This is a genomic window from Bailinhaonella thermotolerans (assembly GCF_003594875.1).
Taxonomy (GTDB): domain Bacteria; phylum Actinomycetota; class Actinomycetes; order Streptosporangiales; family Streptosporangiaceae; genus Bailinhaonella; species Bailinhaonella thermotolerans.
This window is the reverse complement of sequence record NZ_QZEY01000014.1, coordinates 115,344-173,014: the sequence shown is the minus strand read 5'-3', so window position 1 is coordinate 173,014 and position 57,671 is coordinate 115,344. Positions and strand designations below refer to the sequence as shown.

45 protein-coding genes (1 of these 45 only partly in view) are annotated in these 57,671 nt (G+C 75.3%); 23 read left to right on the top strand and 22 right to left on the bottom strand.

Annotated elements, in window-relative coordinates; genetic code table 11:
- From D5H75_RS28925 to D5H75_RS28910, 4 genes are all read right to left on the bottom strand, one after another.
- On the bottom strand, positions 1-1,123 hold the 5' portion of the coding sequence (locus tag D5H75_RS28925; protein ID WP_119929719.1) for an FAD-dependent oxidoreductase. The gene continues 320 nt to the left of window position 1, outside the view; the window shows 1,123 of its 1,443 coding nt (coding positions 1-1,123); it begins with the start codon at positions 1,121-1,123; its stop codon lies off the left edge, out of view.
- Positions 1,101-2,312 (bottom strand): polysaccharide pyruvyl transferase family protein, encoded by a 1,212-nt coding sequence (locus D5H75_RS28920; protein ID WP_242454581.1) that lies wholly within the window; start codon positions 2,310-2,312, stop codon positions 1,101-1,103. The genes D5H75_RS28925 and D5H75_RS28920 overlap by 23 nt, the downstream gene beginning before the upstream one ends.
- A gap of 109 nt (positions 2,313-2,421) precedes the next feature.
- Positions 2,422-6,108: a serine/threonine-protein kinase gene (locus D5H75_RS28915; RefSeq protein WP_119929718.1), complete on the bottom strand. Its 3,687-nt coding sequence runs from the start codon at positions 6,106-6,108 to the stop codon at positions 2,422-2,424.
- A gap of 86 nt (positions 6,109-6,194) precedes the next feature.
- On the bottom strand, positions 6,195-6,620 hold the full coding sequence (locus D5H75_RS28910; RefSeq protein WP_119929717.1) for a hypothetical protein: 426 nt from the start codon (positions 6,618-6,620) through the stop codon (positions 6,195-6,197).
- A 132-nt stretch (positions 6,621-6,752) separates the two neighbouring features.
- Between D5H75_RS28910 and D5H75_RS28905 the strand changes: the two genes are divergently transcribed.
- The 5 genes from D5H75_RS28905 (at position 6,753) to D5H75_RS28885 (ending at position 11,856) form a co-directional block, all read left to right on the top strand.
- Positions 6,753-7,211 (top strand): hemerythrin domain-containing protein, encoded by a 459-nt coding sequence (locus D5H75_RS28905; protein ID WP_202638595.1) that lies wholly within the window; start codon positions 6,753-6,755, stop codon positions 7,209-7,211.
- A gap of 126 nt (positions 7,212-7,337) precedes the next feature.
- Positions 7,338-8,996 (top strand): flavin monoamine oxidase family protein, encoded by a 1,659-nt coding sequence (locus tag D5H75_RS28900; RefSeq protein WP_119929715.1) that lies wholly within the window; start codon positions 7,338-7,340, stop codon positions 8,994-8,996.
- Positions 8,997-9,221: 225 nt separating this feature from the next.
- On the top strand, positions 9,222-10,118 hold the full coding sequence (locus D5H75_RS28895) for a DMT family transporter (RefSeq protein WP_119929714.1): 897 nt from the start codon (positions 9,222-9,224) through the stop codon (positions 10,116-10,118).
- 147 nt (positions 10,119-10,265) lie between these two features.
- Positions 10,266-11,423 (top strand): FUSC family protein, encoded by a 1,158-nt coding sequence (locus D5H75_RS28890; RefSeq protein ID WP_119929713.1) that lies wholly within the window; start codon positions 10,266-10,268, stop codon positions 11,421-11,423.
- 34 nt (positions 11,424-11,457) lie between these two features.
- Complete coding sequence (locus D5H75_RS28885) at positions 11,458-11,856, top strand: STAS domain-containing protein (RefSeq protein ID WP_119929712.1); 399 nt, start codon at positions 11,458-11,460, stop codon at positions 11,854-11,856.
- 10 nt (positions 11,857-11,866) lie between these two features.
- Here the strand turns inward: D5H75_RS28885 and D5H75_RS28880 are convergent, their stop codons facing one another.
- The 3 genes from D5H75_RS28880 to D5H75_RS28870 all read right to left on the bottom strand — a co-directional run bounded on the left by D5H75_RS28880 (position 11,867) and on the right by D5H75_RS28870 (position 17,045).
- Positions 11,867-12,265, bottom strand: coding sequence for an STAS domain-containing protein (locus D5H75_RS28880; RefSeq protein ID WP_119929711.1), 399 nt, complete (start codon positions 12,263-12,265; stop codon positions 11,867-11,869).
- 80 nt (positions 12,266-12,345) lie between these two features.
- Entirely contained in the window at positions 12,346-15,780 is a 3,435-nt protein-coding gene (locus tag D5H75_RS28875; protein WP_147425300.1) for an ATP-binding protein, read from the bottom strand.
- A gap of 200 nt (positions 15,781-15,980) precedes the next feature.
- Positions 15,981-17,045: an AI-2E family transporter gene (locus D5H75_RS28870; RefSeq protein ID WP_119929709.1), complete on the bottom strand. Its 1,065-nt coding sequence runs from the start codon at positions 17,043-17,045 to the stop codon at positions 15,981-15,983.
- A 143-nt stretch (positions 17,046-17,188) separates the two neighbouring features.
- Between D5H75_RS28870 and D5H75_RS44310 the strand changes: the two genes are divergently transcribed.
- The gene (locus tag D5H75_RS44310; protein WP_119929708.1) at positions 17,189-19,324 is read left to right on the top strand and encodes a spermidine synthase; all 2,136 of its coding nucleotides are present in this window, start codon (positions 17,189-17,191) and stop codon (positions 19,322-19,324) included.
- Between the two features lie 72 nt (positions 19,325-19,396).
- On the opposite strand, the gene D5H75_RS28860 is transcribed toward D5H75_RS44310, so the two are convergent.
- Entirely contained in the window at positions 19,397-21,565 is a 2,169-nt protein-coding gene (locus D5H75_RS28860) for an MMPL family transporter (RefSeq protein WP_242454580.1), read from the bottom strand.
- Between the two features lie 272 nt (positions 21,566-21,837).
- Here D5H75_RS28860 and D5H75_RS28855 point away from each other — a divergent pair, with 272 nt between their 5' ends.
- Entirely contained in the window at positions 21,838-22,443 is a 606-nt protein-coding gene (locus D5H75_RS28855; RefSeq protein ID WP_242454590.1) for a TetR/AcrR family transcriptional regulator, read from the top strand.
- A gap of 85 nt (positions 22,444-22,528) precedes the next feature.
- Here D5H75_RS28855 and D5H75_RS28850 read toward each other — a convergent pair whose 3' ends face one another.
- Entirely contained in the window at positions 22,529-24,202 is a 1,674-nt protein-coding gene (locus D5H75_RS28850; RefSeq protein WP_119929706.1) for an alkaline phosphatase D family protein, read from the bottom strand.
- A gap of 156 nt (positions 24,203-24,358) precedes the next feature.
- Between D5H75_RS28850 and D5H75_RS28845 the strand changes: the two genes are divergently transcribed.
- On the top strand, positions 24,359-25,138 hold the full coding sequence (locus D5H75_RS28845; RefSeq protein ID WP_119929705.1) for a universal stress protein: 780 nt from the start codon (positions 24,359-24,361) through the stop codon (positions 25,136-25,138).
- A gap of 147 nt (positions 25,139-25,285) precedes the next feature.
- Here D5H75_RS28845 and D5H75_RS28840 read toward each other — a convergent pair whose 3' ends face one another.
- Positions 25,286-26,128 carry an SDR family oxidoreductase gene (locus D5H75_RS28840; protein WP_119929704.1) on the bottom strand — a complete coding sequence of 281 codons (843 nt, stop codon included), beginning with the start codon at positions 26,126-26,128 and terminating at the stop codon, positions 25,286-25,288.
- Positions 26,129-26,219: 91 nt separating this feature from the next.
- Here D5H75_RS28840 and D5H75_RS28835 point away from each other — a divergent pair, with 91 nt between their 5' ends.
- From D5H75_RS28835 to D5H75_RS28820, 4 genes are all read left to right on the top strand, one after another.
- A complete protein-coding gene (locus D5H75_RS28835; protein WP_119929703.1) occupies positions 26,220-27,143 on the top strand; it encodes a ribonuclease Z in 924 nt (307 codons plus the stop codon).
- A gap of 171 nt (positions 27,144-27,314) precedes the next feature.
- Positions 27,315-27,554, top strand: coding sequence for a hypothetical protein (locus D5H75_RS28830; RefSeq protein ID WP_119929702.1), 240 nt, complete (start codon positions 27,315-27,317; stop codon positions 27,552-27,554).
- A complete protein-coding gene (locus tag D5H75_RS28825; protein ID WP_119929701.1) occupies positions 27,551-30,613 on the top strand; it encodes a lantibiotic dehydratase in 3,063 nt (1,020 codons plus the stop codon). Before D5H75_RS28830 ends, D5H75_RS28825 begins: the two co-directional genes overlap by 4 nt.
- Complete coding sequence (locus D5H75_RS28820) at positions 30,610-31,920, top strand: lanthionine synthetase LanC family protein (protein WP_202638593.1); 1,311 nt, start codon at positions 30,610-30,612, stop codon at positions 31,918-31,920. Before D5H75_RS28825 ends, D5H75_RS28820 begins: the two co-directional genes overlap by 4 nt.
- Positions 31,921-31,927: 7 nt before the next feature.
- On the opposite strand, the gene D5H75_RS28815 is transcribed toward D5H75_RS28820, so the two are convergent.
- The 4 genes from D5H75_RS28815 to D5H75_RS28800 form a co-directional block, all read right to left on the bottom strand.
- Complete coding sequence (locus D5H75_RS28815; protein WP_119929700.1) at positions 31,928-32,899, bottom strand: sensor histidine kinase; 972 nt, start codon at positions 32,897-32,899, stop codon at positions 31,928-31,930.
- 287 nt (positions 32,900-33,186) lie between these two features.
- Entirely contained in the window at positions 33,187-35,232 is a 2,046-nt protein-coding gene (locus D5H75_RS43540; RefSeq protein ID WP_242454579.1) for a serine/threonine-protein kinase, read from the bottom strand.
- Positions 35,233-35,331: 99 nt separating this feature from the next.
- Complete coding sequence (locus D5H75_RS28805) at positions 35,332-36,072, bottom strand: GNAT family N-acetyltransferase (protein ID WP_119929699.1); 741 nt, start codon at positions 36,070-36,072, stop codon at positions 35,332-35,334.
- Between the two features lie 78 nt (positions 36,073-36,150).
- The gene (locus D5H75_RS28800) at positions 36,151-38,019 is read right to left on the bottom strand and encodes an FUSC family protein (protein ID WP_119929698.1); all 1,869 of its coding nucleotides are present in this window, start codon (positions 38,017-38,019) and stop codon (positions 36,151-36,153) included.
- A gap of 172 nt (positions 38,020-38,191) precedes the next feature.
- Here D5H75_RS28800 and D5H75_RS28795 point away from each other — a divergent pair, with 172 nt between their 5' ends.
- Together D5H75_RS28795 and D5H75_RS28790 are read left to right on the top strand one after the other, a co-directional pair.
- The gene (locus D5H75_RS28795) at positions 38,192-39,712 is read left to right on the top strand and encodes an NAD(P)/FAD-dependent oxidoreductase (RefSeq protein WP_202638592.1); all 1,521 of its coding nucleotides are present in this window, start codon (positions 38,192-38,194) and stop codon (positions 39,710-39,712) included.
- Positions 39,709-39,930 carry a hypothetical protein gene (locus D5H75_RS28790; protein ID WP_119929697.1) on the top strand — a complete coding sequence of 74 codons (222 nt, stop codon included), beginning with the start codon at positions 39,709-39,711 and terminating at the stop codon, positions 39,928-39,930. The genes D5H75_RS28795 and D5H75_RS28790 overlap by 4 nt, the downstream gene beginning before the upstream one ends.
- Before the next feature lie 155 nt (positions 39,931-40,085).
- On the opposite strand, the gene D5H75_RS28785 is transcribed toward D5H75_RS28790, so the two are convergent.
- Entirely contained in the window at positions 40,086-40,829 is a 744-nt protein-coding gene (locus tag D5H75_RS28785; RefSeq protein WP_119929696.1) for a MerR family transcriptional regulator, read from the bottom strand.
- 35 nt (positions 40,830-40,864) lie between these two features.
- On the opposite strand from D5H75_RS28785, the gene D5H75_RS28780 reads away from it, so the two are divergent.
- The 4 genes from D5H75_RS28780 to D5H75_RS28765 all read left to right on the top strand — a co-directional run bounded on the left by D5H75_RS28780 (position 40,865) and on the right by D5H75_RS28765 (position 44,677).
- A complete protein-coding gene (locus D5H75_RS28780) occupies positions 40,865-41,605 on the top strand; it encodes an SAM-dependent methyltransferase (protein WP_119929695.1) in 741 nt (246 codons plus the stop codon).
- A 166-nt stretch (positions 41,606-41,771) separates the two neighbouring features.
- A complete protein-coding gene (locus D5H75_RS28775; protein WP_202638591.1) occupies positions 41,772-42,224 on the top strand; it encodes an ATP-binding protein in 453 nt (150 codons plus the stop codon).
- Positions 42,225-42,273: 49 nt separating this feature from the next.
- Positions 42,274-44,079, top strand: a complete 1,806-nt coding sequence (locus D5H75_RS28770) for a thiamine pyrophosphate-dependent enzyme (protein WP_119929693.1) — start codon at positions 42,274-42,276, stop codon at positions 44,077-44,079.
- A gap of 46 nt (positions 44,080-44,125) precedes the next feature.
- Positions 44,126-44,677 (top strand): ferritin-like domain-containing protein, encoded by a 552-nt coding sequence (locus D5H75_RS28765; protein ID WP_119929692.1) that lies wholly within the window; start codon positions 44,126-44,128, stop codon positions 44,675-44,677.
- A gap of 120 nt (positions 44,678-44,797) precedes the next feature.
- Here D5H75_RS28765 and ddaH read toward each other — a convergent pair whose 3' ends face one another.
- Together ddaH and D5H75_RS28755 are read right to left on the bottom strand one after the other, a co-directional pair.
- Entirely contained in the window at positions 44,798-45,604 is an 807-nt protein-coding gene (gene ddaH / locus D5H75_RS28760) for a dimethylargininase (RefSeq protein ID WP_119929691.1), read from the bottom strand.
- A 22-nt stretch (positions 45,605-45,626) separates the two neighbouring features.
- Positions 45,627-46,208: a hemerythrin domain-containing protein gene (locus D5H75_RS28755; RefSeq protein ID WP_119929690.1), complete on the bottom strand. Its 582-nt coding sequence runs from the start codon at positions 46,206-46,208 to the stop codon at positions 45,627-45,629.
- Between the two features lie 154 nt (positions 46,209-46,362).
- Here D5H75_RS28755 and D5H75_RS28750 point away from each other — a divergent pair, with 154 nt between their 5' ends.
- The 3 genes from D5H75_RS28750 to D5H75_RS28740 are packed head-to-tail and all read left to right on the top strand — an operon-like array spanning position 46,363 to position 49,637.
- Positions 46,363-47,571, top strand: coding sequence for a hypothetical protein (locus D5H75_RS28750; protein WP_119929689.1), 1,209 nt, complete (start codon positions 46,363-46,365; stop codon positions 47,569-47,571).
- Positions 47,572-47,619: 48 nt separating this feature from the next.
- A complete protein-coding gene (locus D5H75_RS28745) occupies positions 47,620-48,585 on the top strand; it encodes a TIGR03557 family F420-dependent LLM class oxidoreductase (protein WP_119929688.1) in 966 nt (321 codons plus the stop codon).
- Positions 48,585-49,637 (top strand): glucose 1-dehydrogenase, encoded by a 1,053-nt coding sequence (locus D5H75_RS28740; protein WP_119929687.1) that lies wholly within the window; start codon positions 48,585-48,587, stop codon positions 49,635-49,637. Before D5H75_RS28745 ends, D5H75_RS28740 begins: the two co-directional genes overlap by 1 nt.
- 92 nt (positions 49,638-49,729) lie before the next feature.
- On the opposite strand, the gene D5H75_RS28735 is transcribed toward D5H75_RS28740, so the two are convergent.
- The 3 genes from D5H75_RS28735 to D5H75_RS28725 form a co-directional block, all read right to left on the bottom strand.
- Positions 49,730-50,881 carry an aminotransferase class V-fold PLP-dependent enzyme gene (locus tag D5H75_RS28735; RefSeq protein WP_119929686.1) on the bottom strand — a complete coding sequence of 384 codons (1,152 nt, stop codon included), beginning with the start codon at positions 50,879-50,881 and terminating at the stop codon, positions 49,730-49,732.
- Between the two features lie 45 nt (positions 50,882-50,926).
- Complete coding sequence (locus tag D5H75_RS28730; protein ID WP_242454578.1) at positions 50,927-52,231, bottom strand: hypothetical protein; 1,305 nt, start codon at positions 52,229-52,231, stop codon at positions 50,927-50,929.
- 81 nt (positions 52,232-52,312) lie between these two features.
- Positions 52,313-52,672 (bottom strand): cupredoxin domain-containing protein, encoded by a 360-nt coding sequence (locus D5H75_RS28725; RefSeq protein WP_119929685.1) that lies wholly within the window; start codon positions 52,670-52,672, stop codon positions 52,313-52,315.
- Between the two features lie 74 nt (positions 52,673-52,746).
- Between D5H75_RS28725 and D5H75_RS28720 the strand changes: the two genes are divergently transcribed.
- Positions 52,747-54,666, top strand: a complete 1,920-nt coding sequence (locus D5H75_RS28720; RefSeq protein ID WP_242454577.1) for a hypothetical protein — start codon at positions 52,747-52,749, stop codon at positions 54,664-54,666.
- A gap of 935 nt (positions 54,667-55,601) precedes the next feature.
- Here the strand turns inward: D5H75_RS28720 and D5H75_RS28715 are convergent.
- Both D5H75_RS28715 and D5H75_RS28710 read right to left on the bottom strand, forming a co-directional pair.
- A complete protein-coding gene (locus D5H75_RS28715) occupies positions 55,602-56,312 on the bottom strand; it encodes a hypothetical protein (protein WP_119929684.1) in 711 nt (236 codons plus the stop codon).
- On the bottom strand, positions 56,309-57,037 hold the full coding sequence (locus D5H75_RS28710) for an ATP-binding cassette domain-containing protein (RefSeq protein ID WP_119929683.1): 729 nt from the start codon (positions 57,035-57,037) through the stop codon (positions 56,309-56,311). The genes D5H75_RS28715 and D5H75_RS28710 overlap by 4 nt, the downstream gene beginning before the upstream one ends.
- Positions 57,038-57,238: 201 nt before the next feature.
- On the opposite strand from D5H75_RS28710, the gene D5H75_RS28705 reads away from it, so the two are divergent.
- Positions 57,239-57,568 carry an STAS domain-containing protein gene (locus tag D5H75_RS28705; RefSeq protein WP_119929682.1) on the top strand — a complete coding sequence of 110 codons (330 nt, stop codon included), beginning with the start codon at positions 57,239-57,241 and terminating at the stop codon, positions 57,566-57,568.
- Positions 57,569-57,671 lie beyond the last annotated feature (103 nt).

The window sequence follows — 57,671 nt, the reverse complement described above, 5'->3', positions numbered from 1 at the left end:
CGGTCCCCGCCGGGTTGTGGATGTCGATGGGGTACGCCCCGCGCGCGATCACGTCGTCGAACGGGCGGGCGAGCAGGATGTCGTCGCCGGTCAGCTCGTGGTCGCCGAGGACGCGGCGGGTCTCGCGCACGCCGACCTGGACCCCGCTCTGCACGGCGTACGCCAGCTCGAACCCCGGCACGCGGGAGCGGAGGAACCGGACGATCTGGTCCATCTGCCGGTGGGCCAGGAGCTCGGCGCGGGTGAGGTCGTAGACGCTGGTGCCGAGGACGCGGGTCACGCGGGTGCTGTTGACGCTGACCTCGCCCGGGTGCGGCGTGGCGAAGAAGAGGACGTCCTCGCGCGGCAGGTCCAGCTCCCCGGCCTCGGTGGCCTCCCGGATCAGGTCCCACAGGCCGTGCACGCCGCGCCACTGGCCTGGGTGGTCCTCGACGTACCGCGTGAAGCCGGCCCGGTCGAAGTCGGCCATGCGGAACATGAGGGTCATCGGCTGGACGAGCCCGTCCTCGGGCCGCCCGATCTCGTACTCCGCGCCGGCCGCCGCCGCGACGTCGCCGTCCCCGGTGCAGTCCACGATCACCTCGGCCTCGACGACGATCGGCCCGGACTTGGTCTCGAACACCGCCGCGCGCTCGCCCAGCACGCCGGAGCAGAAGGCGTGCAGGAGCACGGTGACCCCGGCCTCGTCCAGCAGGTCGTAGGCGGCCAGCTTGAACAGCTCGGGGTCGAACGGCACGGTGTAGCCGGTCTCCACCGACGGCAGGATCGCCCCGCCGTACGACGCGAGCCGGTCCAGCAGCCGCCACAGGACGCCGCCCACCAGCGGGTCGCCCTCGCCGTGGTCGGAGGGGAGCAGCCGGAACACGTCCGGGTCGGCGGCCTGCTTCCGCTCGTTGTGGAAGGACATGAGCGGCATGACCAGGGCGGCCGTGGCGTTGCCGCCGAAGAAGCCGTACCGCTCGGCGAGGATCACCTCGGCGCCGGTCTGCGCCGCGCCGAGGGCCGCCCCGAGCCCGGCCGGTCCCCCGCCGACGACCAGCACCTGCGTGGTCCCGGCGACGGTGGCCGCGCGGGCGGGGAGCTCGACGGTCCGGGGGTCGTCAGGGGCGTTCAGCGCCGGCATCGTGGCCTCCGCCGGAGGCGATGCGCCGCGCCAGCGCGGCGTACCGCTCGCAGGTCTCGTGGGCGCGCCGCTTCAGCTCCTCGGCCTGGGCCAGCAGCATGCGCGACCGCTCGGGCCGCTCGTCCCAGAGCCGGTCGGCCTCGGCGAGCAGCGGCCCGACCTCCTGCCGGGCCACGCCGGTCAGCGTCGGCGCCCCGACCGCGCGGGCGAAGTCGAAGACCTTCCCGGCGTACGGCAGGGGCAGCAGCGGCACGCCGGTCAGCGTCGCGAAGATCAGGAAGTGCAGCCGCATGCCGACGACCATGTCCAGGTGGCGCATCAGCCCGAGGATCTGCCCGGGGCTGTACCGCTCGTTGAGCACCCGCCCCCGCTCGGGCGAGGACATGTGCGACATCACCGCGTGCGAATGCCGGATGTCGTCGCGCTCCATGGGCACGAACAGCAGGTTCGCGTCCAGCCGGTTGACCAGGAAGTCGGCCATCTCGGCGATCAGGCTGTGGTAGCTGTCCTCGTCGAGGTTCTGGGCGGCCCTGCCCGGCTCGCGCACCGACAGGCCCACGAGCGGCCCGCTCTTGACCACGCCCTCGCGCGCGAGCATCTCGGTGGTGAACGGCTGCGCCTTCAGCAGCAGCGCCGGATCGGCCGTGACCGTGACCGGCCGGTTCACCCCGACGTCCTCCAGGACCAGCTTGGACTCCTCGTCGCGTACGACGACGTCCGTCATCTCCTCGACGGCCTCCCGGGCGGCGTTCCGGTCCTCGGGCTCGGAGAGCGGGCCCACCCCGATGGCGTACGCGAAGGTCGGCACCCCGCTGTCCTGCGCCGTCCGCACCACCCGCGCGTAGAGGCGGGCGTCCTGGTCGAACAGCACCCCGCCGCCGCCCAGCATCAGCAGGTCCAGCTCCCGCACCTCGGCCAGCGTGCGGTCGCGGCTCACGCCCTGCCACGGCACGACGGCCGACACCGAGTGGCTCACCCGCGTGTGCTCGGGGTTCCGGCTGAACACCACCACCTTCGCCTCGGGAGTGCGGTGCCGCACGCAGTCCAGCACACAGGAGAGGATCGCCTCGTCCCCCACGTTGAGCCCGCCGTACGATCCGAGTACGCCGACGGTGAACGTGTTCCCCCCGATGCCCATGATGCCCGGGATGTACCCGGGCCCGGCGACTCCATGCACACCCTCCGTCACCGTACGGCTCCCGCCCGCCCACCCCGCGCCGCGGAAGCCGTGCCTCGGCGGGGATCGCGGCGCGGGACCTCCCGCGAACTCATCCGGGACGCACGGCGCGGAAGTCCCGTCAGGGGGCCGGGCAGAGGGCGGGGCGGGGGGTGCCGGCCAGGTGGCGGGACCACTCGGCGTCGGTGAGGGTACGGCCCGCGCGGGCGCAGAGCAGGCGGACCACCTCGCCGGGGGCCACGGGGTGAGTGATGACGCGGCCCGGCTCGCCCGACAGGCCCGGGTCGGCGGCCGCCAGGAGGGCCGAGCCGTCGGGGGTGAACGCGAGGGCGCCGATGCCGGTTCCGTGGTGCCACGGGGTGCCGAGGAGGCGGCGGGTCCGCACGTCCCAGAGCTGGACCGTGCCTGAGTCACCGCCGGTGGCCAGCAGGTCGCCGCCGGGGCTGAAGGCGACCTGCTCGATGGCCTCGGCGACGCCGTGCATGGCCGGGGGCAGCGGCTCGGGGCCGCGCCTGTCCCACAGCGCGATCCGGCCCGAGGAGTCCGCGACGGCCATCAGGCCCTGGGCGCTGAAGGCCAGTTCCACGTGGTCCTGGGATTCGCCGCCGTAGCCGGGACCGGAGGGGCGGCCGGTGGCCAGGTCCAGGAGGCGGGCCCGGCCGCCCCCGGTGGAGGCGAGCGCGCCGCCGTCGGGGGTGAAGACGACGCCGCCGTGCTCCGCCGTGACGGGGAGCTTCGTCGCGCGGCCGGTGGACAGGTCCCAGAGCCGCAGGACGGCTTCCGGCCGGTCCCCCTCCGAGCCGAGGACGACGGCGAGCCTGCGGCCGTCGGGGCTCAGGGCCACGCTCTGGGCCCGGCTCCCGGGGGGCACCGGGAAGCGGCGGAGCGATCGGGGGCCGCGCGTGTCCCACACGCTGACGTGCCGCGCGTCGGCGGCGGCGAAGACCCGGCCCGCGCGGTCAAAGGCGGGCCGCAGGGCGGACTCGGACGAGACCGCCCCCGGCAGCTCGACCTCCGCGCCGCGCCGCACGTCCCAGAGGCGGACCGCGCCCGTCAGGTCGGCGGCCTGGAGGGCGAGCAGGCCGCCGCCGGGGGCGAACGCCGTGGCCTCCGCGCCCTCGGGCAGAGGGCGCGAGGCGGGGTGCGCGGCCAGGTCGAGGGTGAGCACGGTGTCGTCCATGAGGACGCGGACGAAGCGCCCGCCGGGGTCCGGGCGGGCGTCGGCCAGCAGGCCGGGGGCGGTGTAGTCGAGCAGGAGGCGGCGGTCGGCGACCCGCCACACCTTGACGTTGCGGTCGCCGAACCCGGCCAGCAGCCGCCCGTCCGCGCTGAAGCGCAGCTCGGGCGTGTTCTGCAGGTTGAGGCGTTCCCCGCCCGAAATCCGCCACGGCCACTCCGCCCGCGCCTCCCCGGAGCCGGTCTCCCCGGAGCCGGTCTCCCCGGAGCCCGTCCCGCCGGAGGCCGGGAGGGGGCGGCCGGTGGCGGTGTCGATGAGGCGGATCCGCGCGCCCCCGCACGCCAGGGTGCGCCCGTCGGGGCTGATCGCGACCGCCCGGACCTCCCCCGGGCAGGCCCCGCGGAAGCGCGGGTCGGGCGCCCCGGAGCGGTACACCGCGAGCCTGGCCTCCAGCCCGGCCACCGCCACGAGGTCGCCGTGGATCGCCGTGCGGCCGGACTGCCAGTCCAGGCCCCGGCCGCGCGTGCCGCCCGTGGCCGTGTCCCACAGCAGCAGGCCCTGGCCCTCGGTGAGCGCGAGCAGCCGGTCGCCGCCGCCGAAGTCCGCGCCCACCTGCGGCGCCTGGGGCGCGAGGCGGTGTTCCCGCAGCGGCCGCCCGGTGCGGGTGTCCCAGACGCGGACGGTCCGGTCGGCGACGATCGCCAGGCGGCGGCCGTCCCGGCTCAGCGAGACGTCCTGGAGGTCCGCGTCCTTCACCCGCGCGTCCGCCCAGCCACCGGCCCGCCTCCCCGTCGCCACGTCGTGGACGCTCACGCCGTCCGCGCTCACGCTCACCAGCCGCCGCCCGTCCCCGCTGAGCACCCGGCGCACCGGCCCGGCGGCGCGCGGGGCCTGGAAGGCGGCGGCCTCGGGCTGGTACAGCGCCGCCATCAGGCCGGACCGGGTGTCCGGGCCGGGGGCCAGCGTCCAGGCGGCGACGTTGAGCAGCATCGCGCGCACCGGGTCCGTGGCCCGGAGGGTGCCGGCGACGTGGGCCAGTTCCCGCCCCGCCGCCAGGTCGCGCTGCTCGGCCACGCGGCTGCTCTGGTACGCCGCCAGGCCGCCCCCGGCCAGCGACAGCACCAGCAGCACCGCCAGCGCCAGGGTCAGCAGGGCGCGGCGGCGGCGCCGGCGGCGGGTGAGCGCGGCGCTCGCGTCGAGGAACTCGCGCTCGCCCGGGTTCAGGGTGAGGTGGCGGCGGCCCGTCGCGGCCCAGGCCAGGGCGTCGTCCAGGCGGCCGCCGTGCAGCAGGTCGGCGTCCTTGCGCCCGCGCTCGCGCCACGCCCGCGCCCCGGCGGCGAGCGCCGCGTGCAGCCGCAGCCCGCCCCGGTCCTCGTCCAGCCACCCGCGCAGCCGGGGCCAGGCGCGCACCAGCGCCGGGCGCGTGAGCAGGACGTACTCCTCCTCGCCGCGCAGCAGCCCCGCCTCCCCGAACGCCCCGACCACGCGCTCGGCCCCGGGGCCGGTCGCCGCCAGGTCCTCCCGCAGGGCGGGGCGGGGGCTCTCGAAGCCCGCGTCGTCCAGGGTGACCAGCCGCAGCAGCACGCCGGGCGCCGCGTCCCGCCCGGGCCCGTCCAGCCGGGCGTAGACCTCCTCCGCCCGCGCCCCGAGATCGGGGTCCGGATCCCCCTCTCGCGCCAGCCCGCCCGCCGCCTCGCGCCCCCGCGCCAGCAGGTCCCCGTCCGGCGCGTCCCGGCCCAGGGCGTCCCCGTTCCGGAGGTCCCGCGCCGGCTCGTGCCGTACGGCGGGCGCGCCGGGCGGCAGCCGTACCGGATCGGCCTGGTCGCGGGGGCGGGGGGTGACGAGGGACAGGAGGAGGTCCCGCGCGGAGGGACGGGCCCCGGGGGTGCGCGCGAGGGCGGCCGCGGCCAGGGGGCGCAGCGCGGGCGGGAGAGGGGTGAGGTCGAGGTCGGCGCTGAGAACGCGGTGCATGATCGCGCCCAGGCTCCCGGCGGCGAAGGGGTCCTCGCCGGTCGCGGCGTACAGCAGGACCGCGCCCCAGGCGAACACGTCGGCGGCCGGGGTGGCGCGCTCCCCGGTGAAGATCTCCGGGGCCATGTAGAGCGGGGTGCCCGCGACGAGCCCGGTCGAGGTGAGGGACATGTCCTCCGTCCGCGCGATCCCGAAGTCGATCACGCGGGGGCCGTCCGGGCCGAGCAGGACGTTGTCGGGCTTGAGGTCGCGGTGGACCACGCCCGCCTCGTGGATCGCCGTCAGCGCCGTGGCGATCGCGGTCGCGAGGCGGACCAGGTCGTCGCCGCCGAACCGGCGGCCCCGCTCCACCGCCGCGCGCAGGCTCGGCCCCTCGACGTACTCGCTGACGAGGTACGGCCGGGGGCCCGACACCTCGGCGGCGAGCACGCGGGCGGTGCAGAAGGAGGCCACCCGCTGGGCGGCGACCGCCTCGCGGGCGAACCGGCGCAGGATCTCGGGGTCGGCGGCGACGGAGGCGTGCAGCAGCTTGACCGCGACCCGGCCGCCGTCGCGGTCGTACGCCTCGTAGACCACCCCCTGCCCGCCCGCGCCCAGGCGTCCGGCCAGCCAGTACTCCCCGACGCGGGCGGGATCCTGCGGGGACGGCGTGGGGGGCATTCGCGCTCTTCTCCGTGTCGGGACGTGGTCGTCGAGCGCTTAGATCCCCGCCGCCCCCGAAAGGTTCGCCCGGCGGGCGCGGGATCTCAGCGGCGGCGGTGGAGCGCCTCCTCCGCCATCAGGCCCACGCCGATGCCCAGCAGCCAGACGTCCTTGGCGATGCCGATCCCCTGCTGCGTCGGGCGCAGGCTGCCCTCGTGGCGCAGCCCGGGCGTGCGCAGGTACACGCCGAGCAGCCCGGCGGCGAACCCCGCGAGAGCCGTGCCCGCGAGCAGCGAGGGCACGAACGGCGCCAGCAGGGCGGCGCCCAGGCCGATCTCCGCCTTGGCCACCAGGCTGGTGAACCGCACCGGGTCCAGGCTCTTGAGCTGCGGATACGCCCCGGCGGCCATGCCGTGCACCCCCTGGGCGGTCTCTTCGCCCGCCTCGGCCTTCTCCATCCCGGAGTTCAGGATGAACAGCCCGGTGGCGATCCTCGCCGGCATCTGATGCGCACGCGCGAAGAACCTCATGTCTTCCCCCTGATCGTGACCTCTGCCGTCGCCTCTGCCGTCCCCTCCCGCCTACCTCGACAGAAGTGGGCAAAACGCCCGGGCGGGGGTAGTGGGGCCTACGCCGATGTCCGTGACACACGAGGGGGAACCATGGGCAAGGTCAAGCAGCAAGGCGATGTCATCGACGTCATCCTCCAGCAGCACAACCTGATCCGGTCGCTCTTCCAGGAGGTCGCGAGCGCCTCGGGGAACGAGCGGGCGTCCAAGTTCAAGCAGCTCGCGCAGCTCCTGGAGGTCCACGAGGACGCCGAGGAGCAGGTGGTGCACCCGATGACCAAGCGCATCGCGAGCGAGGTCGCGGACGCCCGGATCGAGGAGGAGAACCAGGCCAAGAAGGTCCTCGCCCAGCTCAAGAGCATGGGGCCGGACGCCGACGGCTTCGGCGAGCTGTTCGAGAAGCTGCACCAGGCGGTGGACGCGCACGCGACCCACGAGGAGAAGGAGGAGTTCCCGCGCCTCCGCGACCGCTGCGACGAATCCGACCTGCGTGACATGGCCGACAAGTTCCAGCAGGTCCAGGCGCTCAAGGGCGGCCAGATGCGGCGCTGAGCGGCCCCGGGGCCCCCGGCGGTCAGTGTGTCAGCCGGAGGGGCGGATTCCTGCGTTCGTGTCACTTGCCGCGCGGATGCGGCGGGGAGAGGCTGACGGCCACCCCACCCCGTCCGAGGGAGAGCCATGGCACGCACGTCCCCCATGCGGATCCTCAAGGCCCTGACCGCCGACCACGCGGCCGCCGAACGGCTGCGCGTCCCCGTCGCCGAACTGCGCGGGATGCGCGCGGCCGCCGCGGAGCCCGGGCTGGGGCGGCGTGAACTGCTGCGGCGCGCCGCCGCGGCGGGGATCGCCGCCTCGGGCCTGGCCGGGCTGTCCCCCGCGCCCGCCCGCGCCGCCGACGAGGCCGGCAGGCCGCCGAGGCCGGCCCGGATCGCGGTCGTGGGCGGCGGCATCGCCGGCCTGACCGCCGCGCTCACGCTGAAGGACGCCGGTGCGGCGTTCACCCTGTACGAGGCGAACCCGTCGCGGCTGGGCGGCCGCATCCACACCCAGCGCACGCACTGGGCGAACGGCCAGACCTCCGAGATCGGCGGGGAGCTGATCGACGTCGAGCACAAGAAGATGCTGGAGCTGTGCCGCCGCTTCGGGCTGCGGACGCTCGACTTCGCCGGGGCCGTCCCGCCACACGCCGAGGAGACCCTGCACTTCAACGGGGAGTACTACCCGCGCGCCCAGGCCGACGAGGACTTCAAGCCCGTCTACCACCGCCTGCGCGCCGACCTCCAGGCCGCCGGCGAGGTCATGTGGGACGACGCCACACCGGAGGGGATCGCGCTGGACCGGATGTCCATCCGGGAGTGGATCGAGACCCGCGTCCCCGGCGGCATGTCCTCCCCGCTCGGCCGCTTCATCGACGTGGCGTACGTCGTGGAGTACGGCGCGGAGACCGAGCTGCAATCCTCGCTCGCGCTGATCCTGCTCATGGGCTACCAGCCGAACCCGGGCCACTTCAACGTGTGGGGCCTGTCGGACGAGCGCTACCGCGTCGAGGGCGGCAACGACCGGCTCACCCAGGCCATGGCCGCCGCGCTCCCCGCCGGTTCGGTGCGGATGGGCCACCGCCTGGTGGCCGTACGCGCCAACGCCGACGGGACGCAGACGCTCACCTTCGACGAGGGCGGGACGACCCGCGCGGTCACCGCCGACCACACGATCCTGACCGTGCCGCTGCCGATCCTGCAGGGCCTCGACCTGTCGCGGGCCGGGTTCGACCCGCGCATGACGAACCTGCTGCGCGACGCCCGCATGGGGTACTGCACCAAGCTCAACATGCAGTTCACCGCCCGCACCTGGCTCGGCGAGGGCCCCTGGCCCGGCGTGGCCTCCGGCGACTGCTTCACCGACCTGCCGTTCCAGCAGGTCTGGGAGACCACCCGCGGCCAGGCCGGGGCGACCGGCGTCCTGATCCAGTACGCCGGGGGCGACGCGGCCCGGCGGCTGCGCCCGGCGACCGCGTTCCCCACCGAGTCCGACCCCTACGTGCGCGCGCTCGCGGACTCCATGCTGACCGGTGTCGACCGCGTCTTCCCCGGCACGAAGGCCAAGTGGAACGGCCGCGCCCAGCTCTCCGCCTGGCACGAGAACCCGTACGCCCTGGGGGCGTACTCCTACTGGCCCGTCGCCTACCTGCACCGTTACGCGGGGTACGAGGGCACGCGCCAGGGCAACGTGCACATCGGGGGCGAGCACACCTCCTACGACTACCAGGGCTTCATGAACGGCGGAGCCACCGAGGGGCAGCGCGCCGCCGAGGAGGTCCTGGCCGACCTGCGCGCCTGACCGTCCCGGCCGTACGGCTCCCGCGCGCGGGAGCCGTACGGCGGCGCGGGCGGGCCCCGGGAGGCAGGGAACACGCGAACGCCGGACGCGCGGCGGGGGCGGCGCGCCGTACGGCGGGGGTCCGCTTGGGCCGCCGAAATCCGGGAGAGTGGCCCTTATGCCCGGCCGCCTCCGCCCCCTAGGTTCTCCGTGTACCGAGGCCGGGCCAGTCGAAGGCGGAAGACCGTGAGCAAGCGCGGGTGGGTGCTGTTCGCTCTGATGAGCGTGATCTGGGGCGTCCCCTATCTGATGATCAAGGTGGCGGTGGCGGAGGTCTCCGTGCCGGTGCTGGTGTTCGCGCGGACCGCGATCGGCGCGGCCGTGCTGCTGCCGCTGGCGCTGCGCGGCGGGCGCATGAGGGGCGTCCGGCGGCACTGGCCGGCGCTGGCGGCGTTCGCGACGCTGGAGATCATCGTGTCGTGGTGGCTGCTGTCGGACGCCGAGCGGCACGTCAGCAGCTCGATGGCGGGCCTGCTGATCGCGGCCTCGCCGGTGGTCGCCGTGATCCTGGAGCGGATCAGCGGCGGGACCGAGCGGCTCAGCGTCAAGCGGTGGATCGGGCTGGCCGTGGGCCTGGGCGGCGTCGCGCTGCTGGCCGGGCCGGAGCTGCGCGGCGGCAACCCGTGGGCGATCGTCGAGGTGCTGCTGACCGCCGTCTGCTACGCGACGGCCCCGCTGATCGCGGCCCGGCACCTCAAGGACGTGGACAGCCTGCCCATGACCGCGGTGTGCCTGGGCGGCGCCGCGCTCGTCTACGCCGGCCCGGCGGTCGCCACCTGGCCGGACTCCATGCCCTCGGCGCCGGTGCTCGCGGCGCTGGCCGGGCTGGCGCTGGTCTGCACGGCGCTGGCGTTCATCGTGTTCTTCGCGCTCATCCGCGAGGTGGGCGCGTCGCGGGCGCTCGTCTTCACCTACGTCAACCCGGCCGTGGCCGTCGCCGCCGGGGTGATCTTCCTGTCCGAGCCGCTCACGCCGGGGATCGTGGCCTCGTTCGTGCTCATCCTGGGCGGCTCGATCCTGGCCACCGCCCCGCAGAAGGCGGGCGCCGCCGCCCCCGAGCCCGCCGCCCGGCCCGTCCCCTGACCTCCCGCCGGGCCCTGACCCTCCCGCCGTCCCCTCATCCGCCCGCCGGACCCCGGCCCGCCCGCCGGCCCCGGCCCCGGCCGTACGGCTCGCGCCCGCGGGCCGTACGGCCGGGGGTACTCGCGGGCCTGTGGGTAGGGGGCGGTCATGGCGATGGCCGTGAGGGGGGCCGGACGGGGGCGTCATCCGGCGGTGGCGCTGCTGCGGCGCGTGCGGGCGCACGGGGTGTGGAAGTGGGTGGCGCGGGAGCGCGGCGCGGCGCCGACCGCGCTGCGCGCCACGGCCGGATGCCTGATCGCGTGGGGGCTGGCGCAGTACGTCTTCCACGTGAAGATGCCCATCCTCGCGCCCGTGGGCGTGCTGATGACCACCGCCGCGACGGCGTACGGCACGGCCGTGCGCGCGCTCCAGCAGGTGGGCGCGGCGGTGCTGGGGTTCGGGGCGGCGTTCGCGCTGGTGGCGCTGATCGGGAACGGGTTCGCCGCGATGGCCGTGCTGGTCTTCCTGGGGCTGGTGGTGAGCCGGCTGGTGCGGCTGCCCGCCCAGAACGTGCAGCTCCCGGTGACCGCCCTGCTCGTGCTGACGATGGGCAGCGGGTACGGCCTGGCCAGGTTCCTCGACGTCGTGCTGGGCGCGGCCGTGGGCCTGGTGGTGAACATCCTGTTCTGGCCGCCCCGGCACGTGGAGCGGGCGGCGGCGGACCTGGCGGACGCGGCCGAGGAACTGGCCGTGCTGCTGGACGACATGGCCGGCGGCGTGCGCGACACCTGGGACCACGCGGATTCGCGGGGCTGGCTGGACCGCGCCAGGGACCTGACCCTGACGCTGACCGAGGCGCGGGAGAGCGCCGAGGAGGCCGAGGAGTCGCTGAAGCTCACGCCCGCGCGGCGGCGGCTGGCCCGGCGGCTGCCGCGGATCAGCGCCGCCGCGGCCGGGCTGGACCACGTCACCCAGCAGGTCCGCGGCATCGCCAGGGCGCTCAACGACATGGCCGTGGGCGAGCGCGGGCTGCCCCGGCCCGACCAGCATCCGCTGCCGCCGTCCTTCGCCGACCTGCTGACCGCGCTGAGCCGCGCCCTGGCCGCGTTCGGCCGGATGCAGATCCGGCACGGGCGCAAGGACCTGGCGCGGCTGCGCGAGGCGCTGGAGCAGGCGGCGTACCGCCAGCGGGTCGCCGAGCGGGAGCTGCGGGCGCGCGGCGGCGAGCGGACCTGGAGCGTGTACGGCGCGCTGCTCGACGACTGCGCCCGGCTGCGGTACGAGCTCGGCCCCGAGGGCCCGCACCGGAAGGCGATCTCGGTCTAGCCCCCGGGGCCCTTCCGGGGAGTAGGCTGGTTCCATGGCATTCCGGGTGTCCTCTTCGCGCCTGGGCGACTGTGTGGTGATCTGGAGCACGGGGACTCTCGACAAGGAGGCCTGTCTCGACCTCGCCACGGAGATCGCCTCTGCCTGGCAACCCGGTCTGCCCCTGGTCTTCGACATGTCGCAGGCGGAGTTCCCCGACGCCTCGGTCATCCCCGTGCTGCTGTCGGCCCAGGAGCGGTCGAAGCTGACCGGCATCCCGGTGGCCCTCGTCGGCGTCGATCCGCGCGTCCAGCGGGTCCTCTACACGATGGCCCTCGACCCGCAGTTCATGATCTTCCCCACGCTGGAGGCGGCGGCGACCGCGCTGCAGGGCTACGCCCAGCGGCCCGAGCGGGAGATCCCGCGCCCCGCCCGCCGCGACACCCGGCCCTGACCGGCCGCCCTCAGCGGTCCTCCCCCGCCGGATCTCCGCGCCCCGGCCCGCCCTCTCCCGGCTCCACGCCCTCGGTGGTCAGGGCCTCGCCGAGCCGGTCGTACGTCGGGACGCGGGAGGGGATGCCGAGCAGGTCCAGCACGCGCCGGGCGACCCCGCCGGGCGGGGCCACGAGCGCCAGCGTGCCCCGGCCCCGGTGCAGCGACCGGTAGAGGCCGAGGAGCACCCCGACGGTGGTCGAGTCCAGGAAGGTGACCCCGCCGAGGTCGAGGACGACGTGACGCTGCCCGGACGAGACCGGGACGAGCCGGGACTCCAGTCGGGGGGCGGCCACGATGTCCGCGTCGCCGGTCACCGTGACCAGGGTGTAGATCCCGGTCCGCGAGACCGACACCTGCAGGTCTCCCATCCACGCCGCCTCACGCTAGGACCCAACTCACTTTTACACCGCCCCGGCGGCCCGCGCACCTCTCCCGCCGGGCCCCGGGGTCACGCCCCGTCGCCCTCCCGGGCGCCGATCGGGCCCAGCTCCGCGCGCGCCCGGTCCCGCCAGACCAGCAGCCCTTCCTGGCCTGCGCGCCGGGCCAGCTCCCGGTGGTGGTCGCGGGCCGAGGCGTGGTCCCCCATCGCGGTCGCCAGCCGTCCCAGGAACCAGTCCACCGGGCCGATCGGCGCGACCGCCGAGCCCAGCGACAGCCGCCCGGCGTACGGCAGGAGACGGTCGTAGGTGACCTTGCACGCGGTGACGTCGCCCATCTCGGCCTGCGCCGCGCCCTGGAGACAGGTCATGGAGAGCCAGGACCAGTCCCGGGGCGGCGTGGGCCAGCCGTCCACGATCATCCGGGCGGCCTCCTCGCGGCGGCCCTGGGCGCAGAGCTGGAGCACCCGCGCGTCGTGGTCGGTGGTGGGGTGGATGCCCACGATGTTGTCGATCAGCTCGCCGGCCTCGGCCATCGTGCCCTGGGCGTACTTGAGGAAGACCCGCCCGGTGGTGACCACGGCCCCGGCGTACCACATGCCGATCCGCTCGGCCAGGCCGTCGGCCACGCCGTACGCCGCCTCGGCCTCCTCGAAGCGGCCGGCGAACAGCAGCCGGTGCGCCCGCCACATGGTGTGCTGGAAGCGCGGCCACGGCAGCGGCATGCGCTCAAGCAGCGCGTCGCACCGCTCGGCCGCCTCGTCCGCCGCCGCCAGCTCGAACAGCTCGGTGCGCATGTGGGTCCGCAGCATGTACGCCAGCAGCTCGAACGCGGGCAGCCGGTGCTCGGTGGCCAGCTCCAGGATCTCGTCCGCCAGGCCGACGATCTCCGGCACGTGCAGCGGCGTGGGCAGCGCGAGGTAGCGGGAGTTCAGCGCGAACGCCAGCAGCGCGGGGTCACCGACGCGCCGGGCCATCGCGATCGCCTCGGCCGACAGCGTGTGGCTGCGGGGGTCGTCCGACCCGTCGTACAGCTCGCCCGCGAGCCCGCCGAGCAGGTGCACGCGCAGCGGCGAGTCCTCGGCGGGCAGGGCGTCCAGGGCCAGCCCGAAGCGGTGGATCAGCCGCAGCTCGACCGCCTCGTAGGGGTTGCGCAGCGTCCAGATCGAGGGCGCGTCCAGCGCGGTCAGGGCGCGCGCGGCCAGCTCGGGGTTCCCCACCTGGTCGGCGGCGCGCACCGCGTCGGCGCGCGCGACCCGGGCCCCGAGGGCGTCCCCGGCGTCCAGCAGCGCGCGGGTGTACCGCAGCAGCAGCCGCACGTGCTCGGCGCGGTCGCCCGAGGTGGCGCTGTGCGCCGCCACCGCCCGCGCCCACCAGGCCGCGGCCTCCTCGTACGCCAGCCGCAGCCCCGCCTGCTCGGCCGCCGCCGCCGCCCAGTGCGCCGCGTCGGCGTACGCGGCGGCCCCGGCCTCCACGGCGTGGTGCGCGACCGTGGCCGCGTCCGACCCCGGCCGTACGGCCAGCGCCCGCATCACCGACTGGTGCAGGCGGGCTCGCCGCAGCGGGGGCACGTCGGCGTACAGCGTCTCGCGCACGAGGTCGTGGGCGAAGCGCAGGCGCCCGGCCCCGGCCGGCGGGCCCTCGCCCGGCGCGGCGGACCTCGGCGGGAGCAGCACGCCCGCCACCACGGCGGCGTCGAGCATGTCGAAGACGTCGCCCGCGTCCCGCCCGCACACCTCGGCCACCAGCTCCGGGTCGAACTCGCGCCCGGCCACCGAGGCCGTGCCCAGCACCTCGTCCGCGCCCTCGCCGGGCAGTGCCGACAGCCGCCGCCGGATCACGTCGGCCACGCTCTCGGGCACGGCCTCCAGCGCGCGCTCGGGGCCGTCGGTGGCCAGCAGCCGCAGGGACTCGCGGACGAAGAACGGGTTGCCGGAGGTGCGCTCGGCCAGCCGCGCCAGCGTCCGGCCGCCCGCCTCGACGCCCATGCCCTCGGCGATCCGCGCGACCGCCGCGGCGTCCAGGCCCGTGAGCGGCAGCCGTACGACGCCGAGCCGGGCCAGGCGGCCGAGGACGTCGCGCAGCGCCGGGGACTCGTCGCCGGTGCGCAGCGTGGCCGCGAGCGCGATCCGCCCGGCGGCCAGCGCGGCGACGTCGCCCAGCAGACCGAGGGAGTCGGCGTCGGCCCAGTGCAGGTCGTCGAGCGCGACGAGCAGCGGGCGTTCGCGGGAGGCGTCGCCCAGCCAGCGCGCCACCGCCGCCCGCTGCCCCACCAGCACCGCCTCGGGCGCCGCCGTCGGCTCCTCGTCCAGCAGGTGCGCCAGCAGCGGCCGGTCCCGCTCGGCCGGGGGCGTGATCGCGTCCAGCGCGCGCAGCACCTGGGTCCACGGCCAGAACGCGGGCGCGCCCGCGGTGTCGTGGCAGCGCCCGCGCACGACGTTCCAGCCGCGGGCGCGGCAGCCGTCCTCGAACGCCTCAAGCAGCCAGGTCTTGCCGATCCCCGGCTCCCCGGTCACCAGGGCCACAGCCGGCTCGCCCGTCTCGACCCGCGCGGCGATCCCGTCGAGCGCGCCGAGCTGCCGTTCCCGGCCGACGACCAGCCGGGCCCGGGGCCGCGGCGCGTCGCCGCGCTCCGGGGCGTCCTCTCCCCCGCCGTACGGCCGCGCGGGCGCGGCGGGCGGCGCGGAGGGGGCCTCGCCGGCGGCGCGGCGGGCGGCGGGCCAGCCCTCGGCGGAGGCGGGGCCGCGCCAGAGCAGGGTCTCGGACTGGGCGAAGATGTCGGCTTCGAGCTGCCGCAGCTCGGGGCCGGGGTCGAGGCCGAGCTCCTCGTCGAGGCGGCGGCGGGCCTCCCGGAGCGCGGCGAGCGCGTCGGCCTGCCGCCCGGTGCGGTAGAGCGCCAGGGCCAGCAGCCGCCACAGCTCCTCGCGCAGCGGGTGCGCGTCGATGAACGTCTCCAGCTCCGCGACCAGCGCGTACGGCCGGCCGACGGCGAGCAGCGCGCCGTACCGCTGCTCGATCGCGACCATGCGCAGCTCGTTCAGCCGCGCCACCTCGGCGGCGGCCCACGGCTCGCCCGCGAAGTCGGCGTACGGCTCGCCCCGCCAGAGCGCCAGGGCGGCGTCGAGCGCGGTCAGGGCGCGGGTGTGCTGACCGGCGGCGATCAGCCCGCCGGCCCGCTCGACGAGCTCGCCGAACCTGATCCAGTCGCCGTCCCGGACGGCCAGCACGTAGCCGGGCGCGCGCCCGATCAGCACCTGGGCGGGGCTGCGCGGCGCGCGCCCTGGCTCCAGCGCCCGCCGCAGGTTCGAGACGTATCCCTGGACGGTGCTCAGGGCCGACGCCGGAGGGTTGCCGTTGTAGACGTCCTCGATCAGCAGGTCGGTGGAGACGACGGTGCCGTGCGCCACCAGAAGGCGGGCGAGGACGGCACGCTGCCGCGGCCCGCCCAGGTCGATCGCCCCTTCAGGGCCGGCGACCTCGACCGGTCCCAGGACCCGGAACTGCACTTCCCACCCCAACGTCCGGAAACGATCGGACTCTAACAGAATTGTCCTGACATTTCCGCAGATGATCTCGCCCTTTGGATCTTCCGGCGAGGCCGGCGCTCAGCCGGGCCGGCGCTCAGGCGGGACCGGCGCTCAGACGGGGCCGGCGCTCAGACGGGGCCGGCGCTCAGACGGGGGCGGGCGCTCAGGCGGGCAGGCGCTCAGGCGGGGGCGGCGCGGGTGGCGCCGGGGGGCGGGGCGTGGCGCGGGGCGCGGACCTCGCGGATGAGGGTGACGAGCACGGCCGCGACCGGGGCCGCCAGGAACGCGCCGAGGATGCCCGCCCAGACCGTGCCGACGGCGATCGACAGCAGGATCACGACGGCGGGCAGGTCCAGGGCGCGGCCGTAGATCTGCGGGGCGAGGATGTGCCCCTCCAGTTGCTGGACCAGCACGGTCACCGCGACCACGACGACGGCGACCAGCCAGCCCTTGGCCACGAGCGCGACCACGGCGGCCAGCAGCCCGGCGGTGAACGCGCCCACGATCGGCAGGAACGCGCCGAGGAACGTCAGCACCGCCAGCGGCAGCGCGATCGGGACGCCCAGGATCCACAGCGCCATGCCGATGAAGAAGGCGTCCACGAAGCCGACGATCGCCACGCCGCGCACGTAACGGCCCACGACGGCCAGGACGATCCCGCCCGCGTGCTCGATCCGCCTGCCGGTGCTGTCGGGCACCAGCTCGCGGAGCCAGCTCACCAGCCGGTCCCCGCCGTGCACGAAGTAGATCGCCAGGATGACGGTCAGGACGAGGCCGACGACGATCTCCCCGGCGGTGCGGGCCCCGGCGATCGCCTCGGTGGCCAGGTGCTCGCCCTGCTTGCCCAGTTGCTCGCGGCCCCGCCGGATCAGCTCGGCGAGCTCCCGGTCGCCCAGGCCGAACCGCGCCGCGAGGTTCTGCAGGTCGTGGCCGAGCTTGCCGATGCTGTCGCCCAGCTCGCCCACGCCGCGCACGGTCGGCGGCGCGAGCAGCAGCACCAGCCCGGTGAGCGCCGCCCCGCCGCCCAGGAACACGATGGTCGTGGCGAGCGTGCGGCCCACACCGCGCGATCTCAGCGCGTCGACCAGCGGCAGCACCAGGGCGACCACGAAGACCGCGAGCACGACGGGGACCACGACCGTGCGCACCGTGTTCAGCGCCCAGACCGCCACCACGGTCAGCGCGATCAGCACGAGGATCCGGGCGGCGGTCTCGCTCATCCGCCGCAGCGTGTCCGCAGCCATGCACCGCTCTTTCCCGCCGAGATCGCGCGCAACCCCCGTGACCTGCGCGTTCGCGTCGCCGTACGGGAAACGGGACGAGGAGGGAGGCGAAAGATCCCGTCATATCCCCCCGTGGGGGGCGGCGGGCGGCCAGGATCGGAGTCATGCCGCTGAGGATCTCCCCCGCGTCCCGGCACGGCGTCGTCGTCGTGGTGTTCTCCGCGACGATCCTGCTCAGCGCGGCGCTGGTCTTCCTCGTCCAGCCGATGGTCGCGCGCCTGGTGCTGCCGCTGCTCGGCGGCACGTCGGCCGTGTGGACGACCTCGATGCTGTTCTTCACGACCGCGCTGCTCGCGGCGTACGTTTACGCCCACCTCACGGCCCGGCGCCTCGGCCCGCGCGGGGGCGCGCTGCTCCACCTGGCGGTGGTCGCGGCCGCGCTCGTCACGCTCCCGGTGGGGCTGCCGTCCGGCTGGACCGCCCCGACCGGGCCGCCCGCGCTCTGGCTGCTGGCGGTGCTGGCGCTCGCGGCGGGCCTGCCGTTCGCCGTGGTCGCGACCACCTCGCCGCTGCTCCAGCGCTGGCTGTCGGAGACGGACCACCCCGACGCCGCCGACCCGTACTTCCTGTACCGCAGCAGCAACCTGGGCAGTCTCGCCGGCCTCCTGGCGTACCCCCTGGTCATCGAGCCCGCCCTGCCGGTGGACGCCCAGACCGCCCTGTGGTCCTGGGGGTTCGCCGCCTTCGCGGTCCTCCTCCTGGCCTGTGTCGTGATCATGGCCCGCACGCCGCCCCGCGCCGCCGCCCCCGATCCGGTACGGCTCCCGCCCGGCCCCGCGCACGCCGTACCAGGGGACGGGGATCCGGCGGACGGCGAACCGGCGGACGGGCCGGCGGGCCCGGCGGACGGCGGGACGGCGGGGCGGGGACCGCTCCCGCGGCGGCGGGAGGTGTGGCGGCGGGCGCGCTGGGTGGGGCTGGCGTTCGCCCCGGCGAGCCTCACGCAGGGCGTGACGACGTACCTGACCGTGGACCTCGCGCCGGTGCCGCTGCTGTGGGTGGCCCCGCTGGCCCTCTACCTGCTCAGCTTCGTGATCGTCTTCGCCCGCGGGGACCGGCCCGCCCGGCTGGCGCGGATCCTCGGCCCGGTCTTCCCCGTGGTGGCGCTCGCGCTGGTGGCGCTGCTCATCGCGGCCCCGTCCGAGCCGGTGCTGCCGCTCGCGCTGACCCACCTGGCCTGCCTGTTCGTCATCGCGACGTACTGTCACGGGCGGCTGGCCGCCGACCGGCCCGGCGCCTCGGCGCTGACCGCGTTCTACGGCTGGGTCGCCCTCGGCGGCGCGCTGGGCACGGCGTTCAACGGCCTGCTGGCCCCGGCGGCCTTCGACTCGCTCGCGGAGTACCCGATCGCGCTGGCCGTCGCCTGCCTGCTCGCGGCGGCCGGTTCACGGCGCGCCCGGGCGGCCGCCCTGGCCCCGGTGCTGATCATCGCCGTCTGGCTCCCGCTGGACACCGGGGGCGCGGCGCTCTACCGGGACCGCGACTTCTTCGGCGTCAAGCGCGTCACCGCCGACGGGGCCCTGCACACGCTGCGGCACGGCACGACGACCCACGGCGCGCAGCTCCGCACGGATCCGCGCGAGCCGCAGACCTACTACCACCGCAGCGGGCCGCTCGGCGAACTCCTCTCGGCGCTGCCCGACCGGGCCCTCACCCGCCGCGCCGCCGTGATCGGCCTGGGCACGGGGACGGCCGCCTGCCTGGCCTCCCCCGGCGACCGGTGGACCTTCTACGAGATCGACCCCCAGGTGGTGGACCTGGCCCGCGACCCCCGCCTGTTCACCTATCTCCGCGACTGCGGCCCCCACGACGTCGTCCTCGGCGACGCCCGCCAGTCCCTGACCCGGGCCCGCGACGGGGAGTACGGCGTCATGATCTTCGACGCCTTCAGCAGCGACGCCGTCCCCGCCCACCTGATCACCCGCGAGGCCGTGGACTCCTACCGCCGCAAACTCCGGCCCGGGGGCGTCATGGCCTTCCACATCTCCAACCGCTACCTGGACCTCGAACCCGTCCTCGGCGCCCTGGCCCGCCGTACCGGGCTGACCTGCGTGACCCGCGACGACTCCATCACCACGCAGTCCCCCCACAAGCTGCCCTCCCACTGGCTCGCGCTGACCGCGGCCCCCGCCTCGCTGGGCTCCACCGCGACCTCCTGGACCCCCTGCGCCACCGACGCGGCCCCCTGGACCGACGCCTACTCCAACCTCCTCACCTCCCTCCGCCTGGACCTCGGGTGAGCCCCCGGCGGCCTCCTCCGCCGAGAGAGGGGGCCGCCGGGCGCGGGCGCCGGGTCAGGGGCGGGCGCCGGGTCAGGGGCGGGCGGCGGGCACCGGGGGCGGGGGCGCGGGTGACGGGCCGGGGGACGGGGCCGCCGCCTCGGTCAGGCCGATCCGCCGGTGGAGGCGGCGGAGGGGCGCCGGGGACCACCAGTTGGCGTGCCCGGCCAGGCGCATCAGGGCGGGGAGGAGGACGCCGCGGATCAGGGTGGCGTCGACGGCGACCGCGAGGGCCATGCCCACCCCGAGCATCTGGAGGAACACGACGCGGCCCGTGGCGTACGCGGCGAAGGAGACGGCGAGGATGAGCGCGGCCGCGGACACCAGGGGGCCGCTGCGCGAGACGCCGTGGGCGACGGAGGCCACCGGGTCGCCGGTCCTGTCGTACTCCTCCTTGATCCGCGACAGCAGGAACACCTCGTAGTCCATGGACAGCCCGTAGGCCACGCAGAACATCAGGATGGGGATGCTGGGCTCGACCGACCCCGTCGGGGTGAACCCGAGCGGGCCGGACAGATTGCCCTCCTGGAAGACCCAGACGAGCGCGCCGAACATGACCGACAGGCTGAGCCCGTTGAGGACCGTGGCCTTCAGCGGCGCGACCACGCTCCCGGTCATGAGGAACAGCACGGCGAACGTCACGAGCACGATGAGCCCGGCGACGAGCGGGAGCCGCCCGGTCACCGCGTCCCGGTAGTCGGCCAGGTCCGCCGGATAGCCGCCCACGGCCGCGTCGAACGGCGCCGGCACGGCCCGCACCGCCCGGACCAGCCCGACCGCGTCCGACGCCAGCCGCTCCGAGGAGGGCACCACCGACAGCCAGGTCCCGCTGCCGCCCGCGAACCTGCCGTCCGCGGGGCCCACGCGCGCGCCCCCGGCGTACTGCCCGGCCGCCGAGTCCACCCGCAGCACCCCCGGGATCCGCGACAGCGCCGCCGCGTACGGCCCGGCCGCCGCCCCCTGGCCGCGCGCGGAGACGACCTGGATCGCGTCGGCCTCCTCCGCCTGGAAGCCCGCCCTGACCACGTCGTACACCTGCCGGACGGGGGCGGAGGCGGGCAGCGCGCGGTCGTCGGGCAGACCGAAGCGCACGCCGAGGAACGGCGCCCCGAGCAGGAGCAGCACCGCGAGGGCGGCCCCGCCGTACATTACGGGGCGGCGCATGACGCGTACGGCGGCGCCGTGCCAGAAGACGTCCGCCCGCGCCGGCGAACGGCGCTCGACGCGGCGGCCGAGCAGGACCAGGGCCGCGGGGAGCACGACGACCGCCCCGGCGACCGCGGTGAGCACGACCGCGACCCCCGCGTAGGCGAAGGAGGCCAGGAACGGGAACGGGAACGCCAGCAGCACCGACAGCGCGGCGGCGACGGTGACGCCGCTGAAGACGACCGTGCGCCCGGCGGTGGCGAGGGCCTGGCGGACGGCGGCGGGGACGTCCTCGCCCGCCCGCAGCCGCTCCCGGAACCGGAAGATCATGAACAGGCCGTAGTCGACGCCGAGGCCGATCCCCAGCACGAGCGCGATGTTCGCGGCGAAGGTGGAGATCTCCGTGAAGAGCGTGACGACGCGCAGCAGCGCCAGCGCGCCGGCGAGCGCGAAGATCCCGACGCCCAGTGTGACGAGCGCGGCGGACAACCGCCGGTAGACGGCCCACAGCAGGGCGAGCACGAGCGGCAGCACCACCAGTTCCGCCCGCAGGAAGTCCTGCCGCGCCAGGTCCGCGGCCTGCCGGAACACCTCGTCGCCGCCGCCCACGCGCACCGTCACGGCCGGGCCGTCGCGGGTGAAGCGCGGCGTGAGGTCCGGCAGCAGGTCGCGCCGCACGGCGTCGGCGTCGCCCGGGGCCCAGGCCAGGACGAGGGCGTGCCGCCCGTCCCCGCTCCGCAGCGTGGCCGCGGGGCGCGTCCAGTACGACTCCGCGCCGCCCACCCCGGGGTACGCCGCGAGCTCGCGGGTCAGCGCGCGCCCGGCCTCGGCCGCCGCCGGCGAGTCCACGGTCCCCCGCCGGGCGGTGACGAGGAGCGCGATGTTGGGGCTGCCCGTGCCGAACTGGCGGGCGAGCATGTCGCGGGCCCGCGACGCCTCGGAGCCCGGCGCCTCGAACCTGTTGAGCGACAGGGCGGGGATGGTCCCGGCGGCGACGGCCGCGGCCAGGAGGGTGAGCAGCACCCCCGCGATCACCACGTGCCACGGCCGCCCCACGACGAGCGCGGCGAGCCGGGGCCGGGGCGGTCTTCCGGCGCTTCCGGCGCTTCCGGTTCCTCCGGTTCCTCCGGCACTTCCGGCGCTTCCGGTTCCTCCGGTTCCTCCGGCACTTCCGGCGCTTCCGGTTCCTCCGGCGCTTCCGGTGTTTCGGGCGCTTCCGGGCATGGGTCCCCCTGAGACATGAGCTGGTAGGGTGGTTTACGAGTAACTAGTCGTATTTTGCAGACAATACGAGCGATCGCTCGTATTCGTCAATCGCGGGGGTGCGCATGGAACGCCGGCGGCAGGCGCGGGGCGAGCGGCGCATGGCGCAGATCCTCGACGCGGCGGCGGAGGTCTTCGCCGGGTCGGGGTACGAGAACGCGACGACGAACGCCATCGCGGCGGCGGCCGGGGTCTCGCCCGGCTCGCTCTACCAGTTCTTCCCGAACAAGGAGGCGATCGCGCAGGCCCTGGCGGCGCGGTTCGTGTCGCAGATGGGGGAGGCGCACCAGGGCGCGTTCGCCGACGCCGACTGGGCGGCCATGACCCTGGACGAGATGCTCGATCGCGTCGTGGACCCGATCGTGGCCTTCAACGCCGCCAACCCCGGCTTCAAGGCCCTGTTCGCCCGCGCCGACATGCCCGCCGGGCTCACCGAGGCGGCCCGCCCCATCCAGGCCGCCCTCCTCGGCCGGGTCGAGACGATGATCGCCGCCCTGGCGCCGGGCCTGCCCCCCGACGGCCGCACCCGCGCCGCCGTGGTCGGCATCCAGATCTTCAAGGCCATGCTGCCCCTGGTCCTGGCCGCCGAGGGCCCCGAGCGCGCCGCCATGACCGCCGAGCTCAAGCGCGTCCTGCGCGGCTACCTCGGCTCACTCGGCTCCCCCGGCTGACGTCTCCCCCCGGAGCACCCCGGGCCACGGGCCCGGAGCCGGGAGCCCGGCGCCGCCGTACGCACGCGGGGCGGCGCCGGCCCGGTCAGGTGGGGAGCCAGACCCGGCGGACGCCGGGGTCGCCGGACCTGGTCTCGTAGGTGGCGAAGCGGGTGGCGGTGGCGTCCTCGCTGGTGCGGTCGGAGAGGCGGTACCAGTCCATGGTGGCCCTGGCGGGGGTGACGCGCAGGACGCCGTAGCCGTGGCTGTCGAGTTCGACCATCTTGACGTGGCGGTTGGTGGCGCGGATGACGCCCTCGGCGGTGAGCGAGGCGGTGCGCGGCGGGACCCTGAGGAAGTCGTCGATGTTGTCGCTGGTCACCGAGGGGACCACGAACTCCGACGCCACGGTCGGGCCGAGGGGGGTCAGCGGGACGTCCGACGCCCAGGAGGTGTGGATGTCCCCGGTCAGGAAGACGGTGTTCTCGATCCCCTCGTCGCGGAGGTGGGTCAGCAGGCGCTTGCGGTCGGCGGCGTAGCCGTCCCACTGGTCGGTGTTGACGGCGATGCCGCCCTCGGGGATGCCGAGGAGGCGGCGCATGGGCCCGAGCAGGTGGGCGGGGAGCGCGCCCAGGGCGAGCGGGGCCACCATGACCGAGTTCCCGATCAGCCGCCAGCGGGCGTCGCTCGCGGACAGCGACTCGCGCAGCCAGGCCATCTGCGCGCGGCCGGTGATCGTGCGCGCGGGGTCGTCCACGGCCGTCCCGCGGACCTGCTGGGAGCGGTACGACCGCAGGTCCAGCATGAAGAACTCGGCCAGGTCCCCGAAGCGGAGCCGGCGGTGGATCGCGCCGTCCGCGCCGACCCGGACGGGCATCCACTCGAAGTACGCCTGCCGGGACGCGGCCAGCCGCGCCGCCCACGGGCCCTCGGTCTCCGGGGTGTGGTTCTGGGCTCCGCCCGACCAGGCGTCGTTGGCGGCCTCGTGGTCGTCCCACACGATGATCCAGGGGGCCTGGGCGTGCAACCCCCGCAGGTAGGGATCGCTCTTGTAGGTGGCGTGGCGGACCCGGTAGTCGGCCAGGGTGAGGATCTCGTGCGCGGGGACGTTGCGCCGGACCGTGCGGCCGCCCGCGTCGAAGTCGCCCGTGCCGTACTCGTAGATGTAGTCGCCCAGGTGCACGACCGCGTCCAGGTCGCCGCGCTCGGCCAGCCGCCGGTACGCCGCGAAGTGGCCGGCCTCCCAGTTCGAGCACGACACCACCCCGAAGCGCAGGGCGTCCACCGAGGTGCCGGCCGCGGGCGCGGTGCGGGTACGGCCCGGCGGCGAGGCGGCGTCGCCGTACAGGAAGCGGTAGTGGTACTCGGTGCCGGGGCTCAGGCCGCGCACGTCCGCCTTGACGGTGTGGTCGCGGTCGGGGCCGGTGCGCTGCGAGCCGGCGGCGGCGATCTCGCGGAACCCGGGGTCCAGCGCCACCTGCCAGCCCACCTCGACGACCGGCCCGGCGCCCGACCCGGGCACCGCCTCGGGCGAGGGCGTGACGCGCGTCCACAGCAGGACGCCGTCGGGCAGCGGGTCGCCGGAGGCCACGCCGTGCTGGAACGGCGCGACCGAGGCCCGGGCGGGCGCGGAGGCGGGGGCGGGCGTCACGACGGGCAGGGCGACCGGCAGCCCCAGGGCGCCGGTGCCCACGGCGGCGGCCTTCAGGAAGCCGCGGCGGCCCACCGGGGCGCGCGCGGCCCGCTCGGCTGGTTCGCCGGGGAGGCGGGGATCGACCATGCTCGCGAACGTACGGCGGGACGCGCCCCCCAGGAAGGCCCAAACCGCCGCCCGGAAGCGCGCGGAGACGGCCGCCGCCGGATGCTCCGCGGCGGCGCCGGGAAGGGGTCCGCCCGCGCGTGGTGATGGGGCGGGGAGGTGGGTAGAGCCGACCTCATGAGACCTGTGATGGTGGGGGCGGACGGCTCGGAGGAGGCCGCGCGGGCCGTCGAGTGGGCGGCCGACGAGGCCGCGCGGCGGCGGGCGCCGCTGCTGGTGGCGAACGTCACCGGGCGCATGCCGTTCGAGCCCCGGGAGGCGGCGGAGCGGGCGCGGGAGCGGCATCCCGGGCTGGAGGTGAGTGCCGAGTCGCTGAGCGGGCGGACCGGGGAGGCGCTCGCGCGGCGGGCCGGGGACGCCTGCCTGCTGGTGGTGGGCAACCGCGGGCTCGGCGGGTTCACCGGGCTGCTGCTCGGCTCGACCGGCCTCTACCTCGCGGCGAACGCCCCCTGCCCGACCGTGATCGTGCGCGGCCGGTCCGGCGGGGACATGATCGTCGCCGGGGTCAGCGGCAAGCCGGGGCAGGACCACGTGCTGGAGTTCGCGTTCGAGGAGGCCATGCTGCGGCACGTGCGGCTGCGGGCCCTGCACGCGTGGTCCCAGCCGGCCTCCCGGGCGCCGGGCGACATGCTGCCACTGGTGTACGACGTGCAGGCCGTCGGCGAGGAGGAGCACCGCCTGCTCGCCGAGACCGTGGCGGGGCACCGCGAGCGCTTCCCCGACGTGGACGTGCAGGAGGTGACCGAGCACGGCCACCGCGGCCACCTCCTTGTCGAGGCGTCCCGCGCCGCCTGCCTCGTCGTGGTCGGCTCCCGCGGCCGGATGCGCCTCGGCTCGGCGACCCACGCCGTCCTCCACCACGCCGAGTGCCCGGTCGCCGTCGTCCCCCACCCCTGACCCGCACGGCCCGCATGGCCCACACGGCCCGCACGGCCCGTCGTACGGCTCACGCCCCGGCCGTCCCCGGCGTAAGCCGCGGCGGGCGCGCGAGCAGCGCCAGGCGCGCGGGTAGTGCCGGGCGCGGGCCGTACGGCGGGCGCGGGGCTACGACCAGCGGGAGCGGTCGGTGTACTCCGGGCCGAAGACCTCGTGCTCGACGCTCTCGGCGGCGGTCGGGCCCATGAGGCCGAGGGCCCCGTCGGCGAAGAGGGTCAGCCCGGTGACGTACGACGAGGCGGGCCCGGCGAGGAACCCGATCACGGCGGCCATCTCGCGCGCGTCGCCGGGGCGTCCCAGCGGGTAGCCGGGGCGGCTGCCCGGGCTCGGCGGTTCGTCCTCCTGGCCGGTCATGGGGGTGGCGATCTCGCCGGGGGCCACCGTGTTGACGGTGATGCCGAAACGCGCGAGCTCCAGCGCGAACACCCGCGACAGCATGCGCAGCCCGCCCTTGGCCGCGCAGTACGGGCCCGAGCCCAGCAGCGGGTACTCCTCGTGGACGCTGGTCACGTTGATCACGCGCCCTCCCCCGCCGCTCGCGATCATGCGGCGGGCGGCGCGCTGGGTGCACAGGAACGGCCCCTCCAGGTCCACGGCGATCACCTCGCGCCACCGGTCGTACCCGATCGACAGCAGCGGCTCCGACGTCCCGGTCCCGGCGTTGTTGACCAGCACCCCGAGCCCGCCCAGCTCGTCCGCCAGCTCGTCGACCACGGCCGACGCCGCCACCGGGTCGGTCAGGTCGTGCTTCCGCACCGCCGCGCGGCGGCCCTGGGCCTCCACCTTCCCCGCGGTGTCCCGCGCGCCGTCCTCGTCCCGGTGGTAGGTGACGCCCACGTCGAACCCCTGCTCGGCCAGCAGCACGGCCGCGGCCTCCCCGATCCCGGAGTCGGCCCCGGTGACGATCGCCACCCGGTCGTAGTCGGCCTTCGACATCGGCGCCCGCGTCATCCCGCCGCTCCCTTCGCGATCTTCTCGTCGGTCCGGTTGGGCGACCTACCCGGGGCGCGCCGGGTCAACCGGGCGTGCCACGATGTGGAGCGTGTCCATCCGCGAACTCGTGATCCTCGGCACCGCGAGCGCGGTGCCGACGCGGCACCGCAACCAGAACGGCTATCTGCTGCGCTGGGACGGGGAGGGTCTCCTGTTCGACCCGGGCGAGGGCACCCAGCGGCAGATGGCCCGCGCCGGGCTGAGCGCGCACGACGTGACCTTCCTCTGCGTCACCCACTTCCACGGCGACCACTGCCTCGGCGTGCCCGGCGTCGTCCAGCGCATCGCCCGCGACGGCGTCCGGCACGAGGTCCGCGCGGTCTTCCCGGCCGCCGGCGAGGAGTACTGGCGGCGGCTGCGGCACGCCTCCGCCTTCAAGGACACCGGCGTGATCACCGAGTGGCCGCTGTCGGGCGAGGAGGCGACCGTCCCGGCCGGGGAGCTCACGCTCACGGCCCGCCCCCTGTCCCACCCCGTCCCGTCGTACGGCTACCGCCTGGCCGAGCCGGACTCCCGGCGGATGATCCCGGCGGAGCTCGAACGCCTCGGGGTGCGCGGGCCGGAGATCGCGCGGCTGCAGCGCGAGGGGAGCGTGCGGGCCGGCGGCCGTACGGTCACGCTCGCGGAGGTCAGCGCGCCGAGGCCGGGGCAGAAGGCCGCGTTCATCATGGACACGCGGCTGTGCGACAACGTGTTCGCGCTGGCGGAGGGCGCGGACCTGCTGATCATCGAGTCCACGTTCCTGACGCCCGAGGCGGCGCTGGCCGAGGACTACGGGCACCTGACCGCCGCGCAGGCGGGGCGGGTGGCGGCGGAGGCCGGGGCGCGGACGCTCGTGCTGACGCACTTCTCCGAGCGGTACGGCGACGAGGACGAGCCCCGGTTCCTCGCCGAGGCGGCGGCGGCGTTCCAGGGGGAGATCGTCTTCGCCCGTGACCTGCTCCGGGTGCCGGTTCCGAAACGACGCCCCTGACCCGGTTCGTCCGTACCACCTCCGAGGTATCGCGTGTGGCGGGCGGGACACAATCCGCTAGTCGGATTCCCGGCGATGACCGTATTTGTGGGCTCTTAGCAGGCCAGGGGCTTTACCTCGCGCCGCTCATACTCCTGACGGAAGACACCTCCGGGAAAGGAGCACGACGGCATGGACGAATCCGACTTCGACCTCGACCTCCGCGCCGAGGCGGCCTCCGGGCTCGGCTGGGAGGCGCACGCCGGGACGCCGGGCGACCCGGCCGCCGCCGACTGGGCGGGCGTGCTCGCCGCCGAGCCGACCAACCACACCAACGGCAGCCCGTGCACGGCCACCTGCTGCGCCACGGGCATCCCCTGCACACTGGCGGACGGCGGCAGGACCGGCGGCGCCACGCACGGCCCGCGATGACCCCACCGGCGGGCGCGGTGGCGCGCGAGGCCGCGGGGGCGCTCGCGGACACCGGGACGCCGTTCCGGCCGGCCGGGTTCGTCCTGGCGCGGCTGTCCGCCGGGGACGCGCCGTCCGCACGACCGCCGGCGGGGCCCGGCGGGGAGCCGGAGTTCCTGCGGAGCCTCGCGGCGGACCCGGTGGCGCGCGAGGCGATCGCGGTGTCGAGCGAGTCCCTGGCGGCGGCGATCGACCGGGCCGGCGACCTCTCCCCGGCCCGGGCCGCCCGCGCCGCGCTCGCCGCCGCCCGCTACCTGTCCCGGATGACGTCGCGGGCGACGCCGTTCGGCCTGATGGCGGGCGTGGCCCCGGCCCGGTTCGGCCCGGGGGCCGGCTTCCGGGTCCGGGGCCGCCGCAAGCACGTCCGCCCCGACATGGCCTGGCTGACCGCGCTGGCCCGCCGCCTGGAGACCGGCGAGGACGTGCTCCCCCGGCTGCGGCTGCTCGCCAACGACCTGTGCTCGGTCCGGGGCGACCGCCTGGTCCTCCCGTACGTCCGCGACGACCCCGGCGGGCTGGACCGGGAGCACAGCCTCCGCCTCACCGCCCCGGCGCGCGCCGCGCTCGCCGCCGCCCGCGCCCCGATCCCGTACCCCGACCTGCTGGCCCGCCTGCGCGCCGAGTTCCCCCGCGCCGGCGGCGACCGCGTGCGGGGGCTGGTGGCCGAGCTGGTCCGCCACGAGTTCCTGCTCACCGACCTGCGGCCGCCGCCCTCCTCGCCCGACCCGCTCGGCCACGTCGCCGCCCGTCTCCCGCCCGCCGCGCCGGGGCGGGAGACGCGGGCGGCGCTGGAGGAGGTGGGCGGGCTGCTGGCCGGGTTCCGCGACGCCCCGCCGGGGGCCGGGCTTCGCGCGTGGCGGGCGGCGGTGCGCCGCATGCGCGAGCTGCAGCCGGGGGACCGCGTGATCCAGGTGGACCTGGGGCTGGACGCCGACATCGAGATCCCGCACGCGGTGGGGGCCGAGCTGGCGGCGGCCGTGGGCGCGGCGTGGCGGGCGGCTCCCCCGCCGGACGACCCGCTGGCGGCGTACCGCGCGGAGTTCGCCGACCGGTACGGCGAGGCGGGCCTCGTCCCGGTCCGCGACCTGCTCGACCCGCACCGCGGCCTCGGCCCGCCCGCGGGCTACCTGCGCCCGCCCGGCCACCGGGCCGCGCCCCCGCCGGCCCGGTCGCCCCGTGACGACGTGCTCCTGGAGGTCGCCCAGCGCGCCGCCCGCCGCGGCGACCGGGAGGTGGTCCTGGACGAGGAGCTGGCGGGCCGCCTCGCCCGCCCCGGCGGCGATCCCCCGCGCTACGTGGAGCCGGCCGCCCGGCTGCTCGCCGCCTCGACGGAAGCGCTCGCGCGGGGCGAGTTCCTGCTGGTCCTGACCGGCCCGGCGTTCACCAGGCCCGGCGCGATGTTCGGGCGCTTCCTCCACCTGGTCCCCGGGCCGGGCGACGACCTGGCGGCGCTGCTCGCGCGGCTGGCCGCGCCCGCCGAGCCCGTCCAGCTCCACGGGGCCCTGCCCCGCCCGCGCGACCTCAACGTGGCCCAGGTCCCCCGCCTCACCCCGCTCACCCTGAACCCCGGCGTCTTCCGCGAGGGGCCGGGCGCGCTCGGCCTCGACGACGTGCTCGCGGGCCTCGGCCCCGGCGGGTTCCGGCTGGTCTGCCGCCGCACCGGGCGCGAGCTCGCCCCGATGCCGGTCCACGCGCTCAACCCGGCGTTCAGCATGCCCAACGCCGTCCGCTTCCTGCTCGACGCGGGCGCGGGCCGTACCCCGTGGTGGCCGGTGTGGTCCTGGGGCGAGGCCGCGCGCCTGCCGTACCTCCCCCGGGTCCGGCGCGGCCGCACGGTCCTGTCCCCCGCCCGCTGGCGCGTTCCCGCCGGGCTGCCCGGCGACGCCGCCGCCTTCGCCCGGTGGCGCGCGGAGTGGGACGTGCCCGACGTGGTCCGCGCCGTCCACGGCGACCGCGACCTCCGCCTCGACCTCACCCGCCCCCTCGACCTCCGCCTCCTGCGCGCCGAGCTGCGCCGCCACCCGGGGACCCACCTCGCGGAGGACTTCTCCGGCGACACCTCCTGGAGCGGCCCGCACACCGCCGAGATCGTCATCCCCCTGGTCCCGGCCGCCGCCCGCCCGCCGGGCCCGCCCGCCGCCCCGCCGCGGGAGGAGCCCCGCGTCCCGGCGGCGCGCGGGGCGGTGACGGCGTATTCCCGGCGCGAGGCGCATCCGCCCGGGGGCGAGTGGCTGTACGTGAAGGCGCACGTCGCGCCGGGGCGGCAGCGGGAGGTGCTGGCGCGGTGGCTGCCGGGGCTGGTGGAGCGGGCCGAGCCGGTGTGCGACCGGTGGTTCTTCCTGCGGCACGCCGACGGCGCGGCGCACCTGCGGGTGCGGTTCCACGGCGATCCGGACGCCCTGGCCCGCAGGCTGCTGCCGGAGGTGCACAGGTGGGCGTCCGGGCTGGCCGGCGCCGGGCTGGCCGGGGACGTCGAGCTCGGGACGTACCGGCCGGAGATCACGCGGTACGGCGGGGCGGGCGCGATCGAGGCGGCGGAGCGCGCCTTCCAGGCCGACTCCCGGTCGGTGCTGGAGCAACTGGCGGCGCGCGAGGAGGCCCGGGGCGCGGGCCTGGCCGACGAGGCGCTGGCGGCGGCCAACCTGCTGGACCTGGCCGCGCGGCTGATGCCCGACGGGTGGCGGGAGTGGCTGTGCGCCGCCTACCCGAAGGACGAGCGGCACCACGCGGCCTACCGGCGCGACCGGGCCCTCGCGGACGCGCTGCCGGACCCCGCGCGCCTGCCCGGTGGCGACCTCCTGGCGGCGAGCTGGGAGCGGCGCGCGCCGCACGTGGAGGCGTACGGCCGGCTCGTCCGCGCGATCTCGCCCGGGGCGGCGGACACGGCCTTCACCGGGCTGCTGCACATGCACTGCAACCGGCTCCTGGGCACGAGCCGCGCGGCCGAGCGCGACGCCCTCGCGATCGCGCGCGGCGCCGTACAGGCCGGGCTGGGCAGGGAACGGCGCCCGGCCCGGTGAGCGGGGACACTCAGGCGCGGGCGGCGCGGGCCGTGGAGGAGGTCGCGCGGCGGCTGGCCGACCCCGCCCGGGTCGCCGCGCTCACGAACGCGGACGGCAACGCGATGTCGCCGCCCGGCGGGACGCGCTCTCCGTGGGGCGGGGTGGCGCTCTCGGACGGGTTCCCGGCGGTGGCGCTGCTCTTCGCCGAGCTGGGCGCCGAGGACCCCGCCTTCCGCCGGGTCGCGCACGCGCACCTGGCCGCGTGCCTGTCCGCGCCCGCGCCGCCGCCCGTCCCCGGGCTGTACGGCGGGCCCGCGTGCCTGGCGTTCGCCGCCCACGCCGCCGCGGCGGGCTCCGGCGCCTACCGCTCGCTGCTGGACCGCCTCGACGCGACCGTGGCCGCGCTCGCCGCGCGCCGGGTCGCGGCGGACCGGGAACGCCTCGCCGCGGGGCTGCCGATCGGGTCGTGGGCCGGGTACGACGTGGTGAGCGGCGCGTCGGGCTTCGGCCGGCTGCTGCTGGCGCGGCACGGGCACGCGCGGGACCCGGGGGTCCTGGGGGCGCTGGAGGACGCGCTCGGCCTGCTCGCCGCCGTGGCGACCGCCGGCGACGTGGAGGTGGGCGGCGTGCGCGTGCCCGCGTGGTGGGTGCGCGCGGGCGCCACCGGCCTGCCGGGAGAGGGCGCGGGCCATCTCAACCTCGGGCTGGCCCACGGGGTCGGCGGGCCGCTCGCGCTGCTGTCCCTGGCCTGGGCGGCGGGCGTGCGCGTCCCCCGTCACGAGGAGGCGGCCCACCGCGTCGTGCTCCTGCTGGAGACCTGGCTGCGGCACGACGCCGCCGGGCCGTACTGGCCCCACCGGCTCTCCCTGGCCCAGGTGGCCGGGCGGGCCCCGGCCCCGGCCCGGCTCCGCGACGTCTGGTGCTACGGCTCCCTCGGCCTGGCCCGGGCCCTCGACCTGGCCGGGGCCGCCTTCGGCCGCCCGGACTGGCGGGACCGCGCCCGCGAGGTCCTGCGCGCCGCCCTCGCCGCCGCGCCGGGGACTCCGGTCCACGACGCCGCCCTCTGCCACGGCTGGTCCGGGCCGCTGCGCGTGGCCGGGCTCATGTGCCCGGGGCCCGCCGCCGACGCCCTGGCCGCGCGGGTCCTGGACGCCTTCGAGCCGGCGGCGCCGTTCGCCTTCCGCTACCGCAACCCGGTGCTCGACCTGGGCGCGGACCGGCCGGGGTTCCTGGAGGGGGCGGCCGGGATCGCGCTGGCCCTGCTCGCCCACGCCACCGGCCGGCCGCCGCGGACCCCCTGGGACGCCGCCCTGCTCCTGTCGTGATCGCCGGTCACCGGTCCGGGCCGGCGTGGATCCGGGTGGTGGCGCCCGCCGCGGTGGTCCCGGACTCGACGTCGCCGCTCAGGGTCTGGATCAGCCAGAGGCCGCGGCCGCCCAGGCCGTCGAGGTCCGGGGGCAGGTAGCCGTCCGGGTGCGGAGGAGGCGGCGGGCCGGGCGCGACGACGTCGAAGACGACGTCCCCGGGGGCCGCCCACATGCGGATCATGCCCGGGGAGAGCGCGTGGACCAGGATGTTGGCGGCCAGTTCGTGGACGGCCAGGACGACCTCCTGCACGCGGGACGGGGCGAGGCCGGCCGCCGTGCCGTACTCCCGGACGCGGTGGCGCAGGGCGAGCAGGTCGCGGGGGTGGGCGAAACCGTGGACGACCGCCTCCGGCGGGGGCTCGGGGAGCTCGCGGGAGTCGCAGACGGCGAGGAGGCCGTGCGGCCCCAGGTAGTCGGGGCTGCGCGCCGGGCCGGACCCGCCGCTCAGGACCGGATGGGCGCGGCGGGCCGCGTTCACGGCCTCGGCGGGCGCGGCGGACAGGTCGTACGGGCACAGCGAGCGGACGCCGCGGTCGGCGCAGACGGCGTCGAGCACGGCCTCGTAGCGGATGGAGGCCGCGACCTGGGCGGGGGTCCGGCCGCACCAGGGCTGCTCGCCGAGGAGGCGCAGGTATCCGCTGCCCCGGGACTCGGCGGTGTCGGCGAGGGCGTGCACGGCGCGGAGTGTGCGCAGCGGCTGGGCGAACCAGCGGCCGGCGTCCGCGAAGGCGACCTTGCTCGCGCGCGGGCCGAGCCGCTCGCGGAACGCGGCGACGTTGCCGGGGCCGCTCACCGCGAACACGAGGTCGCGCTCCTCCACGCCGTCGCGCAGGAACGGCAGGGCCGCGTCGACCAGCTCCTCCCGGCAGGAGTAGAACTGGGCCTGGTGGTGCGCGGGCGACAGCCCGGTCGCGCGCGCGGTGTTCCGGTCGGCCATGGATCTCCCCACTTCTCCCTGATCCCGGCCGGAATGACGTCCCGGCCCCCGCCCGGACGGTGCCGGGCGGCGCCCTGACACGACGATGACTCCGGGGCGTGACGATTTCCATGACGGCGGGGATGCTTGGGGCTATCGCCCGGGGCAGCCTTCTACCCCTCCGGTCGGGGCCGTTCCCGCAGCCCATCCGTATCCGCGCGGGGACGGACAGGGACGGATGGGGGCGGACAGGGACGGAGGGGGACGGATGACCGTGCGGATGGGGCGAACGGGGGCGGCGCGGAGCGTCAGCCGCAGTGGCTCCAGCCGCTGACCCAGCGCGCCCCGGCGTGCTCGCCGCCCCAGATCACGCACCTGGCCTTGGCGGGCAGGCGCACGGGCCCGGCGTAGTAGGTGAAGCTGCCCTTGTCGCTGTCCGACGAACCGCCCTTGACCTGGAGGATCGAGGCCATCGCGACCTTGGCCCCGGCCACGTTCCTCCGCATCGTGATCACGCAGTTGTAGCCCTTGGCGGCGTTGTAGAGCAGGTAGACGGTCGCGCCGGAGCCGACCGCGTGGGAGTCCACGACCTTGTACCCGGACCCGCACACCCCCGCGGCGGTGTAGGGGTTCGGCTTGGGGGCGGGCGGCTTGGGCGAGGGGGGCTTCGGCGTGGGCGACGGCTTCGGCTGGGCCGTCGGCCTGGGCGCGGGCTCGTCCGGGGTCTCCTCCGGCGCCGGGTCCTCGTTCCCCGGCGGCGTGCCGGGGTCGGACGGCTCGCCCTTCTGGCCCGAGGGGTCCTCCCCCTCGGGGCGGGCGGTGGGCCGCCCGGGCTTCGCCGGGTCCTCGGCCGGCTTGTCCGCCGGGCTCGGGCCGGGGGTCACCCGCGTGCCCGCCGGGGGCGGCAGCACGACCTGCTCCTGGGCGGGCGGCGAGGACGCGTCGCCGGCGCGGTTCGCCGCCGCGCCCGTCGCGGCGGCCCCGAGCATGCCGCGTTCGTTGCCGCGCAGCTCGAAGGGGTCGGCCACGACCGCGACGCCGCCGCTCACCAGCAGGGCCGCCGCCGCGGCGCCCGCGCCGAGGAGCGCCGGCCGCCCGAGCCACCCGGGCCGCGCCGGACCGCGTTCCCGTCCGCGCCGCAGGCCGGCCCGCGTGACCTCCCGCGTCCCGCCGGCGTCCCCGGGCGCGGCTCCCGCCCCGCCCGCGCGACCCGCCACGGCTCCCGCCGCGCCGCCCAGGCCGGGCACGGCTCGCGCGCCGTTCCCCTGACCGGGTACGGCGTGCGCCGCGTCGCCCGGGCCGGGCACGGCCGCCGGGCCGGGCCGCGCGGTCTCGCCGGGACGGTTCGCGTCCGGCGTCCGCCCGCCGGGCGCGCCGGCGTGCGCGGGAGGCCCGGGGACCGGGTGGGTCGAGGTCTGACCTGGGCCGCCCCCGGGCGCGCCCGCGCCGTACGGCCGTACGGCGGGCTCGCCGGGGCCGCCCGCGGGGAGCGGGACCGGGGCGTCGGGCCGTCCGGGGTCGGCGCCGGGGCGCAGGTCGGCGAGCGGCTTGCCGAGCAGGTGGAGCAGCAGCGTCTCGGCGGTGGGCCGGGCGGCGGGGTCCTTGGCCAGGCACGCGGCGACGAGGTCGCGCAGCGGCCCGGTGAGGTCGCCCAGGTCGGGCTCCTCGTTCAGGACCCGGTTGAGCACGGCCGGGATGGACTGGTCGCCGAACGCGGCGCGGCCGGTGGCGGCGAACACCATGGTCACGCCCCACGCGAACACGTCCGCCGCCGGGCTCAGGTCGGCCCCGCCGAGCTGCTCGGGGGCCATGTACGCCGGGGTCCCGATGACCTGGCTGGTCGTCGCGGTCGCGCCCGCGTCCACGGCGCGGGCGATGCCGAAGTCGATCACCACGGGGCCGTCCGGCCCCATCAGCACGTTCGCGGGCTTGAAGTCGCGGTGGAGCACGCCCGCCCGGTGGATCGCCGCGAGCGCGGTGGCCGTGCTGATCGCCAGCCGGTCCAGCGCGGCCCCCCGGCGCGGCCCCTCGTTCCGGACGAGCCAGGCCAGCGAGGGCCCGGGGACGTACTCGCTGACCAGGTACGGACGATCGTCGTACACGTCGGTCCTGAGCACCTGGGCGGTGCAGAACCGGGCGACGCGGGTGGTGACGGAGACCTCGCGCAGGAACCGCGCGCGGGCCTCGGCGTCGGCGGCGACCCGGGCGTGCAGCAGCTTGATCGCCACCTCCCGCCCGTCCTCGCCACGGGCGAGGTAGACGACGCCCTGGCCGCCCTCGCCCAGCCGCGCGACGACCGTGTACGGCCCGATCTCCGCGGGATCCCCCGGACTGAGCGGCGGGCCGCTACCCACACGAACCTCCCCGTATCGGTTCTGGACTTCCCAAAAACTACCAATAGCCCTATCCGCCACGCACCCGGATGGCCGAACCCGGTCCGCCCGGTTCGCCGATCAGCGGCGTGACCACCAGTTCGAGGTGGCGAGGGTCTCGAATCCCTGGGACTCGTACAGCGGGCGGCCGGCGGTGGACGCGGCGAGGGTGACCGGGACCGGGGCGGCCAGGACGGTGTGCATGAGCGACCTCGCCACGCCCCTGGACCGGTGGGCGGGCAGGGTGGTGACCCAGTAGACGCCGGTCACGCCGTGGGCCGTGACCGTGAGGCAGGCCCCGGCGACCTCGCCCTCGCGGGTGATCAGGTAGGCGGCGAACTCCTCCCGGTCCAGGAGCTCCTTGGGCAGCATCTCGCCCGGCTCGTGGGGCTGGAAGCTCTCCAGCGGGAAGCCGTGGACGATCGTCCGCTCGGCGATCTCCAGTTGGGCGGGGTTCTCCACGCGGCCGACCTCCGGCGACGGCTCGGGGGCGGGGCCCGCCGGGCGCATCATGACGGGCAGTCCCCGCACCGCCAGGCCCAGGTGCGCCAGGTCGAGGCCGCCGAAGGGGTCCTCCACGGCCAGCCTGCCCTCGCGCCGCCGTACCAGGTCCTCGATCTCGGCCACCTCGTCCCGGGTGAGGGCGGGGGTCAGCACCAGGACGCGGAGCCCGGCGCGCGGGCCGCCCTCGGCGGCGAGGAAGCCGGGCCGGCGGACGACCCCGTGCCCGCGCGTCTCGGCGAGCGCCGTCCACATGGCGGCCGCGTTGAGGGTCGCGGCGCGGAGGGGTTCGAGGCCGGCCGGGGATGCGTCGATCGTCATGAAGGGGACCTTATGGGGCTTTCCTACCTGAGTGCGAGGTCCACTCCGCCGTGACACCCCCCGAGGCCGGGGAGCCGGTCAGCCGCTGACGGCGGAGCGGAGGCCCCGGACCGCCGACGCCAGCGGGGCGAGGCGGTCGTCCCCGGGGAGGTCGAGGTCGCGCAGGCGGCGCTCGTCGCGGACCGCGCCGGCCACGTCCTCCAGGAGCGCGGCCAGGCGGTCCACGTCGTCGCGGGACACCTCGCCCGCGCCGTGGCGCATGCGGGCGGCCGTGGGGGCGATCTCGTCGGCGACCTGCTGAAGGCTGACGATCGCCGGCCACCAGACGGTGACCCGGCCGCTCACGCGCCGGGGTTCGCTGAGGGCGCGCTGGAAGGACGCGCGCAGGTCCGACAGCGCCGTGTAGACGCGCTCCCGGTCCTCCCGGCGCCACCGCCGCGTGGACAGGGCCTGCCGGAGGTACTCCGCGGTCGCGTCCACCGCGTCGGCGAACCTCGGCGCGACCGGCGCCACCCACGCCGTCGGCCACGGCAGGTAGCCGACGCACAGGACGATCGCGCAGCCCAGCAGCGTGTCCAGCAGCCGCGCCTCGACCAGCGACCAGCCGCCGTGCGTGAGCAGGTCCACCAGCAGGATCACCAGCGGCGCCTGGAACGTCGAGAAGAGCCCCCAGTTCCGCTGCTGGCCGTACGGCAGGAGCGCGGCGAGCACCGCGACCGGCAGCAGGATCCACGGGCCGGGCGCGACGAACACGACCATCACGGCGGCGAGCACGACCCCGAGGATCGTGCCGAGCCCCCGCTGCAGCGCCCGGGCCAGCACGGACCCGAAGTCGGGCTTGAGCACGATGCCCACGGTGAGCATCACCCAGTACGACCGGTCCAGCGGCAGCAGCTCCGTGCAGACCGCCGCCACCGCCATGCACAGCGTGAGCCGGAGGGCGTACATCCGGGTGAACCGGCCGTAGCGCCACTCGTTCCACACCTCGTGGAACCGGTCGCGCAGGGTGGGCCGGGCCTGCCGCCAGGCGTCGTCGCCCCCCGGCCGGCCCTCCCCGCGCAGCACGCCGAGCGCCGACTCCAGCTCCTTGCCCAGGGCGCGGGTCGCCGGGGTGGACGGGCCCAGGCCGGGCGGCCCGGGCACCTCCCCGCGGCCCTCGATGGCCGCGGCCATCTGGTCCAGGACGTGGCCGAGCCGGGGGATCGGGTCGCGGTTCTCGTGCCGCCGCGACAGGATCGCGTCCTTGAGCGAGGTGGCGTGGTTGAGCAGCATCACCTCGCGGCTGCGGTGCCGGTCCGGCCCGGCGGCGGCCGAGCGCGCGGCCAGCACGGTGCCGTACGCGCTGTTCTGCGCCTCCCGGTAGGACTGCAGCGCGTGCTCGCGCCCGTCGTGCCCGGCGCGGGCGAGGGAGGCCAGCGTCCGGTACACCTGCGCCACGTCGCGTTTCTCCGGCGCGCGGGGATGGAACGGCCAGGCGGCCAGCGTCAGCAGCACGGCCCAGGTGAACCCGACGGCGTACATCGCGGGCGGGATCCACGCGGGCCCGGCGAGGGGCAGTCCGGTGCCCAGCACCAGGTAGATGATGAGCTGGAGCCCCGCGATGGACCCGATGCCGCCGACCCCGCCCAGGAGCGCCGCCACGATCGAGGCCAGCACGACCACCGCCAGCGAGGCCCAGCCGTGCCCGCGCACGAGCAGCCCCACGCAGAACCCGATGAGCCCGGCCAGGCCCGCCCAGAACCCCCGGATCACCCGCAGCCGGTACGGCCCGCCGCGGTCGGCCGCGATCGCCGCCAGCCCCCCGGTCGCGGCGAACATGCCCGCGACCGGCTGCCCGAGCGCCAGGCCGAGGGCGAGCGGCCCGGCGATCCCGAGGGCGGCGCGGAGCATCGCGACCTTGTCGGCCTTGACCGGTTTCGGCCGGACGACCTCCAGCAGCCACGACATGGATCCCCCGACGCCCCCGCGGTCACCCCTTCCCCGGAGGCTTCCTCAGGCGCACCCGGGTAAACCCGCACGCCCCTCCGCCTTCGAGTCCGCCTTCGAGTCCGCCTTCGAGTCCGCTTTCGCGCCTGGAGCACCCAAGGGGTTCCTGCGGATTTTGGGGTAGTGGTCCCGTATGTCTAATCACCGCAGAATCCTGATCGTGGGCGGCGGGCACGTCGGCCTGTACGCGGCGCTGCGGCTCCAGCGCAAGCTGCACGGCGAGATCCGGCGCGGCGAGGTCGCGCTGACCCTCATCGACCCGCAGTCGTACATGACCTACCAGCCGTTCCTCCCCGAGGCCGCGGCCGGGAACGTCGAGCCCCGGCACGTCGTGGTGCCGCTGCGCCGGGTGCTGCACCGCGTCCGCATCCTCAACGGCGCGGTGAACCGGATCGACCACGCCCGCCACCGCCTGCAGTACGAGTCGCCGGCGGGTGAGGAGAACGAGATCGGCTACGACGTCCTCGTCTACTGCCCCGGCTCGGTGACCAGGCTGTTCCCGATCCCGGGGCTGGCCGAGTGCGGCATCGGGTTCAAGAGCGTGGAGGAGGCGATCTCCCTGCGCAACCACGTCCTCGGGCAGCTCGACGTCGCCGACTCCACCCAGGACCCCGAGGCCCGCCGCCGCGCGCTGAACTTCGTCTTCGTCGGCGCGGGCTTCTCGGGCGTGGAGGCGCTGGCCGAGCTGGAGGACATGGCGCGCGACGCGTGCCGCTACTACCCCACCATCGAGCCGTCCGACATGCGCTGGACCCTCATCGAGGCCACCGACCGCATCCTGCCCGAGGTCGGGCCGGAGATGGGCCGGTGGGCGCTGGAACGGCTGCGCGAACGCGGCATCGACGTCCGCCTCAAGACCACCCTGAAGTCCGCCGAGAACAAGCACCTGGTGCTCAGCGACGGCACCGAGTTCGACGCCGACACGCTCGTGTGGACCGCCGGCGTCCGGCCGCACCCGCTCAACCAGGAGACGGACCTGCCGCTGGACGACAAGGGCCGGGTGAAGACCACGCCGTACCTGACCGTCGAGGGCCTGGACGACGCCTTCGCCGCGGGGGACACCGCCGCCGTGCCCGACCTGACCAAGCCGGGCGAGTTCACCGCGCCCAACGCGCAGCACGCCGTACGGCAGGCCCACCGCCTCGCCGACAACGTCGCCGCGCAGCTCCGCCGCCGGTCGATGCGCGTCTACCGGCACGCCTACGCGGGCTCGGTGGCCAGCCTGGGCCTGCACGACGGCGTCGCCAACGTCTACGGCCTCAAGGTCAAGGGCCTGCCCGCCTGGGTCATGCACCGGGGCTACCACCTCATGCGGGTCCCCTCCTTCAACCGCAAGACCCGCGTCGTCGCCGACTGGACCCTGCAGTTCTTCTTCCGCCGTGAGGCCGTCAGCCTGGGCGCCCTCCAGCACCCGCGCCGCGCCTTCGAGTACGCCGCCCACCCGCCGCGCAAGGAGCGGGGCCAGATCCCGCCGCAGGGCCAGCAGCCGCAGGACCAGACGTCGTCCCAGGGCCGGCAGCCGCAGGACCAGAAGGCCCAGGGGCAGAAGGCCCAGGACCAGAAGGCCCAGGGGCAGAAGGCCCAGGACCAGAAGGCCCAGGGGCAGAAGGCTCAGGATCAGCAGGCCGGGCGTCCCGCCGGGGTCAAGCGATGACCTGGGGCGAGCCGGAACCGTACGGCGGGCGCGGGCCGCGTCACCCGGAGCGATGCGGCACCTCGCGCGACCGCCGCACGGCGGCCGGGCACGGCCCCGGCGCGGCGGGCGCCCGCGACGACTCCTTCGCGGCCCGGCCCGCCAGGCCCGGCACGTCCCCGGACCGCCCCGCCCACTGCCGCACCGCGAGGATGGGCGCCCTCCGCCGCACGACCTGAACCGCCCGGGCGTACGGCACGAGCGGGCGGCCCCCAGGCGTACGGCACGAGCGGGCGGCCCCAGGCGTACGAGACGGGCGGGCCCTCCGGCGTACGGGGCGGGCCCAGCGGAGGCGTGGCGGACGGGCGGGCGCGCCGGGCGGCCCCGGGGACGGTCAGTGGGCGCGGGACCTGCCGACGAGGCGGGTGAGGTTGTCGGCGACGGCCTCGGGGACCTTGCGGCTCATGGACTGGGCCAGGGCGGCGCTCGCGGCGGTGAGGGCGAGGGGCCGCAGGCGGGCGACCAGGTCGGTGAACTCGGCGACGCCGCCCTCGTCGGTGAGGTTGCCGGGGGTGACCGTGGTGCGGCAGACGACGTCCACGAACAGGTCGGCGATCTCGTCGGCGTGGCGGCGCAGGCCCGCGGCCAGCTCCAGGACCTCCGGCAGCGGCATCCCGGCGCGCACGAGCTCCTGGCCGGCCTGGAGGAGGCGCGGGCTGGGGACGTTGTAGCCCTCGCCCTCGGGCTCCAGCAGGCCCAGCTCGACCGCGCGCGCGGCGGCGGCCGCGACGGCCTCGGGGGATTCGCCGCCCAGCGCCGCGCGCAGTTCGTCGGCCGTGATGTGGACGGGGTGCTCGTCGGACCAGGGCCGGCTGAGGACGTCCTCGAGGCCGAGCAGGTCGCCGAGGTCGCGCCCGGCCTCCCAGGCGGTCAGCATCTCCTTGATCTGGGCGAGGGCGTACCCCCGCTCCAGCATCCCCATGACCAGGCGCAGCCGCGCCAGGTGGGCGTCGCCGTAGACCGAGGCGCGGCCCCGCCGTCCAGCCGGGGGCAGCAGCCCGCGATCCTGATATACCCGGACATTTCGGACGTTCGTGCCCGCAGCCCTGGCCAGTTCGTCAATGGTGTAATCCCGCATCAGTCGCCAGCGTAGCTCTCCGGCATGATGAGATCATGGACCGCACGCTCATCAGCTCGATCGCCCACGGCGACCACCCCATCGCCGCGCCCGTCAGCGAGGACAACCTCGACCGCCTGCTCCTGCGCTGCGAGCTGCCCGAGCACGCCCGCGTCCTCGACCTGGGCTGCGGGCAGGGCGCGTGGTCCCTCCAGGCCCTCGACCTGTACCCCGCCGCCCGCGCCGACTGCGTGGACGTCTCAGAGCCCGCGCTGGAGACCCTGGAGGCCGCCGCGGCCGAGCTGGGCTTCGCCGACCGCGTGCTCACCCACCGCGTCCCCGCCGCCGACTTCCCCGTCGGCTCGCCGTACGACCTGGTCATGAGCGTGGGCGCGACGCACGCGTTCGGCGGGCTGGCCGCGACCCTCGCGGGGATGCGCCCGCACGTGGCCCGGGACGGCGTGGCGATCATCGGCGACGGGTTCTGGGAGCGGCCCCCCACCCCGGAGGCGCTCGCGGCGCTGGGGGCGGAGCCGGGCGACTTCCCCGACCTCGCCGGCGTGGTGGCGATCGCCGAGGAGGCGGGCTGGGCGCCCGTTTACGGACACGTGAGCGACCGCGCCGAGTGGGACGACTACGAGTGGTCGTGGACCGGCACGCTGACCCGCTGGGCGCTCGACAACCCCGGCCCGGAGGCCGACGAGGCGCTGGCCGCGGCACGGCGCCACCGCGCGGAATGGCTCCGGGGCTATCGGGATGTCCTCGGGTTCGTGTGCCTCGTCCTGCGGAAATCCTGACGCGGCCGCGGTCCCGCGCGATCATCGGTTTGGGCCCTCCGTATTCGGCAACGGAGCAGACCTAGGGGGTACGCGAGCCGGCGACCGCAGGGCAGGCGGCGGGGGGACGAGCCGCCGGCGTATCGAGTGCGGAGGCGAGCGCGCCATGAGCAGGAGGATGGCCGAGATGGAGATCAGGTTGGCGCTGAGCCTGCCGCGTGACGCGAGCAGCGTGCCACTGACCCGCCAGGTCCTCGACAGCGCCCTGGAGGCACTGGGGGTGACCGGCGAGACGCGCGGCGACGTGCGCCTGGTCCTCACGGAGGCCTGTGCGAACGTGGTGCAGCACGCGGGGGCGGGCGACCAGTACGAGGTGACCGTCGCCGTGCGCGAGGGGTGCTGCGCGATGGAGGTCATGGACCAGGGCCGGGGGTTCGACGAGTCGGCGCTGGAGCGTGAGATCCCCGAGGGGGAGGTCCCCGAGCACGGCCGCGGGCTGTCGATCATCAAGGCGCTGTCGGAGAACGTGAAGCTCAGCAGCTACCGCAAGAACGGCTCCAAGGTCCACTTCGAGGTCCCCCTGAAGTGGAAGGAGGACGCGCCCGGGCGCCGGCTGGCCACCGGATCCCGGTCCGGCTGACGCGCTTCCCCCGGCCGCCTGCGGGTAGGGGCCCGCGCGGGGGGAGATCATGCCTGACGCAGCATCCAAGACCACATCGGACCTCATCGTCGAACGCCTGCTGGAGTGGGGCGTGGACACCTGCTTCGGCATCTGCGGCGACACGGTGAACGGCTTCTTCGAGGCCCTGCGCACCCATCCGGAGATGCGGTTCGTCCACGTGCGGCACGAGGAGTACGCCGCGCTCGCCGCCGTCGGCTACGCCAAGTTCACCGGCAGGCCCGCCGCCTGCGTGGCCGCCTCGGGCCCCGGGGCGCTGCACCTGATGAACGGCCTGATGGACGGCCGCGTCGACCAGGCGCCGGTCATCGCGATCACCGGCATGGCGTACCACGACCTGGTCGGCACCCACTTCCTGCAGGACGTGGACAACGCCCGCGTGCTGGACCCGGCGTGCGCCTTCAGCGAGCGGGTCATGGGCCCGGCGCACGCGGTGTCCGTCACCGACCGCGCCGTGCGCGCCGCCCTGTACCAGCGCTCGCCCGTCCACCTGACGATCCCGATCGACGTGCAGTCCTGGACGTGCGAGCAGGACACCGTGTCGGAGAAGAACGTGCCGGGCCACACCTCCACGGCCCGGCAGCTCCACGTGCAGGTCCCGCCGGAGGCCGAGCTGCGCCACGCGGCCGACCTGCTGAACTCCTGCGAGCGGGTGGCCGTCATCGCCGGGGCCGGGGCGCGGTTCGGCGCGGGCCCGCTGGTCGAGGAGATCGCCCAGGCGCTCGGCGCGCCGATCGCCAAGGCCGGGCTGGGCAAGGACGCCGTCCCCGACGACCACCCGCTGTGCGTGGGCGGCTTCGGCTTCATCGGCGGGCGCGCGGCCCACTGGGCCTTCGAGAACTGCGACGGCCTGCTCATCGTCGGCAGCTCCTCCCCTTTCTACGACTTCTGGCCGGAGCCGGGGCAGGCGCGGGCGGTGCAGATCGACGACCGGGGCGACCGGATCGGGCTGCGGTACCCCGTGGAGGTGGGGCTGTGCGGCGACGCCCGGGCCACGCTCCAGGGGCTGCTGCCGCTGATCGCGCCGCGCGAGGACCGGTCGTTCGCCGACCAGGCGCGGCAGGTGTTCGCCGACTGGTGGGGGCTCCAGCGCAAGCGCGCCGCCGAGCCGGGAGCGCCGATGAAGCCGCAGGCGGTGACGTGCGCGCTGAGCGAGGTGCTGCCCGACCGCGCGATCCTCACCACCGACGCCGGCACCACCACCTCCTGGGCCTCGCGCGTCCTGCTGCGGCGCGGCATGGAGTTCTCCTTCTCCGGCACCCTGTGCACGATGGGCTCCGCCGTGCCGTACGCCGTGGGGGCGCAGGTCGCGCACCCGGACCGGCCGGTGGTCGCGGTGGTGGGCGACGGGGCGCTGGCGATGTGCATGGGCGAGCTGGCCACGATCGCGCAGCACGGCCTGCCGATCACGGTGGTCGTGATGCGCAACGACACGCTCGGCCTGGAGATCTGGGAGCAGAACGCCTATCTGGGCAACCCGCAGTACGGCTGCGCGCTGTCGCCGGTGGACTTCGCGGCCGTCGCCGGCGCGTGCGGCCTGGCGGCGTACTCCGCGCAGGACCCGGGGGAGGTCCGCGAGGTGCTGGAGCACGCGCTCGCGTTCGACGGGCCGGCGCTCGTGGAGTGCGTCGTGGACCCGTACGAGCCTCCGTACGGGGAGACGGTCAAGCCGTCCCAGGTCGCCAAGGTCCTCAAGGCGTACGCCAGGGGGGAGCCGGACCGGGAGGAGATGGCGGCGAACTTCCTCGCGCCCGGCAGGCCCGAGCTGTCGCCGGGTGTCGCGCAGCACGCGAACGAGTTCTCAAAGTACCTTTGACCAGGGGGAACGCCTCGCACGGGGGCGGGGAAGGACACACAGGCACATGACACAGAACAGCGTCCAGAACGATGACTTCGTGATCGACGTCACCCGGATCCGGGACCAGGTCCGGCAGAAGATGGCGGACGGGCCGGTGACGCCGACCTTCGGGCACGACCCGGAGAAGATCATCGAGGTGCTCAACGACGTGATCGCGACCGAGGTGGTGTGCTGGCTGCGGTACACCCGGCACGCGATCTCGTGCAAGGGCATCGACCGCGCCCAGGTGGCGGACGAGTTCACCGAGCACGCCAAGGAGGAGCTCGACCACGCCCTGCGCGCGGCCGAGCGGGTCAGCCAGCTCGGGGGCGAGCCGGACTTCGACCCGGCCAAGCTGGTGCAGCGCTCTCACACGGACTACCAGGTGTCCAAGGACCAGGACCTCAAGGCGATGCTGGAGTCCAACCTGTGGGCCGAGCGCATCGTGATCTCCACGTACCAGGAGATCATCCGGTGGCTGGGAGAGGGCGACCCCACGACGCGCCGCCTCATGGAGTCCATCCTCGAAGAGGAGGAGGAGCACGCCGACGACCTCACCGACCTCCTCGGCGTCTGACCTCAGCGGTGAGGGCGGATCCGGAGGGGTCCGCCCTCACCGGGCGGTGGGGCTCACTCGCGGTCCGCCCTCACGGGGCCGTCGGGCTCACTCGCGGTCCGCCCTTACCGCGCGGGGGGCTCACTCGCCCGCGTGGAGGTCGATGGCGCAGCACTTGGGGCCGCCGCCGGCCATCCGCTGCTCGTCCAGATCGACCGCGATCGGCGTGATGCCGTGCCGTTCGAGCTGGTCGGGCAGGTCCTCGGCGGTGTCGTGGATGAGCGCGTGCCGCTCGTCGCAGATCGCGTTCAGCGCCAGCGACTCCGCGTCCGCGTCGCCCACGATGATCGCGTCGGGGTAGAGCCGTTCCAGCGTGCGGCGGCTCGCCTCGTCGAGGGCCGGCGGGTAGTACGCGATCAGCTCGGCGGTCAGCGGCAGCACGACCAGGTCCAGGTGGTAGAACCGCTCCTGGGTGAGCCGCAGCGGGACCACCTCGCGGTCGAACAGAGCCCGCGCCTCGTCGTGCGCCGCGGGGTCGGTCCGGAAGCCCCACCCGGCCAGGATGCGGTCGCCGACGAGGCGGAAGTCGCCCTGTCCCTCGTTGACGTGGCGCGCCGTCACGATGTGGCGGTAGCCCTGCTCCTCGAACCAGGCGTGGTGCCACCGCGCCTCGCCCGCCCGCTCCCGGCTGTGCGGGCGGGCGATGAGCACCCGGTCCCCGATGGCGAACGCCCCGTTGGCGGTGAACACCATCTGGGTGAGCCCGGGCCGGGGCGGCAGCTCGCTGACCGTGTGCCCCAGCGCGAGCACGTGGTCCCGCAGCCGGTCCCACTCGTCGATCGCGCCCTCCAGGTCAAGCCGCGCGTCCGGCGGCTTCCACGGATTGGACGGATCGAGCTCGAAGTACGTGGGCCGGCACATCAGGTAGTGGCGGCTCGCCGTCTCCATGACGCCCCCCGATGAACCGCGCTCAGCGGCGTTTGTCCTTGCCCATCGCCTCGCGGATCATGTCGCGCACCCGGTCCGCCACGGCCAGCGGGGGCCCGGCTAGCATGTTCTTGGCGGCGCTCTCCGCGCCCGGGTGCGGATGGGTCGGGGCCATCGCCTCCGCGCTCTTGAACGCCGAGGCGAGCGCCCGGCGCTGCGCGTCGTCGAACTCGGTGCGCAGCCGTTCGAACTCGTAGCGCTCCTCGGCGCGGGCGTGGGTCTCGACCGCGATGCGCAGCTCGTTCAGCGTCTCCAGGAATCCGGCGTCGTTCGGGTCCATCTGGTCGAGCCGTTTGAGGACCTGCTTGGCCTCGTGCTCCTCGTGCAGGCGGTCCTCCACGATGCCCTCGCCGCCCGGGAGCTTCCGCTTCGCGAGGGGGTGGACGATCTCCTCCTCGGCGGTCTCGTGGACGGCGAGCAGCCGTACGAGCTTGTCGAACGCCTCGCGGCGCTCGTCGCCGGAGGTGGCTTCGACCTGCGCGAACAGGTCGCGGATCTGGCCGTGCTGGGCGAAGAGCAGGTCCACGATGTCGATCGGGCCGGTTTCGGCGGGCTTCGTAGTCATGGCAGCGCCTCTACCCGCGAGCCCCTGCCGGAAACGGCGGGGGGAAGGTGGGGCGGGGATGTGGAGAGTGCCGATCGCTGGGTAGAGCACCCCGCGCGGTTCGTCAGGGACGGAGTTCCCTGCCGCGACATTCGCCGAGACGAGGAAGAGCAAAGTGACCTTCAACCCACTCGAACAGCGCGGCATCCCTCTGGACAAGCAGCTCCGGAACTGGCGTGAGCTGGACGTGGAGCCCGTGGACCCGGACAAGGCCGACCCGTACACCAAGTGCCGCATCATCGCGATGAACGGCATCGAGGTCGAGGCGTCGCTGTTCAGCCACAACTTCGCCCGCCACTGCCCGGACATGGACGTCAAGCGGCAGCTCGCCCGCATCCGGAACCTGGAGCAGCAGCAGCAGAAGGTGGTCAACTGGCTGCTGCCCGGCCAGTCGTCGGTGCTGGAGACCACGATCTCCTACGAGCAGGTCGCCGTGGACCTGACCTGCTGGGTCGCGCGCATGGAGCCCGACCCGTACCTCAAGCAGGCCTACGAGTTCGGCGTGCTGGAGGACTTCGACCACCTGTACCGGTACGCCAACCTGTACGAGATCATCGAGCACCGCAAGGCCGAGAAGATCGTGGACAACCTCACCGAGGTCATGCCCGGCCGCCCGACGATCGTGCAGCACCGCGACCCGGTGGACAACGTGCGCGACCCGTACGACAAGAACAAGACCGCGCCGCTGTCGAAGCTGCACGCCCTGACGATCATGGCGGCGGAGCAGCAGACCATGAACTTCTACATGAACACCGGCCCCACGTACATGGAGCCGATCGCGCGGCAGCTCTACCAGGAGATCGCGCTCATCGAGGAGGAGCACGTCACCCACTACGAGTCGCTGGTGGACCCCGGCGAGACGTGGTGGGAGCAGCTCGTCAACCACGAGTACAACGAGTGCTACCTGTACTACTCGTTCATGGAGACCGAGAGCGACCCGCGGATCAAGCAGATCTGGGAGCTCCACCTGAACATGGAGCTGGAGCACCTGCACGCCGCGATCGAGCTGTTCAAGCGGCACGACGGGCGCGACCCGGCCGAGATCCTGGCGCCCGCGATGCCCAAGCCGGTCACGTTCGAGCCGAACAAGGGCTACATCCGCGAGCTGCTCGCCACCCAGATCGACCTGACCACCCTGGGCGCCGGGTACGTCAGGGAGGCGCACGAGCGCTTCCAGCGGTACCAGGAGGGCATCAACGACAACGTCAAGCCGGCCACCGAGCGGATCATCGACATGAACCGCGAGAAGAACGGCCACGAGTACCGCCTGGAGACCGACGGCCCCCACCCGGTCGAACGGCTCCGCGACCCGCAGCACGCCTGATGGCCTGACCTGCGGTTAAGCGGATCTTCGGAGGGTACGCGGGCAGCCATGACCCAGTTCGGCTTCACCGCCCTGTGCGAGCAGACGCCGCCCAAGCAGCTCGTGTCCGACCTGGTCGGAGCCGAGGCGGCCGGCTTCGACTTCTCCGTCATCTCCGACCACTACTTCCCGTGGCTGGAGGAGCAGGGGCACGCGGCGTACGCGTGGTCGGTGCTCGGGGCGGCGGCGCACGCGACGGAGCGGCTGCCGCTGATGACCTTTGTGACCTGCCCGACCTTCCGGTACCACCCGGCGGTGGTGGCGCAGAAGGCCGCGACGGTGGGCGTGCTCTCCGACGGCCGTTTCACGCTGGGCCTGGGCTCGGGCGAGAACCTCAACGAGCACATCATCGGGCGGGGCTGGCCGACGGCCCGGGTCCGCCACAAGATGCTCCGCGAGGCCATCGAGATCATCCGGGCGCTGTTCTCCGGTGACTACGTGGACTACGAGGGCGAGTTCTTCGACGTGGACTCCGCCCGGATCTACGACCGGCCGGACACGCCCGTCCCGATCGCCGTGGCCGCCTCCGGCGCCGAGTCGGGGGCGATCGCGGCCGACCTGGGCGACGCGCTGATCGCGACCGAGCCCAAGGCCGAGATCGTGCGCGCCTTCGAGTACGACGGCGGGACGCCCAAGCCCAAGTACGGCCAGATCCCGGTCTACTACGACACGGACGCCCGGCGGGCCGAGGAGCACGCCGGGCGGCTGTGGCGGTTCGGGGTCGCAGGCTGGAAGGTCATGTCCGAGCTGCCCGCGCCGGTCAACTTCGCCGCCCATTCGAGCTTCGTACGGCCCGGCGACGTGGCCAAGTCGGTGCCGTGCGGGCCCGAGCTGGAGGTCTACCTCGACGCCGTCCGCAAGTACGTCGAGGCCGGGTTCACCCACATCGCGCTCTGCCAGATCGGGGCGGACCGGCAGGCCGACTTCCTCGACTGGGCGCGGCGCGAGCTGCTGCCCGCGCTAAGGAGCCTGTGATGCGAGCTATCACCGTCAAGCCCGGCACGGCGAACTCGCTGGCCGTCTCCGAGGTGGAGGACCCGTCCCCGGCGTCCGGCGAACTGCTGGTGCGGGGGATCGCGCTGGGCGTGTGCGGCACCGACCGGGAGATCAACTCCGGGGAGTACGGCTGGGCGCCCGAGGGCAGGGACCGGCTGATCCTCGGCCACGAGTCGCTGGGCCGGGTGCTCCAGGCCCCGCCCGGCAGCGGATTCGCCGAGGGCGACCTCGTCGTCGGCGTGGTCCGGCGCCCCGACCCGGTGCCCTGCCCCGCCTGCGCGCACGGCGAGTTCGACATGTGCCGCAACGGCGAGTACACCGAGCGCGGCATCAAGCAGGTGGACGGGTACGGCAGCGAGAAATGGGTGGTCGAGGCGGACTACGCCGTCAAGCTCGATCCCGGGCTCGCCCACGTCGGCGTGCTCATGGAGCCCACCACGGTCGTCTCCAAGGCCTGGGACCAGATCGAGCGCATCGGGCGGCGCGCCTGGTGGGAGCCGAAGACCTGCCTCGTGACCGGCGCGGGCCCCATCGGCCTGCTCGCCGCGCTCCTGGCCCGCCAGCGCGACCTCACGGTCCACGTCCTCGACCAGGTGACCGAGGGCGTCAAGCCCGAGCTGGTGCGGGATCTCGGCGCCACCTACCACACCGGCTCCATCGCGGACGCGGTCGGCGACTGCAAGCCCGACGTCATCGTGGAGTGCACGGGCGTGGGGCAGCTCGTCTTCGACGCCATGGAGAACAGCGGCGTCGCCGCCATCGTCTGCCTGACCGGCGTCTCCGCGGCGGGCCGCCGGCTCACCGTGGACGCCGGCCTGATCAACCGCGACATCGTCCTGGAGAACGACGTCGTCTTCGGCACCGTGAACGCCAACCTCGGCCACTACCGCATGGCCGCCCAGGCCCTCGCCCAAGCCGACCAGCGCTGGCTCGAACGCCTCATCACCCGCACCGTCCCCCTCACCAACGCCGAGGAGGCCTTCACCCCCGCCCCCGACGACGTCAAGGTCGTCATCGACCTCACTCGCTGAACCCCGGCCCCGGCCACGCCGAGGAGAGACGTCCTGCCCCCGGCGTACGGCGGGAGCGGGGCGCGCGCGGCGCGTCCGGGTCCCGGGAGGGGTCAGAGGGTGGTGGAGAGGGTGGTGATGAGGCGGTCCACGTCGGAGGTGGAGGTGTGGAGGTGGGGGGAGACGCGGAGGACGGAGCCGCGGGCGGCGGTGATCACGCCGGCGGACGCCAGGGCGGTGGCGACGCGGGGGGCGGAGCCCGGGGGGAGGTCCACGCCGAGGAAGTGGGGGCCACGGGCGGCGGCGGGGAGGGTGGGCAGGCCCAGGGCGGCGAGGCGGGAGGCGATCTCGGCGGTCCGGCCGGCCAGGGTCGCGGCGACGCGCGGGACGGTCCACTCGCGCAGGCGGCGGACCGCGGCCAGCGCCATCGGGACCAGGTGGAGGCTGCTGCGCTGGCCCATGTCGAAGCGGCGGGCGCCGGGGAGGTACTCGTCGCGGTACTCCATCAGGGTGGCGAAGTCGTCCGAGCCCGCGCGGGAGATCCAGTTCTCCTCCAGCGGCTCCCCGTGGTGGTGCCGGGCGTCGAGGTAGAGGAAGGCGAGGCTGAAGGGGCCGAGCAGCCACTTGTACCCCACCGCGACGACCGCGTCGGGCCGCAGCGCGGACACGTCGAGCGGCATCGCGCCGAGGGACTGGCTGGCGTCGATCACGAACGCGGCCCCGGCGGCGCGGGCGGCCTTCTCCACCCCGGCCAGGTCGATCAGCTCCGCGTTCGTCCAGTGCACGTTGGGCACCGACACCACGGCGGCCCGGTCCCCGATCGCGCGCACGATCGCGGACGTCCACCCCTCCCCCGGCTCCGGCTCGGCGACCACCAGCTCCGCCCCGGTGCGGCGGGCGAACCGCCGCCAGGTGTGGTGGTTGGAGGGGTACTCCCGCGCGGGCACGACCACCCGGTCCCCCGGCCGCGCCGTCAGGTTCCGCGCGAGCGAGGCGAGCCCGTAACTGGTCGCCGGGACCAGCGCGACGTGCTCCGCGTCGCTCCCGAGCAGCCGCCCGACCTCCGCGCGCAGCGCCTCGCCGTCCCCGAACCAGTCCGCGTCCGAGATCGTCCACGGCCGCGACCGCCGCGCGAGCGCCCGCTCCCCCGCCTCCCGCACCTCGTGCAGCATCGGTGACATCGCGGCCGTGTTGAAGTAGGCGACCTCGTCGTCCACCTCGAACGCGTGCCGCAGATCGGGCAGCTTCGTCCAGGTTCGCCCCATGTCCCGACGATAACCCGGCGGTCCCCGCCGCGCCGGTAGCCGATCTCAGCCGCCGAGGAGCGCGGCGAGCCCGGCGCAGGTCAGCGCGACCATGGCGGCGGCGACGGGGATCTGGTCCCGTACGGCTCGCGCGGGCGGATACGTGCGCAGCGCGAGGTCGTGCGAGGCGGCGGTGGCGGCGATGTGGCCGAGGACGATCGCGTTGATCTGGACCGCCGCGACCAGGGCCGGGGAGAGCAGGCGGTAGTCCACCCGGTTCCCGGACAGGCCCAGCAGGTCGAGGCCGGTGCCGAAGGGGTCCGACGCGAGGATCACCGTCATCTGGCCCTCCAGCAGGAAGAACGAGAAGTAGTGGGCGACGGTGTACCCCAGCGCGATCGGCAGCAGGGTCGCCGAGAACCTGGCCGCCCGCCCCCGCGCCGCCGCCAGGTACAGCGCGGCCACGAACGCGACGCAGCCGAGCAGCCCCAGGGTGCCGGCCGCCACGTCGCGCGGGTCCACGGTCTCCCGCCAGAAGGCGGTGCGGGTCAGCCCGTCGAACCCGGTCGAGCCGATGAGCACGCAGGCCAGGGCCGTCTGCCCGGCGACCGCGCGCCCGTCGGCGAGGGCGGCCAGCGGGCTCCGCAGGATCAGCGTCCCGTCCGGCCGCCTCCCGATCGGGCACATCCGCGCCAGCAGCGTGGAGTACGCCTCGAACCCGTCCCCCCGCGCGAACCACGCCGGGCCGTACACCCGCGCGAACGCCAGGTTGACCGACGCGTACCCCAGGATCAGGGCCCCGACCAGCCGGGGGTCGGCCCGCCCCGGCGCGACCAGCTCCAGCCACACGAACCCGGTCAGCCAGGCCGCCGCCGGCCAGTACCCCAGCCGCGCCGGGTACTCCCGGCAGGCCGCCCCACGCCGGGCGATCGCGGCGTGCAGGACCCGCAGCGGGTTGACGGCCCGCCACACCGGCCCGAGCAGCACGCTCGCGGGCGCCAGCCCCACCCAGAAGGTCACGTACAGCGCCCACGGCGCCAGGTTCTGCTCGGTACGGCGGGGCCCCGCGAACGCCACGGCCACCACGAGCGCGCACGCCGCGAGCACGACGGCCCGGGCGCCCCGCCGTACGGCGGGCGACCCGGCCGCGCGCGCCAGGGCGTCCGGCAGGGGACGGCCGCGGCCGGGATCGAGCCGGGGCCGCCGCCAGACCACGCCGAGCAGGAGGAACGACGCGAGCACGGCCAGCCCGCCGCCGGCGATCGCGTGCAGCGCGTCCAGCGGCAGGTCGCTCCGCCCGCCGAGCCCGTGCGCGAGGACACCTCCGGCGTCTCCGGCGGCCTGCCCGGGCACGACGGGCACGACGGGCACGACGGGTACATAGGACACGGCGGGCCCGGAGGACACGGCGGAAGCCCCGGACGACGCGGCCACGCAGGACACGGCGGCCACTCAGCCCACCTGGAGCTGGAAGAGCTGGACCCCCGCGTCGTGCAGCTCGGCCTCGAACACCCCGGGCACGTCCGCGACCAGCCGGATCGTGCCGGGCTCCCCCACCTCCAGCCGCATCGACCGGTCGTACCCGTGCAGGTGGAACTCGTCCGCGCGGTCGCTGGTGACCCGGATCTCCACGGTCGCGCCCGCGCCCACCTTCACCCGGCGGGAGGGCGGCGTCACGCGCCCCCCGGCGTACGACACCTCGACGCGCTCGACGTCTCCCGGGGCCGCGGGGGTCTCGGCGGCCGGTCTCCCCGTGCCGCACGCGCCGAGGACCACGAGCAGCACCCCTGCGATGAGGACGCGGAGGGCCACGGATACTCTCCTTTACATCGGGCAATGTCACATTCGAGGATGTCACATTAGATGTCGCACATGTGGAGCGTGCCGTGACCCCCCTTCCGACCCCCTTGGCCCACTTCCTCCCCACCGCCGACCAGGCGGGCGCGCTCATCGGGCTCGATCGGCTCGGCGGGTTCGATGGGCTCGACTCGCTCGACTCGCTCGACTCGTTCGGCGGGCTCGGCGGGCTCGCCGCGCCGGTGAAGCCCGCCGGGGGAGCCGCCCTCGACCAGGTGCTCATCGCCAGCGGCGCGGCGGCCGCGCTGACGGCGGTGCTCCTCGTGTTCGGCTGGGGGCACCGCACCGGGCGGATCACCCTGCTGACCAGGCTGGCCGACTGGGCGGCGAAGGGCCCGGGGCGCGGACTGCCGGGCTGGGCGGCCCTGCCGTCGCTGGTGGCGATCGTGTCGCTGATCACCGCGCTGCTCGGGATGTACTGGGACATCTCCCTGCACATCTCGCAGGGACGCGATGAGGGGCCGCTGGCCAACATCGCGCACTATCCCATCCTGATCGGGCTCTTCGGGATCTTCACGGCGGGCGCGCTCGCCGTGGTGCTCCCGAAGGGCGAACGGCCCGGCGGCGCCGCCGTACGGATCACGCGGGACTGGTACTCCCCGGCCGGGGGCGTGCTGCTCGCCGGGGCGGGTTTCTACGCGCTGCTCGGGTTCCCGCTGGACGACGTGTGGCACCGGATCTTCGGCCAGGACGTGACCCTGTGGGGGCCGACGCACCTGATGCTGATCGGCGGCGCGGGCCTGTCGCTGGTGGCGATGGCCGTGCTCGAACGCGAGGGGCGGCTGGTCCGCGACGGCGCCGGCGGCACGGGCGCCGGGCCCGTCCTGCGGTACGTCCGGCGCGGCATGATCATGGGCGGGCTGCTGATCGGGCTGTCGGTGTTCCAGGCCGAGTGGGACTTCGGCGTGCCGCAGTTCCGGATGGCGCACCAGCCGATGCTGATCGCGCTGGCCGCCGGATGCGCGCTGGTGGCGGCCCGGCTGTGGACGGGCCGCGGCGGGGCGCTGTTCGCGGTCGGGTTCTACGTCCTCGTGCGCGGCGGCGTGGCGGTCGCGGTCGGGCCGGTGATCGGGGAGCTGTTCCCGGTGATCCCGCTGTACCTCGCCGAGGCCGTGCTCGTGGAGCTGGCCGCGATCGCGCTCGCCCGGCGGCCCCTCCTGCTGGGCGTCGCCGGAGGGCTGCTCGTCGGCACGCTCGGGTTCGCGGCCGAGTACGCCTGGACCCAGGTCGCGTTCCGGCTCCCCTGGACTCCCGGCATGGTCCCCGAGGGCCTGCTCATGGCCGCCGGGGGCGGGCTGGCCGGGGGCGTGCTGGGCGCGCTGCTGGTGCTCGGCCTGACCGGCCGGCTCCCCCGCCCCGCCGTCGCGCGGAGCCTGTTCGCCGGGGCCCTGGCGCTCGTGGCCGTGCTGGTGGGCAACGGCCTGCTCACCACGGTCCCCACCGGCGTCCGGGCCGAGCTGGCGCTGGCCGCCACCGCGTCCGGCGGCCGCACCGGCTCCCCGGGCACCGCCCAGGCCACCGTACGGCTGACGCCGCCCGTGGACGGCCCGACCTGGCTGACGGTCACCGCCTGGCAGGGCGGCGGCCTCCACGTGGACCACCTGGTGCGGACCGGCGAGGGGACCTACCGCACCACCGAGCCCATGCCGCTCACCGGCACCTGGAAGACCCTGATCCGCCTGCACGACGGCCGTAAGATGGTCGGCATCCCGATCTACCTCCCCCGCGACGAGGCCATCGGCGCCGACGAGGTCCCGGCGGCCCCCGCGATGACCCGCGAAGGACAGCCGGAGCAACGCATCCTCCAGCGCGAACTCAACCCGAACGTCCCCACCTGGACCTGGGCCGCCGCCAGCGCCGTGGTCCTGGCCTGCACCCTGGCCCTGATCCTCACCCTCGCCTGGGGCGTGTCCCGCCTCTCCCGAACCCACCCCAAGGGCCCCCGATGACCCTGGCCACCCACCCCCTGATAGCCGCAGTCCCCTTCTTCATCCCCACCTTCGTGGTGGTAGCCGTGGTAGCCCTAATAGCCTGGCGAGACCGCCACCCCAAAGACTGACACCAAAACAAACCACCCCAACCCGGAGCCGTCCCCCTACAAGCCACCTGCACCCTGGCCCGGAAAACGTCGGCCCGAAAGAAACCACCTCACCCTTCCCTCGTGATCATGCAATTCCGCGCCGTTCGAGGAACCACCCGAGGTGTTGGGGACCAGAAGAACAAGGTGCGGAATTGCATGATCACGAGCGAGTAAGCGAGACAGAGCCCGGCACTCAGGCCGACACCACCCGCGCAATCCCGAAAAGCCCACCAAGGTCCCGCCCACCACAGCGCAAGCCGATCAGGTAAGCGCAGAGATAAATCCCGTCACCAGACCCGGCTCAAGCCGTACAGCAAGCCCAAGCCGCACGACAAGCGGAGCCGCAAGGCAAGCCCAAGCCGTACGGCAAGCACAAGCCGCGCAGCAGGCGCAAGCGGCGGGGCAAGCCCAAGCCGTACGACGAGCACAAGCCGCGGACGACAAAACCCAAGCCGCTCAACAAGCACAAGCGCAAGCCGTACGGCAAGCCCCAAGACAAGCGGGGCCGCAAGACAAGCGGAGTCACAAGGCAAGCGCAAGCCGTACGACAAGCCCAAGTCGCGCAGCAGGCGCAAGCCCTACGATAAGCCCAGCCGCTCAAACGATCGAAGCCGCACGACAAGCCCAGCCCTACGGCAAGCGCAAGCCACAGGCCGCAGGGCGCAGGCGGCAATCCCAGCCCTCACAACAAGCGCCGGCCACACGACAGGCGCCACCCCTGCAACAAGCCCAAGCCCAAGCCGCACAACAAAGCGAGAGTCCAAAAAAGCCCCGTCACGAAATCAAGCGCGACCATCAAGAACCTCAGACCCGATTACGCCGAAGCCCCAAATAAAGCCCCGCCCCCAGCAACCCCCACCCCAAGAACCGCATCCCCAGCGCCGGCAGTTCCCCCGCCAGCGCCGCCGGCCCCTCCGCGGCCTCCCGAGTCAACGACAGCAGCGGCGGCGCCACCGCCCCCAGCGGGGTCAGTTCCAGCACGACCAGCCCCAGCACGATCACGATGAGCACCAGCGTGCCCGCCGCCGGCGCCGGGAAGATGACACGGCCGGCGAGCGCGCCGGCCACCGTGCCCGTGAGCGCCGCGAGCAGATGGAAGACCAGCGCCAGCCAGAACGCGGCCCCGCCGGGCGTGTGCGTGAACCCGATCCCCAGCGGCGCCACCAGCGCGACCAGGGCCAGGGCCGCGTTGAACGCGTAGGCGGCCAGCAGGCCCGCCACGGCCGACCGCACCACCCCGCCCGCGGCCATCGCCGACAGTTCCCGCTGCCCGTCCGGCTCGTTGTCCAGGAGCAGTTTGGCCGACCAGGCGCACACCGGGACGAGGAACGCCGCCGCGGTGCCGTACGCGCCGAGGATCGCCGCCTGCACCCCGTCCGGGGTCAGCCGCGGGTTCCCGTCCGGCGTGCCCCCGGAGTACAGCAGGCCGAGCACGAGCACCAGCGCGAGCAGCGCGAGGACGACCCGGGTGGACCGGACGAACCCGGACAGGTGGAATCGGGTGAGAGCGATCATGCGAGGGTTCTCCGGGTGAGGATCTCGTGGCCGTCGGCGGCCAGGGTCGCGGCGAGGGCGTCGGCGCGGTCCGCCGACACCTTCACCTCCAGCACCGCGTGGCGGGGGTCCGCCGGCTCCTCCGGCGGCAGCGCGGCCACCTTCCCCCCGGCGACCCGCCAGCGCACCACCCCGGGCAGCGCGCGGAACTCACCCTGGTGGTCGATCACGGCCACCCGGGTCCCCGCCGCGGCGAGTTCGGCGGCGATCGCCGGGACGCGGTCGCGCGCCTCGGGGTCCAGCCCGGCGACCGGCTCGTCCAGGAGCAGCAGTTCCGGGCGGCCGAGGAGGGCCTGCGTCAGGCCGACCTTGTGCGCCGAGCCCTTCGACAGGGCGGGCAGCCGGGTCTCCAGCAGGTGCGCGTAATCCAGCCGCTCGGCCCACTCCCCGATCTCGGCGGCCGGGACCCGGCGGGCGCGGCACTGGTGCTCCAGGTACCCGCGCACCGTGAACGGCTGCTCGGCCGGGAACCGCTCCGGGGCGTACCCCACGCGGGCGGGACGCCCCGACACCTCGCCCCTGACCGGCCGCAACAGCCCCGCGACGAGCCGGAGAAGGGTGGACTTGCCCGTTCCGTTCACTCCGGTGACCTCGGCCACGGTCCCCGGCTCCAGGGTCAGGTCGACCCCGTCGAGCACCCAGTCGCCGCCCCGGGCGTACCGAAATGACACGTTCGTCAGGCGCATCGTGCCAATTTAGTGCAGTCACAAAGGGCGGGTTGCGGCGCGAGCGCCCGAAGATCGGCCGCGTCCCGTATGTTGGCGATGAAGACAGGGTTTCGGGCCTCCCCCCACACGTTTGGCCCCTGGGGAATCGGGCACGGGACCGGGCAATCCCCCGAGGTCCCGGAAACTTCGGGGCGATCGGGATAATGGGAGGCCTCACCCATGCGGCTACGGCTCGATCATCGTGTCGAAGACGATCACACGGTGGTGGGGATAGCCGGTGAGATAGACGTGTTCACCGCCCCCCGCCTGCGGGAGTACCTCACCGATCTCATCATGTCGGGCGGCGCGCACCTCGTGCTCGACATGGCCGAGGTCGCCTTCCTCGACTCCGCGGGGCTCGGCGTGCTCATCGGCACGCTGCGCCGGCTCCAGGTCCACGACGGCACCCTCGCCGTGATCAACGCCAACCATCACGTGCTGAAGGTCTTCCGGACCACCCGCCTCGACCGCGTGATCGAGGTCTCCGGCGACGCCGACGCGGGCGACTGACGTCCCCGCGCCCCGCCGCGCCCGCACGACGCCGTACGGCTCGCGCATGCGACGCCGTACGGCTCGGGCGTGCGCGCCCCAGCCCCATGGCTGGGCAAGCGAC

Coding starts and splice junctions, on each gene's coding strand:
- ddaH (WP_119929691.1), bottom strand. CDS start 45,604: ATGGAGACGGCGAGCCGCCACTACCTGATGTGCCGGCCCACGTACTTC.
- D5H75_RS28830 (WP_119929702.1), top strand. CDS start 27,315: ATGGACGAATCCGACTTCGACCTCGACCTCCGCGCCGAGGCGGCCTCC.
- D5H75_RS28790 (WP_119929697.1), top strand. CDS start 39,709: ATGACCTGGGGCGAGCCGGAACCGTACGGCGGGCGCGGGCCGCGTCAC.
- D5H75_RS28880 (WP_119929711.1), bottom strand. CDS start 12,265: ATGGGAGACCTGCAGGTGTCGGTCTCGCGGACCGGGATCTACACCCTG.
- D5H75_RS28715 (WP_119929684.1), bottom strand. CDS start 56,312: ATGATCGCTCTCACCCGATTCCACCTGTCCGGGTTCGTCCGGTCCACC.
- D5H75_RS28780 (WP_119929695.1), top strand. CDS start 40,865: ATGGACCGCACGCTCATCAGCTCGATCGCCCACGGCGACCACCCCATC.
- D5H75_RS28910 (WP_119929717.1), bottom strand. CDS start 6,620: ATGAGGTTCTTCGCGCGTGCGCATCAGATGCCGGCGAGGATCGCCACC.
- D5H75_RS28825 (WP_119929701.1), top strand. CDS start 27,551: ATGACCCCACCGGCGGGCGCGGTGGCGCGCGAGGCCGCGGGGGCGCTC.
- D5H75_RS28765 (WP_119929692.1), top strand. CDS start 44,126: ATGACACAGAACAGCGTCCAGAACGATGACTTCGTGATCGACGTCACC.
- D5H75_RS28775 (WP_202638591.1), top strand. CDS start 41,772: ATGGAGATCAGGTTGGCGCTGAGCCTGCCGCGTGACGCGAGCAGCGTG.
- D5H75_RS28845 (WP_119929705.1), top strand. CDS start 24,359: ATGAGACCTGTGATGGTGGGGGCGGACGGCTCGGAGGAGGCCGCGCGG.
- D5H75_RS28855 (WP_242454590.1), top strand. CDS start 21,838: ATGGAACGCCGGCGGCAGGCGCGGGGCGAGCGGCGCATGGCGCAGATC.
- D5H75_RS28890 (WP_119929713.1), top strand. CDS start 10,266: ATGGCGATGGCCGTGAGGGGGGCCGGACGGGGGCGTCATCCGGCGGTG.
- D5H75_RS28705 (WP_119929682.1), top strand. CDS start 57,239: ATGCGGCTACGGCTCGATCATCGTGTCGAAGACGATCACACGGTGGTG.
- D5H75_RS28770 (WP_119929693.1), top strand. CDS start 42,274: ATGCCTGACGCAGCATCCAAGACCACATCGGACCTCATCGTCGAACGC.
- D5H75_RS28795 (WP_202638592.1), top strand. CDS start 38,192: ATGTCTAATCACCGCAGAATCCTGATCGTGGGCGGCGGGCACGTCGGC.
- D5H75_RS28915 (WP_119929718.1), bottom strand. CDS start 6,108: ATGCCCCCCACGCCGTCCCCGCAGGATCCCGCCCGCGTCGGGGAGTAC.
- D5H75_RS28710 (WP_119929683.1), bottom strand. CDS start 57,037: ATGCGCCTGACGAACGTGTCATTTCGGTACGCCCGGGGCGGCGACTGG.
- D5H75_RS28740 (WP_119929687.1), top strand. CDS start 48,585: ATGCGAGCTATCACCGTCAAGCCCGGCACGGCGAACTCGCTGGCCGTC.
- D5H75_RS28840 (WP_119929704.1), bottom strand. CDS start 26,128: ATGACGCGGGCGCCGATGTCGAAGGCCGACTACGACCGGGTGGCGATC.
- D5H75_RS28885 (WP_119929712.1), top strand. CDS start 11,458: ATGGCATTCCGGGTGTCCTCTTCGCGCCTGGGCGACTGTGTGGTGATC.
- D5H75_RS28850 (WP_119929706.1), bottom strand. CDS start 24,202: ATGGTCGATCCCCGCCTCCCCGGCGAACCAGCCGAGCGGGCCGCGCGC.
- D5H75_RS28870 (WP_119929709.1), bottom strand. CDS start 17,045: ATGGCTGCGGACACGCTGCGGCGGATGAGCGAGACCGCCGCCCGGATC.
- D5H75_RS28805 (WP_119929699.1), bottom strand. CDS start 36,072: ATGACGATCGACGCATCCCCGGCCGGCCTCGAACCCCTCCGCGCCGCG.
- D5H75_RS28755 (WP_119929690.1), bottom strand. CDS start 46,208: ATGACTACGAAGCCCGCCGAAACCGGCCCGATCGACATCGTGGACCTG.
- D5H75_RS28785 (WP_119929696.1), bottom strand. CDS start 40,829: ATGCGGGATTACACCATTGACGAACTGGCCAGGGCTGCGGGCACGAAC.
- D5H75_RS28815 (WP_119929700.1), bottom strand. CDS start 32,899: ATGGCCGACCGGAACACCGCGCGCGCGACCGGGCTGTCGCCCGCGCAC.
- D5H75_RS28735 (WP_119929686.1), bottom strand. CDS start 50,881: ATGGGGCGAACCTGGACGAAGCTGCCCGATCTGCGGCACGCGTTCGAG.
- D5H75_RS28745 (WP_119929688.1), top strand. CDS start 47,620: ATGACCCAGTTCGGCTTCACCGCCCTGTGCGAGCAGACGCCGCCCAAG.
- D5H75_RS28905 (WP_202638595.1), top strand. CDS start 6,753: ATGGGCAAGGTCAAGCAGCAAGGCGATGTCATCGACGTCATCCTCCAG.
- D5H75_RS28800 (WP_119929698.1), bottom strand. CDS start 38,019: ATGTCGTGGCTGCTGGAGGTCGTCCGGCCGAAACCGGTCAAGGCCGAC.
- D5H75_RS44310 (WP_119929708.1), top strand. CDS start 17,189: ATGCCGCTGAGGATCTCCCCCGCGTCCCGGCACGGCGTCGTCGTCGTG.
- D5H75_RS28900 (WP_119929715.1), top strand. CDS start 7,338: ATGGCACGCACGTCCCCCATGCGGATCCTCAAGGCCCTGACCGCCGAC.